General features: G+C 67.1%; 53 protein-coding genes (1 of these 53 running past the window's edge). 17 read left to right on the top strand and 36 right to left on the bottom strand.

The genetic code is table 11. The features are described 5' to 3' along the window. Window positions 1-155: 155 nt before the first annotated feature. Window positions 156-1,187, top strand: a complete 1,032-nt coding sequence (locus ABNQ38_RS11270; protein ID WP_377806924.1) for a sensor histidine kinase — start codon at window positions 156-158, stop codon at window positions 1,185-1,187. Window positions 1,188-1,286: 99 nt separating this feature from the next. After that, a complete protein-coding gene (locus ABNQ38_RS11265) occupies window positions 1,287-2,030 on the top strand; it encodes a TlyA family RNA methyltransferase (protein ID WP_377806923.1) in 744 nt (247 codons plus the stop codon). 52 nt (window positions 2,031-2,082) lie between these two features. Here the strand turns inward: ABNQ38_RS11265 and ABNQ38_RS11260 are convergent, their stop codons facing one another. From ABNQ38_RS11260 to ABNQ38_RS11235, 6 genes are all read right to left on the bottom strand, one after another. Beyond that, window positions 2,083-3,318 (bottom strand): PHB depolymerase family esterase, encoded by a 1,236-nt coding sequence (locus ABNQ38_RS11260; RefSeq protein WP_377806922.1) that lies wholly within the window; start codon window positions 3,316-3,318, stop codon window positions 2,083-2,085. 56 nt (window positions 3,319-3,374) lie between these two features. Next, on the bottom strand, window positions 3,375-3,794 hold the full coding sequence (locus ABNQ38_RS11255) for a CopG family transcriptional regulator (protein ID WP_377806921.1): 420 nt from the start codon (window positions 3,792-3,794) through the stop codon (window positions 3,375-3,377). Between the two features lie 186 nt (window positions 3,795-3,980). After that, entirely contained in the window at window positions 3,981-5,843 is a 1,863-nt protein-coding gene (locus tag ABNQ38_RS11250; RefSeq protein WP_377806920.1) for a right-handed parallel beta-helix repeat-containing protein, read from the bottom strand. A 346-nt stretch (window positions 5,844-6,189) separates the two neighbouring features. Continuing rightward, window positions 6,190-6,957, bottom strand: coding sequence for an amino acid ABC transporter ATP-binding protein (locus tag ABNQ38_RS11245; protein WP_377806918.1), 768 nt, complete (start codon window positions 6,955-6,957; stop codon window positions 6,190-6,192). Next, window positions 6,954-7,613, bottom strand: coding sequence for an amino acid ABC transporter permease (locus tag ABNQ38_RS11240; RefSeq protein WP_377807415.1), 660 nt, complete (start codon window positions 7,611-7,613; stop codon window positions 6,954-6,956). The genes ABNQ38_RS11245 and ABNQ38_RS11240 overlap by 4 nt, the downstream gene beginning before the upstream one ends. 128 nt (window positions 7,614-7,741) lie before the next feature. Then, window positions 7,742-8,515, bottom strand: a complete 774-nt coding sequence (locus ABNQ38_RS11235) for an amino acid ABC transporter substrate-binding protein (RefSeq protein WP_377806917.1) — start codon at window positions 8,513-8,515, stop codon at window positions 7,742-7,744. A 339-nt stretch (window positions 8,516-8,854) separates the two neighbouring features. Between ABNQ38_RS11235 and ABNQ38_RS11230 the strand changes: the two genes are divergently transcribed. The 3 genes from ABNQ38_RS11230 (at window position 8,855) to ABNQ38_RS11220 (ending at window position 12,199) form a co-directional block, all read left to right on the top strand. Further along, on the top strand, window positions 8,855-10,519 hold the full coding sequence (locus ABNQ38_RS11230) for an FAD-dependent oxidoreductase (RefSeq protein ID WP_377806916.1): 1,665 nt from the start codon (window positions 8,855-8,857) through the stop codon (window positions 10,517-10,519). A gap of 183 nt (window positions 10,520-10,702) precedes the next feature. Then, entirely contained in the window at window positions 10,703-11,332 is a 630-nt protein-coding gene (locus ABNQ38_RS11225) for a hypothetical protein (protein ID WP_377806914.1), read from the top strand. Between the two features lie 180 nt (window positions 11,333-11,512). After that, a complete protein-coding gene (locus ABNQ38_RS11220; protein ID WP_377806913.1) occupies window positions 11,513-12,199 on the top strand; it encodes a dienelactone hydrolase family protein in 687 nt (228 codons plus the stop codon). Here ABNQ38_RS11220 and ABNQ38_RS11215 read toward each other — a convergent pair. The 3 genes from ABNQ38_RS11215 to ABNQ38_RS11205 form a co-directional block, all read right to left on the bottom strand. Beyond that, on the bottom strand, window positions 12,111-12,869 hold the full coding sequence (locus ABNQ38_RS11215; protein WP_377806912.1) for a sulfite oxidase heme-binding subunit YedZ: 759 nt from the start codon (window positions 12,867-12,869) through the stop codon (window positions 12,111-12,113). The two genes, ABNQ38_RS11220 and ABNQ38_RS11215, sit on opposite strands and share 89 nt — an antisense overlap. Window positions 12,870-12,871: 2 nt before the next feature. After that, window positions 12,872-13,819, bottom strand: coding sequence for a protein-methionine-sulfoxide reductase catalytic subunit MsrP (msrP, locus tag ABNQ38_RS11210; RefSeq protein ID WP_377806911.1), 948 nt, complete (start codon window positions 13,817-13,819; stop codon window positions 12,872-12,874). A gap of 127 nt (window positions 13,820-13,946) precedes the next feature. Then, window positions 13,947-14,270 (bottom strand): hypothetical protein, encoded by a 324-nt coding sequence (locus ABNQ38_RS11205; RefSeq protein ID WP_377806909.1) that lies wholly within the window; start codon window positions 14,268-14,270, stop codon window positions 13,947-13,949. A 327-nt stretch (window positions 14,271-14,597) separates the two neighbouring features. Between ABNQ38_RS11205 and ABNQ38_RS11200 the strand changes: the two genes are divergently transcribed. The 5 genes from ABNQ38_RS11200 to ABNQ38_RS11180 all read left to right on the top strand — a co-directional run bounded on the left by ABNQ38_RS11200 (window position 14,598) and on the right by ABNQ38_RS11180 (window position 24,015). Continuing rightward, entirely contained in the window at window positions 14,598-20,525 is a 5,928-nt protein-coding gene (locus ABNQ38_RS11200; protein ID WP_377806908.1) for a HAMP domain-containing protein, read from the top strand. Further along, the gene (locus ABNQ38_RS11195) at window positions 20,522-22,927 is read left to right on the top strand and encodes a response regulator (protein WP_377806906.1); all 2,406 of its coding nucleotides are present in this window, start codon (window positions 20,522-20,524) and stop codon (window positions 22,925-22,927) included. Before ABNQ38_RS11200 ends, ABNQ38_RS11195 begins: the two co-directional genes overlap by 4 nt. A gap of 66 nt (window positions 22,928-22,993) precedes the next feature. Beyond that, window positions 22,994-23,368 carry a hypothetical protein gene (locus tag ABNQ38_RS11190; RefSeq protein WP_377806905.1) on the top strand — a complete coding sequence of 125 codons (375 nt, stop codon included), beginning with the start codon at window positions 22,994-22,996 and terminating at the stop codon, window positions 23,366-23,368. A 102-nt stretch (window positions 23,369-23,470) separates the two neighbouring features. Beyond that, window positions 23,471-23,740, top strand: a complete 270-nt coding sequence (locus tag ABNQ38_RS11185; RefSeq protein ID WP_377806904.1) for a DUF5985 family protein — start codon at window positions 23,471-23,473, stop codon at window positions 23,738-23,740. Continuing rightward, window positions 23,740-24,015 carry a DUF5985 family protein gene (locus ABNQ38_RS11180; RefSeq protein WP_377806903.1) on the top strand — a complete coding sequence of 92 codons (276 nt, stop codon included), beginning with the start codon at window positions 23,740-23,742 and terminating at the stop codon, window positions 24,013-24,015. Before ABNQ38_RS11185 ends, ABNQ38_RS11180 begins: the two co-directional genes overlap by 1 nt. Window positions 24,016-24,037: 22 nt before the next feature. Here the strand turns inward: ABNQ38_RS11180 and ABNQ38_RS11175 are convergent, their stop codons facing one another. Next, window positions 24,038-24,397 carry a hypothetical protein gene (locus ABNQ38_RS11175; RefSeq protein ID WP_377806902.1) on the bottom strand — a complete coding sequence of 120 codons (360 nt, stop codon included), beginning with the start codon at window positions 24,395-24,397 and terminating at the stop codon, window positions 24,038-24,040. A 272-nt stretch (window positions 24,398-24,669) separates the two neighbouring features. On the opposite strand from ABNQ38_RS11175, the gene purT reads away from it, so the two are divergent. Continuing rightward, window positions 24,670-25,839, top strand: coding sequence for a formate-dependent phosphoribosylglycinamide formyltransferase (gene purT / locus ABNQ38_RS11170; protein WP_377806901.1), 1,170 nt, complete (start codon window positions 24,670-24,672; stop codon window positions 25,837-25,839). 64 nt (window positions 25,840-25,903) lie between these two features. Here purT and ABNQ38_RS11165 read toward each other — a convergent pair whose 3' ends face one another. From ABNQ38_RS11165 to ABNQ38_RS11110, 12 genes are all read right to left on the bottom strand, one after another. After that, entirely contained in the window at window positions 25,904-27,082 is a 1,179-nt protein-coding gene (locus ABNQ38_RS11165; protein ID WP_377806900.1) for a hypothetical protein, read from the bottom strand. A 242-nt stretch (window positions 27,083-27,324) separates the two neighbouring features. Then, a complete protein-coding gene (locus ABNQ38_RS11160; RefSeq protein WP_377806899.1) occupies window positions 27,325-28,560 on the bottom strand; it encodes an MFS transporter in 1,236 nt (411 codons plus the stop codon). Further along, the gene (locus ABNQ38_RS11155; RefSeq protein WP_377806898.1) at window positions 28,561-29,730 is read right to left on the bottom strand and encodes a thiolase family protein; all 1,170 of its coding nucleotides are present in this window, start codon (window positions 29,728-29,730) and stop codon (window positions 28,561-28,563) included. It lies immediately after the preceding gene. Continuing rightward, the gene (locus tag ABNQ38_RS11150; protein ID WP_377806897.1) at window positions 29,727-31,226 is read right to left on the bottom strand and encodes a class I adenylate-forming enzyme family protein; all 1,500 of its coding nucleotides are present in this window, start codon (window positions 31,224-31,226) and stop codon (window positions 29,727-29,729) included. The genes ABNQ38_RS11155 and ABNQ38_RS11150 overlap by 4 nt, the downstream gene beginning before the upstream one ends. A gap of 19 nt (window positions 31,227-31,245) precedes the next feature. Then, a complete protein-coding gene (locus ABNQ38_RS11145; RefSeq protein ID WP_377806896.1) occupies window positions 31,246-31,794 on the bottom strand; it encodes a biotin transporter BioY in 549 nt (182 codons plus the stop codon). A 27-nt stretch (window positions 31,795-31,821) separates the two neighbouring features. Next, a complete protein-coding gene (locus ABNQ38_RS11140; RefSeq protein WP_377806895.1) occupies window positions 31,822-32,472 on the bottom strand; it encodes an energy-coupling factor transporter transmembrane component T family protein in 651 nt (216 codons plus the stop codon). Next, a complete protein-coding gene (locus tag ABNQ38_RS11135; protein WP_377806894.1) occupies window positions 32,472-33,146 on the bottom strand; it encodes an energy-coupling factor ABC transporter ATP-binding protein in 675 nt (224 codons plus the stop codon). Before ABNQ38_RS11135 ends, ABNQ38_RS11140 begins: the two co-directional genes overlap by 1 nt. Before the next feature lie 174 nt (window positions 33,147-33,320). Further along, window positions 33,321-34,148: an amino acid ABC transporter ATP-binding protein gene (locus tag ABNQ38_RS11130; protein WP_377806893.1), complete on the bottom strand. Its 828-nt coding sequence runs from the start codon at window positions 34,146-34,148 to the stop codon at window positions 33,321-33,323. Further along, entirely contained in the window at window positions 34,148-34,852 is a 705-nt protein-coding gene (locus ABNQ38_RS11125; RefSeq protein ID WP_377806892.1) for an amino acid ABC transporter permease, read from the bottom strand. Before ABNQ38_RS11125 ends, ABNQ38_RS11130 begins: the two co-directional genes overlap by 1 nt. Before the next feature lie 4 nt (window positions 34,853-34,856). Further along, complete coding sequence (locus ABNQ38_RS11120; protein ID WP_109048685.1) at window positions 34,857-35,504, bottom strand: amino acid ABC transporter permease; 648 nt, start codon at window positions 35,502-35,504, stop codon at window positions 34,857-34,859. A gap of 72 nt (window positions 35,505-35,576) precedes the next feature. Then, entirely contained in the window at window positions 35,577-36,407 is an 831-nt protein-coding gene (locus ABNQ38_RS11115; protein ID WP_377806891.1) for a transporter substrate-binding domain-containing protein, read from the bottom strand. A gap of 65 nt (window positions 36,408-36,472) precedes the next feature. Next, a complete protein-coding gene (locus tag ABNQ38_RS11110) occupies window positions 36,473-37,336 on the bottom strand; it encodes a GntR family transcriptional regulator (RefSeq protein WP_377806889.1) in 864 nt (287 codons plus the stop codon). Between the two features lie 207 nt (window positions 37,337-37,543). Between ABNQ38_RS11110 and ABNQ38_RS11105 the strand changes: the two genes are divergently transcribed. From ABNQ38_RS11105 to ABNQ38_RS11095, 3 genes are read left to right on the top strand one after another with little or no spacing between them, the layout of a single operon-like run. Then, a complete protein-coding gene (locus ABNQ38_RS11105) occupies window positions 37,544-38,869 on the top strand; it encodes a paraquat-inducible protein A (protein ID WP_377806888.1) in 1,326 nt (441 codons plus the stop codon). Continuing rightward, a complete protein-coding gene (locus ABNQ38_RS11100) occupies window positions 38,862-40,565 on the top strand; it encodes an intermembrane transport protein PqiB (protein ID WP_377806887.1) in 1,704 nt (567 codons plus the stop codon). Before ABNQ38_RS11105 ends, ABNQ38_RS11100 begins: the two co-directional genes overlap by 8 nt. Before the next feature lie 20 nt (window positions 40,566-40,585). Continuing rightward, window positions 40,586-41,185 carry a membrane integrity-associated transporter subunit PqiC gene (locus ABNQ38_RS11095; protein WP_377806885.1) on the top strand — a complete coding sequence of 200 codons (600 nt, stop codon included), beginning with the start codon at window positions 40,586-40,588 and terminating at the stop codon, window positions 41,183-41,185. A gap of 20 nt (window positions 41,186-41,205) precedes the next feature. Here the strand turns inward: ABNQ38_RS11095 and ABNQ38_RS11090 are convergent, their stop codons facing one another. The 5 genes from ABNQ38_RS11090 to ABNQ38_RS11070 all read right to left on the bottom strand — a co-directional run bounded on the left by ABNQ38_RS11090 (window position 41,206) and on the right by ABNQ38_RS11070 (window position 45,670). After that, entirely contained in the window at window positions 41,206-41,745 is a 540-nt protein-coding gene (locus ABNQ38_RS11090; protein WP_377806883.1) for a hypothetical protein, read from the bottom strand. Between the two features lie 93 nt (window positions 41,746-41,838). After that, on the bottom strand, window positions 41,839-42,597 hold the full coding sequence (locus tag ABNQ38_RS11085) for an ABC transporter permease (protein WP_377806882.1): 759 nt from the start codon (window positions 42,595-42,597) through the stop codon (window positions 41,839-41,841). Continuing rightward, entirely contained in the window at window positions 42,594-43,553 is a 960-nt protein-coding gene (locus ABNQ38_RS11080; RefSeq protein WP_377806880.1) for an ABC transporter ATP-binding protein, read from the bottom strand. The genes ABNQ38_RS11085 and ABNQ38_RS11080 overlap by 4 nt, the downstream gene beginning before the upstream one ends. Then, complete coding sequence (locus tag ABNQ38_RS11075) at window positions 43,550-44,734, bottom strand: ABC transporter permease (RefSeq protein ID WP_377806879.1); 1,185 nt, start codon at window positions 44,732-44,734, stop codon at window positions 43,550-43,552. Before ABNQ38_RS11075 ends, ABNQ38_RS11080 begins: the two co-directional genes overlap by 4 nt. A gap of 9 nt (window positions 44,735-44,743) precedes the next feature. After that, on the bottom strand, window positions 44,744-45,670 hold the full coding sequence (locus ABNQ38_RS11070) for an ABC transporter substrate-binding protein (RefSeq protein ID WP_377806878.1): 927 nt from the start codon (window positions 45,668-45,670) through the stop codon (window positions 44,744-44,746). Window positions 45,671-45,853: 183 nt separating this feature from the next. Here ABNQ38_RS11070 and ABNQ38_RS11065 point away from each other — a divergent pair, with 183 nt between their 5' ends. Then, window positions 45,854-46,030, top strand: coding sequence for a hypothetical protein (locus ABNQ38_RS11065; protein WP_174473776.1), 177 nt, complete (start codon window positions 45,854-45,856; stop codon window positions 46,028-46,030). 58 nt (window positions 46,031-46,088) lie between these two features. On the opposite strand, the gene pqqE is transcribed toward ABNQ38_RS11065, so the two are convergent. From pqqE to ABNQ38_RS11020, 9 genes are all read right to left on the bottom strand, one after another. Further along, a complete protein-coding gene (pqqE, locus tag ABNQ38_RS11060; RefSeq protein WP_377806877.1) occupies window positions 46,089-47,207 on the bottom strand; it encodes a pyrroloquinoline quinone biosynthesis protein PqqE in 1,119 nt (372 codons plus the stop codon). A 37-nt stretch (window positions 47,208-47,244) separates the two neighbouring features. Further along, a complete protein-coding gene (gene pqqD / locus ABNQ38_RS11055) occupies window positions 47,245-47,541 on the bottom strand; it encodes a pyrroloquinoline quinone biosynthesis peptide chaperone PqqD (RefSeq protein ID WP_174473774.1) in 297 nt (98 codons plus the stop codon). Continuing rightward, a complete protein-coding gene (gene pqqC / locus ABNQ38_RS11050) occupies window positions 47,538-48,314 on the bottom strand; it encodes a pyrroloquinoline-quinone synthase PqqC (RefSeq protein ID WP_377806876.1) in 777 nt (258 codons plus the stop codon). Before pqqC ends, pqqD begins: the two co-directional genes overlap by 4 nt. Beyond that, the gene (gene pqqB, locus ABNQ38_RS11045) at window positions 48,311-49,243 is read right to left on the bottom strand and encodes a pyrroloquinoline quinone biosynthesis protein PqqB (protein ID WP_377806875.1); all 933 of its coding nucleotides are present in this window, start codon (window positions 49,241-49,243) and stop codon (window positions 48,311-48,313) included. The genes pqqC and pqqB overlap by 4 nt, the downstream gene beginning before the upstream one ends. Window positions 49,244-49,355: 112 nt before the next feature. Beyond that, on the bottom strand, window positions 49,356-49,436 hold the full coding sequence (gene pqqA / locus ABNQ38_RS11040; RefSeq protein ID WP_014249839.1) for a pyrroloquinoline quinone precursor peptide PqqA: 81 nt from the start codon (window positions 49,434-49,436) through the stop codon (window positions 49,356-49,358). Between the two features lie 136 nt (window positions 49,437-49,572). Beyond that, window positions 49,573-50,061, bottom strand: coding sequence for a rhodanese-like domain-containing protein (locus tag ABNQ38_RS11035; RefSeq protein WP_377807414.1), 489 nt, complete (start codon window positions 50,059-50,061; stop codon window positions 49,573-49,575). 110 nt (window positions 50,062-50,171) lie between these two features. After that, window positions 50,172-50,822, bottom strand: a complete 651-nt coding sequence (locus tag ABNQ38_RS11030) for a response regulator (protein ID WP_377806873.1) — start codon at window positions 50,820-50,822, stop codon at window positions 50,172-50,174. 172 nt (window positions 50,823-50,994) lie between these two features. Then, the gene (gene pedF, locus ABNQ38_RS11025; protein ID WP_377806871.1) at window positions 50,995-51,456 is read right to left on the bottom strand and encodes a cytochrome c-550 PedF; all 462 of its coding nucleotides are present in this window, start codon (window positions 51,454-51,456) and stop codon (window positions 50,995-50,997) included. 266 nt (window positions 51,457-51,722) lie between these two features. Beyond that, entirely contained in the window at window positions 51,723-52,640 is a 918-nt protein-coding gene (locus ABNQ38_RS11020) for an SIS domain-containing protein (RefSeq protein ID WP_377806870.1), read from the bottom strand. Between the two features lie 238 nt (window positions 52,641-52,878). Here ABNQ38_RS11020 and edd point away from each other — a divergent pair, with 238 nt between their 5' ends. Continuing rightward, on the top strand, window positions 52,879-54,717 hold the full coding sequence (gene edd, locus ABNQ38_RS11015) for a phosphogluconate dehydratase (protein WP_377806869.1): 1,839 nt from the start codon (window positions 52,879-52,881) through the stop codon (window positions 54,715-54,717). Window positions 54,718-54,855: 138 nt separating this feature from the next. After that, window positions 54,856-56,312, top strand: the 5' portion of a protein-coding gene (gene zwf / locus ABNQ38_RS11010) for a glucose-6-phosphate dehydrogenase (protein WP_377806868.1). It continues 64 nt past the right edge of the window; 1,457 of the gene's 1,521 nt are visible here — the first part of the coding sequence; it begins with the start codon at window positions 54,856-54,858; the stop codon falls past the right edge of the window.

Genomic DNA, 56,312 nt, shown 5'->3' with positions numbered 1-56,312 from the left:
GTAATGCCATTTGTCTAGCAAGGTTTCGGGTTGTTGGACTGGTGCGGAGCGAGAGCCACGCCTTACAATGTCGAAGCTGAAATGGTAGCCCGCCGACACCGGAGGGAGGAGCCAGCGGCAGGACGGCTACGGGGTCAGGGGCGATGGCGCATATCATGGCGGTCACGGCATTCCGTAACGCGGAGTTCGGCACCGATCCGGGAGCGGGACGGGTGGTCGGCACCGATGTTGCGGCCGGCGGTGCCGGCATCGACGATCCTGCGATGCTGCGCTGTCTGCTGGATCAGACGCCGACGCCCACCGCTCTGGTGGAGGGGGATTCCGATCACTGTGCCTTCGCCAACGCCGCGTTCCGGGCGCTGGGGGTCGTTGCGGGGACTGGCCTGACGGAGCGCTTCCCGGCCCTGGCGGCCTCGCTGATCGCCGAGGCGCGGCGGACTGCACAGCCCCAGCGCAACCGCGCCGCCGGCGACCGCTCGACCGACGGGGAACGCTTCTGGGATGTCCGCGTCACCCCGATGCTGGGGGTCAACGGCGTCGTCCGCGCCCTGATCGTCACAGCGGAGGAAACGCCGGAGTCAGTGGCCGAGCATGACCGCCGCCTGCGCGATGTCAGCCACCGCCTGAAGAACACCTTGCAACTGGTCTCCAGCCTGCTGACTCTTCAGACCTTGTCGAGCAAGGATCCGGAGGTGCGGCGGGCCTTGCAGAGCGCCGGCGGCCGCGTCGGCATCGTCACCCAGGCCCATCAGCGCACCCACGGCTCCCTGCGCGCCGGCACCATCGACATGGCGGTCCATCTGCGCGAGCTATGCCAGGAGCTTGAGGCGACGCTGCCCGGTGCTCCCCGCGTTCAGGTCACCGCCGACGCCACCGAAATGCCGACCGAGGCGGTCATTCCCTTCAGCCTGATCGTCAGTGAGCTTGTCAGCAACGCGGCACGCCATGCTTTTCCCTCCGGCACGCCCGGTGCCATCGACGTGCGGCTTGGCCGTGGCGATGGGGGTAGCATCCGGCTGGAGGTGGTCGACCGCGGCGCCGGCCTGCCGCCCGGCCTCGACCTGTCCCGCGCGACCACGCTGGGGTTGAAGGTGGTGCGTGCCTTTGTCGGCCAGCTGCGCGGCAAACTGACGGCGGACAGCAGCCCCTACGGCACCCGTGTGGTGGTGGAGTTCCCGCCCGCCTGATCCTTGCCTGACGTTTATCGTCTCCCAGGAAGCGGGGCTTGCCCTTCCGGCCGTTCCGCGTCAGGAATGCGCCTTTGCGGGATTGCGAAGGGCGGCGGCATGGCACGGGTAAGGGTTGATGTGGCGCTGGTGGAACGCGGGCTGGCGGAAAGCCGTGCCAAGGCGCAGGCGCTGATCCTGGCCGGTCTGGTCTATTCCGACACCAGGCGCATCGACAAGGCCGGCGACCAGATCGCGGCGGAGGCCCCGCTGGCGGTCAAGGGGCAGGACCATCCCTGGGTGTCGCGCGGTGGGTTGAAGCTGGTCAAAGGGCTGGATGTCTTCGCCATCGATCCCATCGGCTTGACGGCGGTCGATGTCGGCGCCTCCACCGGCGGCTTCACTGATGTGTTGCTGACCCGCGGGGCCGCCAAGGTCTATGCCGTCGATGTCGGCCACGGCCAGTTGGCCTGGAAGCTGCGCACAGACCCGCGCGTGGCGGTTCTGGAAAAGACCAACGCTCGCCACCTGACCGCCACCGAAATCCCCGACCCCATCGACCTCGTGGTGTGCGACGCCAGCTTCATCGGGCTGGAGATCGTGCTGCCGGCTGCGCTCGATCTGGTGGTGCCGGGCGGCCGGCTGGTCGCCCTGATCAAGCCGCAGTTCGAGGTCGGCAAGGGTCGTGTCGGCAAGGGCGGCGTCGTGCGCGAACCAGAGTTGCACCAGGAGGTTTGCGACCGCATCCGCGGTTGGCTGGACGCGCTGCCGGGCTGGCGGGTGCTGGACATCACCGAAAGTCCGATCACCGGGCCGGAAGGGAACAAGGAATTCCTGATCGGCGCGGTGAAGGACCGGGGCTGAGTCCGCTCGCCAAGCCATGTCGCGTCGGCGGGTCTTTCGGTCGCGGCCCCGTTCAGCGCGGGGAGGTCTCCAGCCGATGCTCCAGGAAGAAGCGCAGCATTTCCGCCGTCGCGTCCGGACCTTGCGGGTCGGTGTAGGAGCCGGATGGGCTGCCGCCGGCCCAGGCATGCCCGGCGCCATGGATCGTCCAGTGCTCGCACTGGGGCCGCCCGTCGGGATCGCGAAGGATGTTGCGGTCGTAGGCATGGCCGCCCGGGCTTTGGCCCTGCTGCACCTCCGACCGCAGATTGGAACCGGCGGTGGCCTGTGCGATAACGCCGTCGCCGTTGCTGGGATGGACGACATGGTCGCGGTCGCCGTGAAAGACGATGGTGGGCACCCTGCGGTTGCCGCGAATCGCCGCTCGCGGGCTTCGGCTGCCACCCTGTCGCATCGCGGCGAGGGCGGACGGCAGGTCCTGCGCGGCGCCGGCCGGCAGGCCGGAATGCACGCCAACCGCGGCGTAGAGATCCGGATAGGCCGCTGCCATCGTCGCCGCCGCTGCACCGCCGGCCGACAGTCCGGCGATGTAGACTCGTTCCGGATCGACCCGATGGTCGTGCATGATCTGTCGCGTGATGCCGGCAAGCAGCGACGGTTCGCCCTGGTCGCGCCGCTGGTCTTCCGGCTTGAACCAGTTCCAGCAGCGCTGTGCGTTGGCCGAAGCCGGCTGCTCGGGATAGGCGACGAGGATGCCGTGCCGCTCGGCAAAGGCGTTCATCCGGGTTCCGGCGGCGAAATCGTCGGGTGACTGGGTGCAACCGTGCAGCATCACCACCAGCGGCCGCGGTCCGTCGCCTGACGCGGCTGGCACATAGAGCTTGTAGGCCCGTGTTCCGGCCGGCCCGCTGTACGAGAGCGTTGTGAAGGACGCTCCGTCCGGCAATGGGTCGGGGGCCGGTCGCGGGGCGCCGCCATGAAGACCGTTCGGGGTGAAGCGTGCGGCGAGGCCGCGCAGGGTCTCGCCCAGCCCGGTGCGCGGCTTGGCTCCGGACCTCTGCCTCCCACTGTTGTTGGCGGGCTGCGGGCCGGCGTCCTTTGCCGAAGGCGTGGGGTCAAGTCTTACGAACTCCCCCTCCAGGGTGGCCCCAGGTGCGGTCGTTTCCGGTGCCGGCGCCGGCTCGCCCTTGCCGTCCCCCCGCAGCAAGCGCTGGAGGAGGGTCGTCGCCTCGCCGAGCTTGCCGGCCTGGGTCAGGCGGGCGGCTTCGGCCATGCCGGGAAGCATGCCGGGTGGGGTGGTGTGGCGCATGTCCATACTTTCCTGGTTCGCATCGGGCGCAGGCGGTGGCCTGAGCCGAAAGAATTTCAGCGGATGCGGTCGGCGAGGGCCGCCTTGACCGCGGTCGGCGCATGCAGCGCGCCCAGCACGCTCAGCGAAGCGATGGCGGAACGGGCCAGTTCGGGGGTCACGTCCTGGGCGATGGTGGCGAGGCCGAGGACACGGATATCCAGCATCTGTCCTGCTGCCTGAGCCGCCTCGAGATCCGCCCGGGTGAAGTGGCGCAGTCCGAGATCGACGCTTTTGCGCGCCACCGTCTGCCGGACGACATCGGCGTGCCGGTCGACCTGATTGCGGATGGCGGTGCGGATGAAGTCGGTGCGGTTTGAGTAGAACCCTTCCTCGACCAGCAGGTCGATGTGGCCGAGGTCGACATAGCCGAGATTGATCGTGATCTTCTCGCTGTCGCCGGTTTTGGGCTTCAAACTCTGTTCAGTCTCGGCCATCGCTCTGCCATCCATAAACCATCCATGTGGATGGTAAATGGATGGCGATTGTCACCAATTCAAGAGCGTGCCCGCCATTTCGGCAGATTAATGCCCGGTGTCAGCCACAAAGGCGGCAAGAAAAAAGCGCGGTCCCGAGGGACCGCGCTTGATCGGATCGTTATGCTCCGATGCGACCGGCTGCGATCAGCCGAGCAGCCCGATGTCATGGGTGGGGATGTGGTCAAAGCCCAGCCCGTACACCGCGGAATTCGATGCCAGGCTGAAATCATGCGCACCCGGATTGACGAAGCTCGGGTCCAGCTGCACCGAACCGTTGTCGTAGCCGGCGGCCTTCCATTCCGCCAGATCGCCCTTGCCGCCGCCAGACATCACCTGCGGCCAGACGTCGAACATGTCCTTGGAGGCGTCGAGGTTGCTGTAGAAGTTGTTGTGGATGTTGCCGACATTGGCCGGGCCGTAGATATGGACGGCGGTGCCGTCACGGACATCGACGACGTTGCCGGAGATATCGTTGCCGCTCATCTGATGGCCCTGCCAGCCGCTCCAGGCGACCGGTTGCTGAAGGCCGATCTGGGCGCCGCTGTTGTCGGCGATCACGTTCTCGGTGACCTTGTTGTCCCAGCCGCCATGCAGGAACACACCGCCGATGTTGCCGTGGACGATGTTGCCCTTCACCGTGGTGCCGCTGGTCCAGTCGTCCAGATAGATGCCCCAGCTGGCGACATCGCCCGACGGGTTGGTCGCGGTGGTGCCGGTAACCTCGTTGTTGACCACGGTGTGGTCGGTCAGATCCTGCTGGCGGTTGATCAGATAGATGCCGCCGCCGTCGTTGGACTCCAGATTGGCGTCGACCACCTTGTTGTTGGCGATGGTGACACGATGGGTGGCATCGCTGCCGTCCGTCTGGACCGAACCGACGGCGATGGCCTTCTCCGGCGAATTCTCGACCAGATTGTGGGTGACCTGCACGTCGGAGCTGCCGTTGATCCAGATGCCGGCATCGCCGCGGTCGGCGGCGTTCGGGTGAGTGATGTGGTTGTCGGAGACGACCGTGGCGTTGGAGCCGGCCTTGACGAAGATGGCTTCCGCACCGGTGCTGTCGAACTGGTTGCCGATGACCCTGCTGCCGGCGCTGTTCTGCACCGTGATGCCGTAGCCGCCGCCCTTGACCGCATTGTTGGCGAAGGTCAGGCCGGACGCATTGTCGGCGAAGACATAGTGGCCGCCCACCACGCCATCGGCGAAGGTCAGGCCTTCGATGGTAACGTTCTTGGCACCGCCGAGGCCGAAGGAAACGCTGGCGTTGGAGCCGCCGTGGATCACCGCCTTCTCGCTGCCGTAGCTGGTGAAGGTCACGCCGGAATCCTGGCCGTCCAGCCACATCCCGTTCTGGTGATAGTCGCCGCCGCGGATGTAGGTGGTGTCGATGTTGGGGTCGGCGCGCATGGCGGCTTGCGCCTTCTGCAGCGAGGCGAAGGGGCCGTCGGTGCCGTCGGCGTTCGGAGCGGCCAGCTTGCCCGACCAGCTGTCGTTGCCGTTGGTGGCGACATAGAAGCCCGGATCGGTCGGCTTCGGCACGGAGGGCGCAGGCGTTGACGGCGTCGGGTCGGTCGACGGCGCTTCGCTGACCGGTGGGATGGTGGGGGGCGTCACGCTGGAGGTGGGGAAATAGCTCTTGTCGGCATCGACGACCATCGTGCCGTTCCACCACATGCCGGCCTGACCGTCGGCGACGTCATGGCCGTCCAGGGCACCCTTGTCATAGGTAACATGGTCGTCGGTCGGCAGGACCGACTTGCCGTTGATCGTCATCTCGTTGACGATCAGGTTGCGGTCGGTCCCGTGAAAGATGCCATCATTGTCGTACTGGACCTGCACCTTGTGGCCCTGGCCCTCGACGATGTCCGTCTTGAAGACGAAATCCTTGGCCGTGGCATCCGTGGTGCCCTCACCGATCTTCTTGCCGTCGACCAGCAGGTTGAAATGCGCGTCGAGGGTGCCCTTCGCGCTCACCGTGATGGTCGAGTTCCCGGAGGTCGTGGCCATTGGTCCGTATCCTTAGCGGTTTTGATGCGGCGCCAAGATGGTCAAGTCAGCTGGGGCAATAGTGAGGCATTTTCCATGGGTTGGACGAATAAGGGGTAAAATCCGTTACAATGCTGCGACCAAAGATAAAGTATCTTTGGGTATAATACGCATAAACCTGTCATCGTTCAGTATGTGGTGCCACTGCTGACGGTGGAATGCCATCATTTCTCGGAGCAACAATGTGCCTTGAATGACGGCTGTCTGTCAGGTTGCTTGAAAAGATGATCCGGCGGAGGCCAGAGGGGCAACTTTCTTCTGTCGAATGCTACTTGCCGCCGGATCCTTTGGCCCCCGGTGACGTCCCTTAAACGCCTTCCCCCTGCTGTCCCTGCTGGCTCAGGGTGGCGATGAAGCGCTGGGTGCGTTCACGGGTCGGATGGGTGAACAGCGTTTGCGACGGTCCGGATTCCACCACCTGTCCGGCGTCGAGAAACACCACCTCATGCGCAATGCGCGATGCGAGACGCAGGTCGTGGGTCGCCATCACCATGGTGGTGCCCTCCGCCGCCAAGGTGCCGAGCACCTCCACCACCTCGCCCGACAGTTCGGGATCGAGCGCCGAGGTCGGCTCGTCGCACAGCAGGACGCGCGGCGACGGGGCGAGCGCGCGGGCGATGGCGACACGCTGCTGCTGCCCACCCGACAGGGTCGCCGGCCAGGCATCGGCCTTGTGGTCCATGCCGACCTTGCGCAGCAGGGCCATGGCACGGTCGCGCGCCTTCTCCGCCGGCCATTTCTGCACGGTCACCAGCCCTTCCATCACATTCTCGACCGCGGTGCGGTGCGGGAAAAGCTGGAAGTTCTGGAACACCATGCCGGTCTGTCCGCGCAGCCGCTGGATATCCTTCCATCCGGGCTTGCCGCCGGGCTGGAAGGACAGCTCCTCCTCGCCGATGCGCACGGTGCCGGAGGTCGGAATTTCCAGCAGGTTGATGCAGCGGAGCAGCGTGCTCTTGCCACCGCCGGACGGACCGATCAGGGCGGTGACGCGGCCTTCGGCCACGGTGACCGATACGCCCTTCAGCACGGTGAGGTCGCCGAAGCGCTTTTCGATGTTCGACAGCCGGATCACGACTTGGCCTCCAGGAAACCGCCATACTGGTTGAGCCGCCGTTCCAGCCGGATCTGCAACGCCGACAGGACGGAACTGAGCGCAAGATAGATCAGCGCCGCCTCCACATAGAGGATCAGCGGTTCGTAGCTGGTGGCGACGATGCGCTGGGCGGCCTGGAACAGCTCCGGCACGGTGATGGCGGCGGCGAGCGAGGTGTCCTTCACCAGCGAGATGAAGCTGTTGGACAGCGGCGGCACGGCGACGCGGGCGGCCTGGGGCAGGATGGTGCGGCGCATCACCTGCGACCAGCTCATGCCGATGGAATAGGCGGCCTCCCACTGGCCCTTCGGCACCGAGCCGATGACGGCGCGGATGATCTCCGAGGTGTAGGCGCCGACATTCAGCGTGAAGCCGATCAGCGCCGCCGGAAAGGCGTCCAGCACGATGCCGGCGCTGGGCAGGCCGTAGAAGATCAGGAACAGCTGCACCAGCAGCGGCGTGCCGCGGATGATCCAGACATAGAAGCGGACGATGGCGGCCAGCGGAGCCGGCCCGAACAGCCGGACCACCGCCGCCACCAGCCCGACGATCAGGCCGAGCGCGAAGGAGGCCAGCGTCAGCGGAACGGTGAAGACCAGCGCCGCCCACAGCAGCGACGGAAGCGAGTCCGCCATCAGGGTAAGCCAGTGCAGCACGGGGAAGGTGCCTCTCATGAAGATGGAACGACAATGCCCCCGGCCCGGATGGGGCTGGGGGCATTGCGGCGGGCGTTGACGCGAGACGGGAAACTAGTCTGAAAACGTCACTTGGAAACGTCGGCGCCGAAATACTTCTGCGAAATCGTCGCATAGGTGCCGTCGGCCTTCATGGCGGTCAGCGCCTCGTTGATGGCGGAGACCAGCTTGGCCTCGCCCTTGCGGACGATGATGCCGGACTGATCGGCATTATCCTGGGTCGCGGCGATCTTCACGTTGGCGTCGGGCTTATGCTTCTTGAAATCCAGGAAAGACAGGCTGTCGTTGACCGTCGCATCGGCCCGGCCGTTCAGCACCAGCTGGATCGACTGGTCGAAGCCGTCGGTGCCGACCAGCTGCGCACCGGATGCCTCGGCCAGCTTGCCGAAGTTGCTGGTCAGCGACTGAGCCGACTTCTTGCCCTTGAGGTTGGCGAAGCTTTTGATCGCGCTGTTGTCGCCCTTCACGATCAGCACGGCGCGGCTGGTGATGTAGGGGTCGGAGAAATCGTACTTGGCCTTGCGTGCCTCGGTGATGCCGACCTGATTGATGACGGCGTCGTAGCGGCGAGCGTCCAGGCCGGCGATCAGCCCATCCCACTTGCCTTCCAGGAACTCGGCCTTCACGCCGATGCGCTTGGCGATCTCGCGCCCGATCTCCACATCGAAGCCGACGAGCGCGCCCGAGGCGTCGTGGTAGGTGAAGGGGGCATAGGTCCCCTCCGTGCCGATCTTCAGCACGCCGTCGGCCTTGATGCGGTCAAGGTCGGCCTGGGCGTGGGCGGCGGAGACGGCGGCGACCTGCATGAGGCCGGCGACGAGAAGCGATTTCAGCCATTTCATCGGTTGATGCCCGGTGTTTCTTGGATGGGTTGGGTTGGTTTGCCGCCCCCGGCGCTTTCCGGCCGGTGCTTTTGCGGCTCTTGTCAGGCTACAGGAAAGAATATCTCATAACAAGGGAATATCATGCAAATTTAGCGGATATTAAATGTTGATATGTGCGCCATTTCCGCGGGATTTTGCGAAATCTATGGTCATGCGGGGCGTGCCCGACCCGGGCCATCGGCTGTCCCTTGCAAGACTCTTGTATGATAGGCCGGCTGGGGCTGCCGCCTGTAGGATCCGGGTCATGCGGCCGGCCGGCGATCGCGCATCGGCCCGTCTCCAACCATCGAGGGTCCCATGACCGTGATCGACGCACGCAGGCGGCAGATGTTCCCGACGCTCACCGCCGGTCAGCTGGAGACCGCCCGGCGTTTCGCCGGTTCCGAAGTGCGGCGCTTCACGCCCGGAGAGCCGGTCTACGCGGTCGGCGACCGTCACCCTCCGGCCTGGTTCGTGCTGGATGGCACCATCGAGACCAGCCGACGCAACGGCCTGGGGCATGAAGCGGCGATCGCGGCGGTCGGTCCGGGCCAGTTCACCGGCGAACTCAGCCAGCTCGGCGACCGTCCTTCGCTGGCGGCGGGGACCGCCGGCCCCGATGGATGCGAGGCCTTTCCCTGCGATACCGCCCACCTGCGTGCCCTGTTGATCGGTTCGGCGGAGATCGGCGAGACGGTGATGCGGGCGCTGATCCTGCGGCGGGTCGGACTTCTGGAAGCCGGGGATGCCGGATCGGTGCTGGTCGGGCGGGCGGACGCACCGGACGTGATCCGGCTCCAGGGCTTCCTGCTCCGCAACGGGCATCCCTGTTCCGTCCTGGATCCTGACCAGGATGCCGAGGCGCGTGCCCTGGTGGAGCGCTCGGCGGTCCGGGAGGAAGACCTGCCGCTGATGATCTGTCCCGACGGCACGACGCTTCGCCGCCCCACCAATGCGCAGGCCGGCTTCGCGCTGGGCATGACCGCGGAGTTGGAGTCTGGCAAACTGTACGATGTGGCCGTAGTCGGTGCCGGGCCGGCCGGACTGGCGACCGCCGTCTATGCTGCGTCGGAGGGGCTGTCGGTCCTCGTCCTCGACAGCCGTGCCATCGGCGGGCAGGCGGGGGCATCAGCCCGTATCGAGAATTATTTGGGCTTCCCGACCGGCATTTCCGGACAGGCGTTGGCCGGCCGGGCCTTCAACCAGGCGCAGAAGTTCGGGGCCGACATCGCGATCCCGGTGGAGGTCGGAGAGATCGACTGCACCGACAGCGGGCCGTTCCGCATCCAGTGCGAGGGTGGGCGTGACGGGGGCTCGGTCGTTCGGGCACGGACGGTCGTGGTCGCGTCGGGCGTGCGGTACCGCCGGCCGGACATCCCGGAGGTGGAGCGGTTCGAGGGGGCGGGGGCGTCCTACTGGGCCTCTCCGATCGAGGCAAAGCTGTGTGCCGGCCAGACGGTCGTTCTGGTCGGCGGTGGCAATTCCGCCGGTCAGGCGGTTGTCTTCCTTGCCCCCCATGTCGAGACGCTTCACCTGATCGTGCGTGGCGGCGGGCTGGAACTGTCGATGTCGCGCTACCTGATCGACCGCATCATGGCGCTGCCCAACGTGGTGCTGCACACCGGCACCGAGGTGGCGGCGCTGGAGGGCGACCGGGGCGGCGGCCTGTCCGCGGTGACCTTGCGCGACCGCGGGACAAACGCCGAACGCCATCTGCTGGTCGGTCACCTGTTCCTGTTCATCGGCGCCGACCCGCACACCGAATGGCTGAACGACTGCGTGGCGCTCGATCGCAAGGGATTCGTGCTGACCGGAACCGAGGTTGGCGACGGAGTGCCCCGCCTGCCGCTGGAAACCAGCCGGCCCGGAATATTCGCGGCCGGCGACGTCCGCGCTGGCTCGACCAAGCGCGTTGCCGCCGCCGTGGGGGAGGGCGCCGCGGTGGTGGCGCAGATCCACGGGGCGCTGGCGCGAGAGCGCTGACGGTGGACCGGCTTCCCGTCCGCCGGATAGCCCTTCCAGGTCGGGAGGGCCCATAACTGACCGGCGGCCGAAGTGGATTTAGACTAGAGGCGACACCGTAGGTCTTGGCGTCGTCGGTCACCGCCGCCTTGCGGGAAGGCGTTCGACAGCGACAAGCCGCTTGACGCCGCCACGGCAAAGCCGTTGGACGACGCCGTCGCCGCCACCGACGCTGCCCTGGAGAAGGCGGGTGTGGATCGAGGCCGCCAACCAGAGTGTGGGCAAGGCGATCGACGACACTACCGTTCCACCATCGTGGACAGTCCGGACCTGTTCGGACATGTCAATCTGGCGCGTCTGACGCAGGACATGCGCGACATCGGCGGCACCCGTTCCGCCTCCGTCGGGCTGTTCGTCGCCGGGATGCCGTTCGGCCCGGACCGGTTGCAGGCGACGACGGAGATGACCGGTAAGGTCGCTCTGCTGTGGCAGACGATGCAGCAAGTCGTGCCGAACCTCGGCAATCCGCCGGAACTGACCAAAGCGCTGGACCATGTGCGCTCCACCATGATGACGGAGGGGGAGCAACGCTTTCAAGGCGTGATCGACGCCGCGCGGAAGGGTGCGGCGCCACCGATGTCCCTGGCCGACTGGTGTCCCTGGGTGACGCGGATGCTGAACAACATCCTGGTGTTGCAGGATGCTGCCATCGCCGCTGCGCAGACCCGGGGTTCGGCATCGCAAGTTCTCGATGCCTCGACCGGCCTGACCCGTCAGGCGGCGGTTTTGCGTCGGGAGATCGAGATCTTCCTGGCCGGCATCCGCGCGGCATAACGCGTCGCGAAGCAGGCGAGGAAATCAGGAGCATCAATCCAATCGCCGGCAGAGCGGTGACGGACAGATATGGCCTTTGCAGCGGTGCGTTGCCCTGTCGCCAGTTGCCCTGACGCTCCAACTCCCTATCATTATCGGCAATGACCGCCTGGACGGTCTCGCATGATGAGGGTTCGGGACATGAGTGACGCTACCGTGGGCATGGCTGCCGGCTGGATCGAACTGACTGCGGCGGACGGCCACCGGATGCGCGCCTATCGCGCGCCAGCCAAGGGCGAGGAGATCGGGCGCCTGATCGTGGCTCCGGAAATCTTCGGCATCAACCATCACATCCGCAGCGTCTGCGACGGCTTCGCCCAGCAGGGCTTCACCACCGTGGCGCCCGACCTGTTCGACCGGGCCGAGCGCGGGGTCGAACTGCCGTATGACGATGCCGGCATTCAGCGGGGCATCGCGCTGAAGGGGGCGGTGGCGACCGCCGACGCCTTGCAGGACATCGCTGCGGCGCTGGCCCATCTCGGCGGTGACGGGGTCGCGGCCATCGTCGGCTATTGCTGGGGCGGCAGCATCGCCTGGGCGTCGGCAGCGGCGCTGCCAGTGCGCGCCGCCATCGGCTATTACGGCGGCGAGATCGGCAAGTCGCTGGACAGTGCCCCGCGGGTTCCGACCCTGCTGCATTTCGGCGAGCAGGACCACGCCATCCCGCTGTCGGTCGCCGAGGGGGTGAAGTCCCGCTATCCGTGGGTGCCGGTGCATGTCTATCCGGCCGGCCATGGCTTCAACTGCGACGAACGGGGGAGCTTCCATCCGGAAAGTGCGGTGCTGGCGCTTCGGCGGACCGTGGGGTTGCTGCGGGCCGTGTTCTGACCGGAGCCTCTTTGCGTGTCCTGTCCTTCCGCTGCCCAAGCCGGATCGGCCAGCGGCGGAAGGCGAGCAGCCCGACACAGATCAGCGCATAGACGAGCGGCGCCGTCTGCCAGCCCTTCACCAGCATGATGAAGTGCAGGCAGCCGGCCAGCCCGGCGACGAAGACGGCCTTGTGCAGCGTGCGCCAGCGCTTGCCGCCCAACCGCTTCACCATCCCGTCGGTCGAGGTCGCGGCCAGCGCCGTCAGGATCAGGAAGGCCCCCATGCCGACCGTGATATAGGGCCGCTTGACGATTTCTTTCCAGATCGCCGGCCAATCGAAGAACTGGTCCAACCCGACGTAGGTGGACAAATGGACCAGCGCATAGAAGAAGGCGAAAAGCCCCAGCATCCGCCGGAACCGCGCCAGCCCGGCCACCCCCGTCAGCATGCGCAGCGGTGTCAGCGCCAGCGCGATCAGCAGGAAACGCAAGGCCCACAGCCCGCTGGCCTTGACGCTTTCCAGCACCGGCTCCGCCCCCAACTCGCCGGTGTAGGCGAGCCAGACGGTCCAGACCAGCGGAACCAGGGCGAGGGTGAAGACGACGGGCTTGGCCCAGCGTGACGTGAGGGCGGCGTTCGCCGCGGCGCGCACATCGACGCCGCCGTTGGAGGCGAGGGGGGCGGCCATGGTCAGTAGTTCGCCTTCAGGTCCATGCCGGCATAGAGCGACGCGACCTCTTCGCCATAGCCGTTGAAGGGCAGAGTCTTGCGGCGCGAGAATTCACCGACCCGCCGCTCGGTCGCCTGGCTCCAGCGCGGATGGTCGACGTCCGGATTGACGTTGGAGTAGAAGCCGTACTCACGCGGCTGCGACTTGTTCCAGGCGGTCGCCGGCTGGTCCTTCACCAGCGAGATCTTGACGATCGATTTGATCGACTTGAAGCCGTATTTCCACGGCACCACCAGCCGGATCGGTGCGCCGTTCTGGTTGGGCAGCACCTCGCCATACATGCCGACGGCCAGCATGGTCAGGGGATGCATCGCCTCGTCCAGCCGCAGACCTTCGGTATAGGGCCAGTCCAACACCCAGGAACGCAGGCCGGGCATCTGCTTCGGGTCGTTCAGGGTCTGGAAGGCGACGTATTTTGCGTTGCCGGTCGGCTCCACCCGCTTCAGCAGTTCCGCCAGCGGGAAGCCGACCCAGGGAACCACCATCGACCAGCCCTCGACGCAGCGCAGGCGGTAGACGCGTTCCTCCATCGGGAACTTCAGCAGATCCTCGATGCCAATGGTCATCGGCTTGCCGACCTCGCCGCCGATGGCGATTTCCCAGGGGCGGGTCTTCAGTGTGCCGGCATTCTCGGCCGGATCGCTCTTGCCGGTGCCGAACTCATAGAAATTGTTGTAGGTGGTGGCCGACTTCATCGGAGTCGTCGGATCGAATTTCGGATCGGCCGGTTTGATTGTGGTCGCCGCCTGGAAGGGGCCTGCCAGCGCGCTGCCGCTCCATACCGGCAGGCTGCCCAGCGCCATGGCGGCGGCGCCACCGGCGATCAGGCTGCGGCGCGACAGGAACAGCTCCCGCGGCGTCACCTCGTCTTCGCGTGCCTGCGACGCGGTGGGAAACTTGAACAGCATCGACCCTCTCCCGAACGGACCATTCCTGCCACTAACCATAGGGCTGCGGCCGGCCTTCGGCAAATCACAGGGTCTACACAATTGCGTGAACGGATCTGCTGCGTGAACGGATCTGCGCGTTGCGCGATCAGCGCCGGCCGAGCGGGATCACCACGGCCGGACCGCCGAACCCGCCGCCACGTGCCGTGCGGCGTGCGCGAAAGGGCAACACGTCGGCCGGTGGCCGCGGCGGGGTCAGGAGCTGCATTCCGGTAAATGAATGGGTAAGGGCAGCACCCTGCTGGCAGGCGCGCATCCAAGAGAGCATGCAGCACATCGAAGCCTGCATGGAAAACGTCCAAAGATTCATCGCCAAGCCCCAGGCTGAGATGTGTCGGGTCGTCTTGCCCCGCGGGAGGCGGCCGGCGCCGAAATGTCCCGTCATGGCTGGATCCATAACGATGTCCGCCATCGAATCGTTCCGAAGCCTGAGCTTCGCATAATGGCCGCCCAGCTGAGTAAGCCGGTGACAAGGCCGCCTAAGCTCAAGAAAATTCTCGCCTCGTCCTAAGTTATAGGCATAGCCCTTACGCCGGAAGGCAGAGTTCCTACGAAAGGCCAAGTTGACCCGAATAGCCTTTACTTCATCGTGCGGGGCTGTAGGACTGCGCAGTCACGCTCCGGATGAGGATGGAGTGCGCACACTGTCGGTGCGGACGTTCGGAATCCCGGTTGTGTTGGCCTACGTTTTCTTCGACCGCGCAGTGAAGCGGTCCTGGGGATGGGCGGAGCGCGGTCCATGGTGGGCACGGCGCGCGGATTGGGGAACGGCATGACGGCGATGGTCGAGACGGCGGACGCGTTGGATCCGAAGGTTCTGCTGATGGCCCTGCGGCAATTGCGCAAGGGTGAATTCTCGGTGCGGCTGCCGCTGGACCTCACCGGAATCGACGGCGAAATCGCCGCCGCCTTCAACGACGTGGTCGAGCTGAATCAGAACCTGACCACCGAGGTCAGCCGACTCAGCGTCGCCATCGGCAAGGAAGGCCGCATCAGCCAGCGCGCCAAGCTGAACAATGCGTCCGGCGGGTGGGAAACCTGCGTCGACAGCATCAACACGCTGGTCGGCGACATGATCCAGCCGACGACGGAAATAGCCCGCGTCATCGGTGCGGTCGCCAAGGGCGACCTGTCCAAGACCATGGCGCTGGAGATCGAGGGCCGGCCGTTGCAGGGCGAGTTCCTGCGCACCGCCCGCAACGTCAACACGATGGTGGACCAGCTCGTCACCGTCACCACCGAGCTGACGCGTGTGGCGCGCGAGGTAGGGATCGAAGGCAAGCTGGGCGGTCAGGCCCAGGTGAAGGGTGTTGCCGGCACCTGGAAGGACCTGACGGAAAACGTCAACGTTATGGCGGCCAACCTGACCGGTCAGGTCCGCAACATCGCCGAAGTGACGACGGCGGTCGCCAAGGGCGATCTGTCGAAGAAGATCACCGTCGACGTGAAGGGTGAGATTCTCGAACTGAAATCGACCATCAACACGATGGTGGATCAGCTCAACAGCTTCGCCTCGGAAGTGACGCGCGTGGCGCGTGAGGTGGGCTCGGAGGGCAAGCTGGGCGGTCAGGCGAAGGTCGAGGGTGTCGGCGGCACCTGGAAGGATCTGACCGACAATGTGAACATGATGGCGGAAAACCTGACCGGTCAGGTCCGCAACATCGCCGAAGTCACCACCGCGGTCGCCAAGGGCGATTTGTCGAAGAAGATCACCGTCGACGTGAAGGGTGAGATTCTCGAGCTGAAATCGACCATCAACACGATGGTGGACCAGCTGAACAGCTTCGCTTCGGAAGTGACGCGCGTTGCGCGCGAGGTGGGCTCGGAAGGCAAGCTGGGCGGTCAGGCCAAGGTGGAGGGCGTCGGCGGGACGTGGAAAGACCTGACCGACAGCGTGAATATGATGGCGGCCAACCTGACCGGTCAGGTGCGCAACATCGCCGACGTGACGACCGCCGTCGCGACGGGTGACCTGTCGAAGAAGATCACCGTCGACGTGAAGGGCGAGATTCTCGAGCTGAAATCGACCATCAACACGATGGTGGACCAGCTGAACAGCTTCGCCTCGGAGGTGACGCGCGTTGCTCGCGAGGTGGGCTCGGAGGGCAAGCTGGGCGGTCAGGCGCGGGTGGAAGGCGTCGGTGGGACGTGGAAAGATCTGACCGACAGCGTGAATCTGATGGCGGCGAACCTGACCGGTCAGGTGCGAAACATCGCCGACGTGACGACCGCCGTCGCCAACGGCGACCTGTCGAAAAAGATCACCGTGCCGGTGAAGGGTGAGATCCTCGAGTTGAAGAACACCATCAACACGATGGTGGACCAGTTGAACAGCTTTGCCTCGGAGGTGACGCGCGTTGCGCGCGAGGTGGGTTCGGAAGGCAAGCTGGGCGGTCAGGCGCAGGTGAAGGGCGTCGGCGGCACCTGGAAGGATCTGACCGACAGCGTGAACGCGATGGCGACCAACCTGACCGGGCAGGTGCGCAACATCGCGGAGGTGACGACGGCGGTCGCGAACGGCGACTTGTCGAAGAAGATCACCGTCGATGTGAAGGGCGAGATCCTCGAGCTGAAATCGACCATCAACACGATGGTGGACCAGCTCAACAGCTTCGCCTCGGAAGTGACGCGCGTCGCGCGCGAGGTGGGCTCGGAAGGCAAGCTGGGCGGTCAGGCGCAGGTGAAGGGCGTCGGCGGGACGTGGAAGGATCTGACCGACAACGTCAACGCGATGGCGACCAACCTGACGGGGCAGGTGCGCAACATCGCCGAAGTCACCACCGCGGTCGCGAATGGCGACTTGTCGAAGAAGATCACCGTCGACGTGAAGGGCGAGATCCTCGAGCTGAAATCGACCATCAACACGATGGTGGATCAGCTCAACAGCTTCGCCTCGGAAGTCGCCCGCGTGGCGCGCGAGGTCGGCATCGAGGGCAAGCTGGGCGGTCAGGCCCAGGTGAAGGGGGTTGCCGGCACCTGGAAGGATCTGACCGACAACGTGAACATGATGGCGGCGAACCTGACCGGTCAGGTCCGCAACATCGCCGAAGTCACCACCGCGGTCGCCAAGGGCGACCTGTCGAAGAAGATCACCGTCGACGTGAAGGGCGAAATCTTCGAGCTGAAATCGACCATCAACACGATGGTGGACCAGCTGAACAGCTTCGCTTCGGAAGTGACGCGCGTGGCACGCGAGGTGGGCTCGGAAGGCAAGCTGGGCGGTCAGGCCAAGGTGGAGGGCGTCGGCGGCACCTGGAAGGATCTGACCGACAACGTGAACATGATGGCGGCCAACCTGACCGGTCAGGTGCGCGGCATCGCCAGCGTCGTCACCGCGGTCGCCGACGGCGACCTGAAGCGCAAGCTGGCGGTGGACGCCAAGGGCGAGATCGCGGCGCTGGCCAACACCATCAACGGCATGATCGACACGCTGGCGACCTTCGCTGATCAGGTCACCAACGTCGCGCGCGAGGTGGGCATCGAAGGCAAGCTGGGCGGTCAGGCCCGCGTGCCGGGCGCCGCCGGGCTGTGGAAGGATTTGACCGAGAACGTGAACCAGCTGGCCGCCAACCTGACCACCCAGGTGCGCGCCATCGCCGAGGTCGCCACCGCGGTGACGAAGGGCGACCTGACCCGCTCGATCACCGTCGAGGCGATGGGCGAGGTCGCGGCGCTGAAGGACAACATCAACGAGATGATCCGCAACCTTCGCGACACGACGCTGAAGAATGCGGAACAGGACTGGCTGAAGACCAACCTCGCGAAATTCACCCGCATGCTGCAGGGCGAGCGCGATCTGGTCACCGTCTCCAACATGATCCTGTCGGAGATCGCGCCGCTGGTGAACGCCCAGCACGGCGTCTTCTATGTCGCCACCCGCGACCGCGACGAGCCGCTGCTGGAACTGGTCGCCTCCTACGCGCTGAAGGAGCGCAAGAACCTGTCCAACCGCTTCCACCTGAAGGAAGGTCTGGTCGGGCAGTGCGCCTATGAGAAGAAGCGCATCCTGCTGACCAACGTGCCGCGCGATTATGTCGCCATCAGTTCCGGCCTGGGCGAGGCGCCGCCGCTGAACATCATCGTCCTGCCGGTGCTGTTCGAGGACGACGTGAAGGCGGTGATCGAGCTGGCGAGCTTCGGCCGTTTCAGCGAGACGCATCAGAGCTTCCTGGAGCAGCTGACCGAGAGCATCGGCATCGTGCTGAACACGATCGCCGCCAACATGCGAACCGAAGGCCTGCTGAAGCAGTCGCAGCGCCTGACCACCGAACTGCAGAGCCAGCAGGAGGAGCTGAAGACCACCAACGAGCGGCTGGAACAGCAGGCCGCCTCGCTGCGCAAGTCGGAAGAGCTGCTCAAGGCCCAGCAGGAAAAGCTGACCACCACCAACGAGGCGCTGGAGGAGAAGGCCGAGCAGCTGGAGAAGCAGAACATCGAGGTGGAGCGCAAGAACCGCGAGGTCGTGTTCGCCAAGGCGGCGCTGGAGGAGAAGGCGGAGCAGCTTGCCCTGACCTCCAAATACAAGTCGCAGTTCCTGGCGAACATGAGCCACGAGCTGCGCACGCCGCTGAACAGCCTGCTGATCCTGTCGAAGCTGCTGGCCGACAACCCCGATACCAACCTGTCCGACCGTCAGGTGGAGTTCGCCCGCACCATCCATTCCGCCGGCTCCGACCTGCTCGGCCTGATCAACGACATCCTCGATCTGTCGAAGATCGAATCCGGCACCGTGACGCTGGAGATCGGCGAGGTCGTGCTGGGCGACCTGCGCAACCATGTGGAACGCACCTTCTCGCAGCTGGCGCAGGAGAAGAAGCTGGACTTCGCCATCGAGATGGACAAGGCGCTGCCCGCCAGCATCCAGACCGATGAGAAGCGGCTGGCCCAGGTGCTGAACAACCTGCTGTCCAACGCCTTCAAGTTCACCGAAAGCGGCGGCATCACCTTCCGTGTCGCCCAGGCGACGGAAGGGTGGAGTGCCGCCCATCCGACGCTGGACGCCGCCTCCTCGGTGCTGGCCTTCACCGTCATCGACACCGGCATCGGCATCCCCGAGGACAAGCAGCGCATCATCTTCGAGGCGTTCCAGCAGGCCGACGGCACCACCAGCCGCAAATATGGCGGCACCGGCCTCGGCCTGTCGATCAGCCGCGAGATCGCCCGTCTGCTGGGCGGCGAGATCCGCGTCGCCAGCACGCCGGGCAGAGGCAGTGCCTTCACGCTGTTCGTTCCGCGCAGCTACGACATCGTTGCGGAGCCGGTCGCGCAGTTCGGCACGCCCGTCATCGCCGCCGCCAGCGCCGCCATGCCGCCCACCGCGCTGCTGCCCAAGCGGACCGAGACGGCGACCCGCCCGGTGGTGGCCTCCGGCCCGCAGGAGGGGCTGGCGCTCCTGGACATGCAGCAGCCGGCCGGCGACGACCGCGAGCGCCTGCGCCCCGGTGAGCCGGTGGTGCTGATCGTGGAAGACGACAACACCTTTGCCTCCATCCTGATCGATCTGGCGCGGGAGAAAGGCTTCCGCACCATCCTGTCCAGCGGTGGGTCGGCGGCATTGCCGCTGGCGCGCAAATACCGGCCGGACGCCGTCCTGCTCGACATCGGGCTGCCGGACATGGATGGCTGGGCGCTGCTCGATCTGCTGAAGCGCGATCCGCAGACCCGGCACATTCCGGTCCACGTCATCTCCGCCAAGGACGAGCGGCGGCGCGGCCTGGCGATGGGCGCCTTCGACTATTCGGAAAAGCCGGTGGAGCGCGAGGCGATCTTCGACGCCCTGAACCGGGTCAAGAGCTTCCGGGAGCGCGACCACCGCAGGCTTCTGGTGGTGGAGAAGGACAGCCCGCAGCCGGGCGGCGTCGCCGCCCTGATCGGCAACGGCGATGTGGAGACGCACACCGTCACCTCGATCGAGGCCGCGATGGCGGCGCTGAGCGCCGACCATTTCGACTGCATGGTGCTGGATCTGTCGAGCCCGACCCTGGCCGGTCCGGTGACAGTGGATTTCGAGCTGATCGAATGGCTGCGCACCCGCGACACGCTCGCCTGGATGCCGGTGGTGATCTATGTCGCCGCCGACATCGCGGCGGAGGACGAGGCGCGGCTGCGCCGGCTGGCCGAAACCGTGGTGCTGAAGAGCGCCCGTTCGCCGGCGGGACTGCTGGACGAAACCGCGCTGTTCCTGCACCGCGCCGTCGACCGGCTGCCCGACGAGAAGCGGCGCAGCATCCTGGACCTGCGCCAGCACGACCCGTCGCTGGCCGGCAAGCGGGTGCTGGTGATCGACGACGACATCCGCAACATCTTCTCGCTGGCCAGCGTGATGGAGGCCCACAAGATCGAGGTCCTGCATGCCGAAAGCGGACGCGAGGGCATCGAGCGGCTGCGTGCCGACCCCGGCGTGGACGTGGTGCTGGTCGACATCATGATGCCGGAGATGGACGGCTATGAGACCATGCGCACAATCCGCAGCATCGACGAGTTCCGGGCGCTGCCGATGATCGCCGTCACCGCCAAGGCGATGAAGGGCGACCGCGACAAATGCATCGAAGCCGGCGCGACCGACTACATCGCCAAGCCGGTGGACATCGACCATCTGCTGTCGCTGCTGCGGATCTGGACCGCCAAGAACAACCGGCAGCAACAGCGCGGTGGGGTGCAGGCATGACCCGGCGCAAGCTGCAGCCCGTTCGTGCGGTGCGGCGCGCGCCGTTCGTCCCGTCGGCCGCCAGCCCGATGCCGACGGCCCGCCGGTCGCGCCTGCTCGGCACCGCCAGCGCCCAGCCGACCGGCGGGGACGTCGTCCGTAAGCCACCTCTGCCGCCGGCCGCAGCTGCGGTGGAAGCGGCGCCGGCTGCCCCTGCAACCGTTCCTCCCGCCACTGTGACGCCACCGCCGGCCGCCGTTCCCGCGGGATGCGAAAGCGGAACCATGACCACCGACTCACACCCGCAGCCCGACAAGGCGGACGTCGCGATCCTGATCGTCGACGACGACCCGCGGAACCTGTTCGCCGTGCGGGAGACGCTGGAGGATCTGGGGGCGCAGCTGGTGCTCGCCCGGTCGGGGGAGGAGGCGCTGAAGCATCTGCTGCGCCAGGACTTCGCTGTGATCCTGCTGGACGTGCACATGCCGGGGATGGACGGTTACGAGACGGCGGGTCTGATCCGCCTGCGCGAGAAGTCGCGCCATATCCCGATCATCTTCCTGACCGCCATCAACAAGGACGAGACGCACATCTTCCGCGGCTATGCCACCGGCGCCGTGGACTACATGTTCAAGCCGGTCGACCCGCAGATCCTGAAATGCAAGGTGTCGGTCTTCGTCGACCTCTACCGCAAGACGGAGGAGGTCAAGCGCGAGGTCGAGGCGAAACAGCGCCTGCTGGACGAGAACGAGCGGGTGCGGCGCGAAATGCGGCAGGCCGAACAGGCGCTCCGCCGCTCGGAAGAGCGGCAGGCCCTGATCCTGGGCCAACTTCCCATCGTGCTCTACACCGCCGACCTGACGCCGGGCATTCCATTCCGCTACCTGTCCGACACGACGCGGACGGTGCTGGGCTGCCCCGCCGCCCGTTTCATCGAGGATCCGAATTTCTGGGAATCCGGTCTGCATCCGGACGACCGCAGCCGCGTGCTTCGCCAGCTGGCGTCGATCCACGATGCCGGGCTGACCACGGTGGAATACCGCTGGCGCGGTCCGGACGGCGGCGAGCGCCATCTGTTGGACCAGGCTGTGGTCGTGCGCGACGAGGATGGCCGGCCGGCCGAGCTGTTCGGCACCATCGTGGACGTGACCGAGACGCGCCAAGCCCAGCAGCAGCTCGCCCACGCACAGAAGATGGAAATGGTCGGCCAGCTGACCGGCGGCATCGCCCACGATTTCAACAACATGCTGATGGTGGTGATCGGCAGCCTGGAGCGGCTGGTCCCCGGCCTTGCCGACGATCCGAAGGCGGCGCGGCGGGCGGAGATGGCGCTGCAGGCGGCGCTGCGCTGTTCCGACATGACTCGGCGGCTGCTGACCTTCGCCCGGCGCCAGCAGCTTCACCCGGAACCGGTGGATCTCGGCGATCTGGTCGCCGGCATGGGCGAGCTGATGGAGCGCACGCTGGGCGGCGGTGTCGCCATCGCCATCGAAGCGCCGCCGGCCGATGCCGAGCCGCTGTGGATCGCCTCGGTCGACCGCTCCCAGGCGGAATCGGCCCTGCTGAACCTCGTCATCAATGCCCGCGACGCCATGCCCGGTGGCGGCACTCTGCGGATCAGCACGGCCAACACCCGGTTTATGGAGCCGCAGACAGGAAACGGCATGACGGTGCCGGCCGGCGACTATATCCTGCTGTCGGTGGCGGACAGCGGATGCGGCATGCCGGCGCACGTGCTGGAGCGGGCCTTCGAGCCCTTCTTCACCACCAAGGAGACGGGGAAGGGCACCGGTCTGGGCCTTGCCATGATCCATGGCTTCGTCAAGCAGTCGGGCGGGTTGATCGGCATCGACAGCAAGCCCGGCAGCGGTACCGTTTTCCGCCTTTACCTGCCGCGGGCGGCGATGGACAGCGCCCATGGCGTGTCGGCCGACGAGGATGACGGCCATGAAGCCTTCGCCGGCCGTGGCGAGACCGTGCTGGTGGTCGATGACGATGCCGATGTGCGGTCGGTCGCGGTGCAGGCGGTGGCGGCTCTGGGGTATCGTGTGCTGGAGGCCGACGGTGCCGAGGCGGCGCTGACCCTGCTGGACCGGCAGCCGGTCGACCTTCTGTTCACCGACATCGTCATGCCCGGCGGTCTGAACGGCCGCGAACTGGCGCTGGAGGGGTTGCGCCGCCATCCCTCTTTGCGGGTGCTGTTCGCCTCGGGCTATGCCAACGGAACGTCTGCGCCGGGACCGGAGGCCGGCGCGTCCACCGACGCCGGCGGCACCGCCGATCCCGGCGCCGTTCTGGGGACTGTGTTGAGCCGGGCGGAAACGCTGTCCAAGCCGTACCGTGACGGCGATCTGGCCCGTGCCCTGCGGCGCGCGCTGGATCCGCAGGCCCCTCTCGCCCCGGCGGAGGCCGTCCGGGGGTGATGAGGGGAATCGAGGGCGGCGTTACCCCACGCCGCCGGTTGTGCATATCAGGTCAGGTTCCGGTTCATGGTTTTGTCCGACGATGCGTCTACCCTGTTGCGAGGTTCGATCCGGTCTGTCTGGGCGTTGGAGCTTCTTCTTCTTCTGCGGCGGACTCCCGACCGGGACTGGTCGAACGCCGATCTGGTCAGCGAGTTGCGTGGCAGCGACGTGGTGGTACAGGAGGCGCTGGCCGGGTTCCTCGGCGCGTGTCTGCTGGTGGCGCAGCCCGACGGCCGCCACCGCTACCGCCCGGCTTCCCCGCTTCTGGACCAGTGGGTGGAGGAGATCGAGCAGGCCTACGCCACCCGTCCGTCCGCCATCATCCGGGAGATTTTCGCGGCTCCCGGCAACAAGGTGCAAATCTTTGCCGATTCCTTCCGCTTCCGCCTCAACGATTGATCCCAGTGATGAATTGATCTCAATGAATGAAATGACCGCGGTCTACACAGTCACCAATGCGTGCCGTCCCCTGCAGGGGGAGAGCGGGGTGGGAGCGACGACATGGAGGTCGTGAAGTCGGCGGTCTATCTGCTGTGCTTCGCCGCCAGCCTGCTGTGCATGGTCCTGCTGCTGCGCAGCTATTTGCGGTCCCGCAGCCGGCTTCTGCTGTGGAGCACGCTGTGTTTCGTCGGGCTCGCCGTGAACAATCTGCTGCTGTTCATCGATGTCGTCGTCCTGCCGACACAGGTCGACCTGCTGCCGCTGCGCCAGCTCTCCGCCATGGCCGGCGTGGGCGTGCTGCTGTACGGCTTCATCTGGGATGCCGAGTGATGCTGCCCACCACCTCCAGCTTCTTCACCGGCGTGCTTGCGGCGCTCTATGCGGTGGCCGGGCTGTTCTTCCTCGGCTTCTGGAGGCGGACGAGGGATGCGCTGTTCGTCAGCTTCGCGCTGGCCTTCCTGCTGCTGGCGCTGAACCAGATCGTGCTGGCGCTCGGCGGGCTGGAGCGCGAAGAGCAGAGCTGGGTCTATGTGCTGCGTCTGCTGGCCTTCCTGCTGATCATTGGCGCCATCGTCCGCAAGAACCTGGAGGGGCGGCGGCGCTGAACCGCATTCGGACGGCTCCCTTTTACTTGCGGCCGTCACCGAAGCGGCGGCAATCCCGTTCATCGGTACCGGATTCCGCATGTCCGCCGTTGGAGGTTCGGTACCGCGAATCGTCGCACTGGCCGTTGCCGGCATAGGGGCTGTAGCCGCCGCGACCCCGGCCGTAGCCGTTGCCGTAATAGCCGGAATTGTCGTAGCCGCTGCGATGGTGCCGGTTACGGCCGCGGTTATAATCGCCATCGTCGTCATCATTGCCGGCGGTCGCTGCCAGCACGCCCAACCCGACGACAGCCGCGCCGATCAACAGGGCGCCCGCCATGTCGTCGTTGCCGTTGCCGGCACAGCCGGGCAGGGCCAGCGACACCGCCAGGCACGCGGCCATGGCCGTCCTGCCGCCGAAAAATCCGCGCCGTGCCGCTGTTTCCATCGCCGCCTCCCAGACCAAGGGCTTCATTTACGCATGAACACATGAGCGGAGTTTTTCATCCGCTGCCATTATAATTTCTTTTTAGAAATATTTGCGCAGTCCCGGTTCCGCTTGTCAGGTGCATAGGGGAAACGTACGGCAAGGGCTTGGCCCGGCTGGCCGGAAGCCCTATGGTCGGCCAGCTGTCGCCAGTATCGCCAGCTGTCGCCAATATCGGGAGTGTGTCGATGTTCACCGCCAGGATCCTGCTGCTCGGCTCCGGGGAGCTGGGCAAGGAATTCGTCATTGCCGCCAAGCGGCTGGGCTGCGAGGTCATCGCCTGCGACAGCTACGCCAACGCGCCGGCGATGCAGGTCGCCGACCGGGCGGAGGTGTTCTCCATGCTGGACGCCGATGCCCTGCGCGCCGCCATCGCCAAGCACCGCCCCGACTACATCGTGCCTGAGGTCGAAGCGATCCGCACCGAGGTGCTGCACGAATTCGAGGATGCCGGCACCATTGTCGTGCCGTCGGCCCGTGCCGCGACCATGACGATGAACCGTGACCGCATCCGCGAGGTCGCAGCGACTGAACTCGGCCTGCGCACCTCGCGCTACCGCTATGCCGAGAGCCTGGAGGAGGTGCGCGCCGGGGCGGAGCACACCGGCTTCCCCTGCGTCGTCAAGCCGGTGATGTCGTCGTCCGGCAAGGGGCAGAGCACGGTGCAGGACGCCGCAGGGCTGGAGGGGGCCTGGGACTATGCGGTGGCGAACATGCGCGGCGACCGCCGCAAAGTGATCGTCGAGGAGTTCGTTCCCTTCGAATACGAGATCACGCTGCTGACCGTCCGCACCCGCGACGGCATCCTCTATTGCGAACCGATCGGCCACAGGCAGGAGCGCGGCGATTACCAGGAATCCTGGCAGCCGGTCGCCATGCCGCAGGCGATGCTGGACGACGCCAAGGCGATGGCGGCGCGCGTCGTCGACAATCTCGGCGGCTACGGCATCTTCGGCGTCGAGTTCTTCGTCACCGCCGACGAGGTGATCTTCTCCGAACTGTCGCCGCGGCCGCACGACACCGGCATGGTCACGCTGCTGTCGCAGAACCTGTCGGAATTCGAACTGCACGCCCGCGCCATCCTGGGCCTGCCGATCCCGAATATCCTATGCCGTGCCCCGTCGGCCTCCGCCGTCATCCTGGCCGACCGCGAGGCGGAGAGTTTCCGCATCGAGGGGCTGGCGGACGCGCTGCGCCTGGGTTCGACCGAGCAGGAGGTCGACGTCCGCCTGTTCGGCAAGCCGACCACCCGCAAGAACCGCCGCATGGGTGTGGCGCTCGCAACCGGCACCGACACCGACGATGCACGGGCGCGGGCCAAGCAGGCGGCGGACAAGGTGACGATCCGGTACCTGTAAGCCGTTGATTTCGATCCTGCGGGCGGGGATGACCCGCCTGCAGGAGCCTTGTCAGACGATGGCGTCAGACGGCGGCGGCGAGCATGCCTGCCGAGGCATCCAACTCGAGCATCGGTGCCGCCCGGCCGGTCGTCGCAAGCGGGGTGGTGGAGCGTCCTTCGCGGTAGCCGAAGTTCACGTAATGGGCTGCCGCCGACGCTTCGCTGTTGCCAAACCGACGCTGAAGATCGGGATTCCGCGCCAGATAGGCAGCCGCGTTGAACGTCGTCGTCCGTCCTTCGAGCCGTCCCGTGGTTGCGTAATGAAGGGCCGCCGCGGTGGTGCTGGAGCCGAAGGCCTGGATCAGATCCGGGTTGGCCGCCAGATAACTTGTCGCATTGAAGGAGGTGTTTCGTCCCTCCAACCGACCGTTGGTGATGTAATGCCGGGTGGCTGTAGCGGTGTCCGCCCCGAAGGTCGCGGCCAGATCCGCGTTGGCGGCCAGATACCCGGCGGCATCGAAGCTGGTCGCGCGGTTTTCAGTATAGCCGCTCCGAATATAGTGAGTGAAAGCAGCGGCCTGATTGGTGCCGAAGACGGCGGCCAGATCCCGGTTGGCCGCCAGATACCCCAGGGCATCGAAACCAGCGGCACTCGAAGTCGGCACCATCCCGTCGTAATACCTGACGTATTCGACATTCATCAGAATGTCGCTGCCATTGCTGCGATCAAGAATGGCAACCTGTCCATTGAAGGCGACCAGCCTCGCGCTGCTCGTATATTGGAGATTGATGACGGTGTCGATACCTTCTCCGCCATCGATGGTATCGAAACCAGGGCTGGTGTAGATCTGATCGTCACCTCCACCGCCGCTGATGTAATCGTTTCCCGCGTATCCCTGTAAATAGTCTGTCTGGGATGAGCCAAATATTTGGTCGTCACCCGACAGCAACGACGGGACTGTCAATACATTAGAAAAATCATATGCGTTTGAGAAGCTCAGATTTGCATTACTGATTGACAGCAGTATATTCCCACTGGGCTGCGTCGCTGTAAGGGATGTAATTCTTCCTGATATGTTAGTTCCGGTTATATTGATATTACCATTTACTGTAGCATCCATCACGGTCGCGCCGTTTTTTGTAAATCGGGCAACGATCTGCGATGGAGTTATTGAATACAGAAAAGAGTTATCATAGTCGATACCGGTACCACTTCCACCATCCCATAAATGCAGGGGTACGCTTGCAACGACGATGCTCATATCAATCTCTCTTTCTGCCTTCTGATTCCATCGCGCGGTCGGCATTCATTTCCACATTCCGCAAGAGAACGGCCAAAATCGCCTCCAGAGGAATATTGCTCTTATTTCCAGTCATCATGCAGAACAGAGGATTTAACAGCCTGAATGCACCTTTAAGTGTATGCAGGTATCTCTAAAAAGTCTAGAGTTGAGCCCATCGGCTTCTGGACATATGCAGCGATGTGTGGCGGGCTCGCCTCACGCTACCGCCCCAGCAGCCGGTCCACCCGCCGCAGCGCCGGGAACATCGCCGCCCACAGCCCGGCGAGCCCGACTGCGCCGACGCCGCCCAGCACCACCGCGGGAACCGCGCCGATCAGTGCCGCGACGCTGCCGGATTCGAACTCGCCCAACTGGTTGGACGCGCCGATGAACAGCGAGGTGACGGCGCCGACCCGGCCGCGCATCTCATCCGGGGTGGACAGCTGGACCAGCGTCTGGCGGACGAACATGCTGACCTGATCGGTGGCGCCGACCGCCAGCAGGGCGATGAAGGACAGCACCGGATCGGCCGACAGGCCGAAGGCTATGGTCGCGACGCCGAACCCGGCCACCGCGATCAGCATCCAGCGCCCGGCATGGCGCTTCACGCCCCAGCGGGTGATGACCATCGCCATGGCGAGCGCCCCCAGCGCAGGCGCCGAGCGCAGCAGGCCGAGCCCCCACGGCCCGACATGCAGCACGTCGCGCGCATAGATCGGCAGCAGCGCCGTCGCTCCGCCCAACAGCACCGCGAACAGGTCGAGCGAGATGGCGCCCAGAATCTCCGGCCGGCTGCGGATGAAGGAGGCGCCGGCCAGCATGCTGGTCAGGCTCATGGCGCGCTTGGTCATGGTGACGGGGCGCGGCCGGCAGGCGGCGATGAGCAGGACCGACAGCAGCAGCATCGCCGTGCTGACGCCATAGACAGCGGCCGGACCGGCGATGTAGAGCAGTCCGCCCAGCGCCGGACCGGAGATCTGCGCCACCTGCACGCCCGACGACTGCCAGGCGACGGCGTTGGGCAAATCCTCCACCGGGACGGTCGCGGACAGGATCGCCTGGTTGGCCGGACCCTCGAAGGACTTGGCGAGGCCGATCAGCGCCACCACGGCAAAGATGGCGTGGGGCGACAGGGCGCCCGCCATGGTCAGCAGGAACAGGGCGGCGACCGCGATCATCTCGACCGACAGGGCGCCGAACAGGACCGTCTTGCGGTCGTTGTTGTCCACCACATGGCCGGCCACCAGAACCAGCGCCAGCGAGGGCAGGAACTGGAACAGTCCGACCAGCCCGAGGTCGAGCGGGTCGCCGGTCATGGCATAGACCTGCCAGCCGACCGCCACCACCTGCATCTGGATCGCCAGCATCGAGCAGACCCGCGCGCTCCAGAACAGGGCGAAGGCGCGGTGACGGAAGGCCGACCGGAAGCTATCCCCGGCCGCAGGGGCGCTGGTCATTCAAACAGGCTCCAGAAGTGTGGCGAGCCCCAGCCCGCCGCCGATGCCGAGCGTAGCGAGACCCCGGCGGGGCGCACGGCCCGCCGCTGGGAACAGCATTTCGCTGAACAGGCGCGTCACCAGGATCGCCCCGGATGCGCCGTAGGGATGGCCGAGCGCCAGGGCTCCGCCGCCGACCGACACGCGCGATCGGTCGATGCCAAGCGCGTCGAGGCTGGCCAGCACCTGGGCGGCGAAGGCCTCGTTGAACTCGACGAGGTCGATGTTGGCGACGGTCAGGCCGGGATTGCGGGCCAGCAGCCTGGTCACCGCAGGAATCGGGCCGGTGCCGAGGAGCTTCGGATCCACGCCCGCCGCGGCGCTGTCGACCACCGCCAGCCCATGGGTGAGGCCGAGCGCGCGGAACTTTCGCTCCGACACCACCGCCACCACGGCGGCACCGTCATTGACCGGGCAGGCGTTGCCCGCCGTGACCGTGCCATCGGGCCGGAGGATGGGCCGTAGCGCCGCCAGCTTTTCGAGGCTGGTATCGGCACGCGGGCAGTCATCGAGAACGACGACGCGGCCGTCGGGGAGATGCAGCGGAACGATCTCGCGGTCGAAGCGCCCGGCGGCCTGCGCGGCCAAGGCCTTGCGGTGGCTGTCCAGCGCGTAGCGGTCCTGGCGGGTACGGTCGATGCCGTAGGCCGTGGCGACCGTCTCCGCTGCCTCGATCATCGACGGGTCGCCGACCTCCTCTGGGGCGAAGCGGGCGCGGTCGTAGAAGGTCGGGCTGCGGTAGAGGCTTGACGGCTTGGCGACGCGCCACGGGGCGGTGCTGGTGCTCTCCACCCCGCCGGCCAAGACGACGTCGCAGGCGCCGGATTGCACCAGCCGGGCGGCGAGATTGATCGCTTCGAGCCCCGATCCGCACTGCCGGTCCACCGTGACACCGGGCACCGACACCGGCAGTCCGGCCGCCAGGGCCGACAGCCGTGCGACATTGCCGCCGGGACCGACCGCATTGCCCAGCAGAACCTCGTCCACCTCCGCGGGGTCGAGGCCGGCGTCGCCCAGCACCGCGCGGATGACCGGAGCGGCGAGATCCTCGACGGGAAGCTCGCGCAAGCTGCCGCCGATGCGCCCGACCGGGGTTCGCCGGGCTGCGACGATGATAGGGCGGCTGGTCACGCCACCACCTCCAGCCCGCCGTCCGGTCCGCTGAGCTTCGCCCGTTCGCGCACATCGGCGCGGGCGATCTTGCCGCTGCCGGTCAGGGGCATGTCGGATGCGGCGAAGACCCGCCGCGGCGCCTTGTAGCTCTCCAGCCGTTCGTGACACCAGCCGCGCAGGTCGGCGAGCGAGGCGCGTGTGCTTCCGCGCCACCACACCACGGCGGACAGGGCGTCGCCCCAATAGGGATCGGGCAGGCCGAATACCACCGCCTCCGCCACCGCGGGATGGGCGCGCAGGACCGCTTCGACCTCCGCCGGGTAAACGTTCAGGCCGCCGGTGATAACCATGTCACCGGCCCGCCCGACCAGCCGCAGCCAGCCTTCGCCGTCGATCCAGCCGTAATCGCCGACCGTGCCCCAGCCGTCCCGCTCACGGTAGCCGGTGCCGTCGGTGACACCGAGATAGCCATCGCTCAGCATGCCGTTGCGCACCCAGACGGTGCCGGGCCGGCCGCGCTCCACCGGACGGCCGTCATCGTCGCGCAGGCTCAGTTCCACCCCATGGAAGGGACGGCCGACGCTGTCGGCGGGGGCGCCTTCGCGGGACGAGCGCAGGCTGACGAAGCTCAGCTCGGACGCGCCGTAATATTCCAGCATGGCGGCATCGGGGCAGAGAGCGGCCAGCCGGTCATGTACCGCGGGCGCCAGTTTGGCGCCGGAACAGACCACCCGGCGAAGGGCGGGGAACTGTCGGCCGTCGCGCTCGGCAGCGTCGAGAATGCCGACCAGCATCGTCGGCACCAGCACCAGCGTGGTGACGCCGCACTCTGCCAACTGCGCCGCCGCGTCGGTTCCGTCGAATTTCGGCTGCACCCGCACCGTGGCGCCGGCCGACAGCCCCTCCACCGCGCCATATAGGCCCAGGCCATGGACCAGCGGCCCCGGCACGAGAACGACGTCCTCGGTACCGATGCCGAATTCCATCCGGCTCGCCTCCAGCGTCGCCAGCCAGGAACCCTGGTTGCGGATGAAGGCCTTGGGCCGGCCGGTGGTGCCGGAGGTGAAGCCGACCAGGAAGTGTGTTTTCGGATCGACGGCGGGTATGGTCCAGCCCGCCGGCTGCGCTGCGATCCAGGTGGCGGCGGTCCCGGTCGTCAGATACAGATCCGGGCGGAAGGTCTCGATTGCGGCGGCAGTCTGCGCGGCACTCCATTTCGGGTCGAGCAGACCGACGATGCCGCCGGCCGCGACGATGCCGAAGAACAGCGCCAGCAGTTCCGGCCGGTTGCCCAGGCTGAGCGCCACGCGCGGCGGCTCTCCAGCCCGGCCCAGGGCAGCCACACCGGCACCGGCCCGCCGCACCTGCTCCAGCAGCGCGCCATAGGACAGTGTCTCATCGCCGAGGATCAGCGCCGGATGGTCAGGCGCCCATTCAGCGGCCCGTGCGAAGGGGCGGGCGAGATTGTCCGCCCTCAAATAGCTGCCGGTCGGCAATGGCCGCTCAGGCGCCATTCCCTCTGGCGCCATTCTCTCAGGCATGGATCGCCAGGATGCCGGCGCGGCGGACGCCCGAGGCGGCAACGGCGGCGATGCCGGCCTTGATCAGGTCGCCCGGCACGAAGGCCAGCGAGCCGAACACCGCCTTGTTGATCGGCAGGCCGGCGACCAGCCACAGCCAGGGAATGCCGCCGGCATAGACGACCATGATGCCGCCAAGCACGCTGACCACGAAGAGGCGGAACGGATTGGCGCCGGTGGCGAACCGCTCAGCCAGCCAGCCGGTGACGAAGGCGGCGGCCGGCATGGACAGCACGAAGCCGCCGGTCGGCCCCATCAGGACGCCGATGCCGCCGCGCCCTCCGGCCAGCAGCGGCAGGCCGGCCGCGACCAGCAGCACGAACAGCAGTGCTGCGATGCCGCCGCGCTTGGCGCCCAGGATGGTGCCGGCCAGCATGACGCCCAGCGTCTGCGCGGTGATCGGCACCGGCAGGAAGCCGAGCGGAATCGGCGGCGCCATGCCGAGCCCGCCCAGCAGGGCGGCGAACAGGGCGCAGAGGACGAGGTCGCGGGTGGACAACATGGCGGACGCTTCCTTCGGCTGGTGACGTTATCGTTGCGTGCTGTTTTTGTTTTCGCTGTCGTTCGTCCCGGCATCCACCGGGTCATAACCGCGCGCTTCCAGTGCGGCGGTCAGATCATCGGCCATGGTGAGGATCTTGACCAGCAGCGGAACGAACAGGGCGGCTATGTTGCGCTCCACGCCGCGGGCACGCTGGGCCATCCGCACCTCGCGCACTTGTTCGCCCAGCAGCGGGATGAAGCGGATGGTCAGGGCCAGCATCAGCGCCATCTTTGCCGGGTTGACCCCGACCGGCCGCAGCAGGCCGAACAGCCGCTCGAACAGATCGACCATGTCCATGACGCGGGTGGTCAGCGTGACCAGGGTCGCCAGCAGGATCAGGGCGGCGAAGCGGGCGACGGCGACCGCCGTCTCCTCCCACCCGCCGCCGGCCAGCAGCGCCTGGAAACCGAACAACAGGGTCAGCATCAGCACCGGCGCCCGAAGCTCAGTCAGCACCCGCTTGGCCGGCAGCGTTGCCGCCACAAGCACCGCGGCGCCGATCAATCCGGCGGCCAGCGCTCCCCAGCCGCCGGGCAGGGCCAGCACCAGAATGGTCACCAGCAGCAGGCCGCCGAGCTTCGCCCCTGCCGGCAGGCGGTGAACGACCGACTCCCGATGCAGGTAGAGGCCCAGCATCAGCCGAGCCGCTCGATGTAGGCCGGCACGGTTTCCGCCGGCGGGCCGTCGGCGACGACGCGGCCATCCTCCAGCACCAGCGCCCGGTCGAAATCCTTCACCATGTCGAGGTCGTGGGTGACGACGATCACTGTCTGCGGCAGGCCACGCAGCAGGTCGATCACCTTGCGGCGGTTGCGCAGGTCGAGCAGCGTGGTCGGTTCGTCGAAGATGACATAGGCCGGCTCAAGCACCAGTACCCCGGCGATGGCGAGCAGCTGCTTCTCGCCGCCGCTCATCTGGTGGGCCGGCTGGTGCCGGTAGCGGTCGAGGTTATAGCGCTCCAGCGCCCCGGCGACGCGGCGGGCGATCTCGTCCTTCGGCAGCTTGCGTGCCTTCAGTCCGAAGGCGAGATCCTCTTCCACCGTCGGATAGACGATCTGGGTGTCGGGATTCTGGAAGACGAAACCGACCCGCCGGCGCACCGCCCGGCCGTCGCTGCGGGTATCCAGACCATCGACCGTGACAGTGCCGGCGGCCGGTACGATCAGCCCGTTCAGCAGGCGGGCCAGCGTGCTCTTGCCCGAGCCGTTGCCGCCGAGAATGGCGATGCGCCGCTCGGCCAGCCGCAGCGACAGGTCGTGCAGGACGGGGCGGTCGCCATAGGCGTGGGTGACGGACCGGAGTTCGATCATCGACGGAGCCAGGGCTTTCGCGTTGCAGTTCTGTTGCGCGTGCGAAAGGTTCTTAGCGAGTATATGAGGCGCGTGCCAGGGGTGAGTTGCCAAATTTGCAACTTCCGCCCTCTCCCGTCCCATGCCTCAGCATGGCAAGGGAGAGGGAAAAAACAAACGACGCACGGTAGAAGATCAGAAGCTGTTGCGCTCGTGATAGGTCTGAAGGAATTGCTGCACCCGCGGTTCGGTGGATTCGTGGAAGACCTCGCGCGGGGTGCCGAAGGTGGCGATGCGTCCGCGGTCGAGGAAGGCGACCTTGTCGGCGACGTTGGCGGCGAAGCCCATCTCGTGGGTCACCACCACCATGGTCATGCCGTCGGCCGCCAGATCGCGCATCACCTGCAACACCTCGCCCACCAGTTCGGGGTCGAGGGCGGAGGTCGGCTCGTCGAACAGCATCAGGTGGGGTTCCATCGCGATGACGCGGGCGATGGCGACGCGCTGCTGCTGGCCGCCGGACAGGCGGGCGGGGTAGCTGTCGGCCTTGGCCGCCAGACCGACCCGGTCCAGCATCCGGCGGGCGTGGGCGGTGGCGGCGACCTTTTCCATGCCGCGGACCTGCACCAGGGCTTCGGCCACATTCTCCAGCGCGGTCATGTGGGGCCACAGGTTGAACTGCTGGAACACCATGCCGACGTTGCGACGCAGATCGCGCAGGTCGCGGTTGGACAGGCGGCGGCGCGGCATATCCTCGCTATAGCCGACAAGTTTGCCTTCGATGCGGATCTCGCCGCGGTCGTAGACCTCCAGGAAGTTGATGCAGCGCAGAAGTGTGCTCTTGCCCGACCCGCTGGGACCGATCAGGCAGACGACCTCCGATTTGTTGACGGTCAGGTCGATGTCGCGCAGCACCTCGTTGGTGCCGAAGCTCTTGCCGACGCCGCGGATCGAAACCATCGGCGCGGCGTCGCCCTGTATTGCGGCGCGCGACGGGGTGGCGGTTTGGGAAACGGCGGTCATCACGCCCTCGCGGTTGCAGTCTCGGACGACGACCCTTGCGGCGAGGCGTGGGTCAGGAAACGGGTGACGCGCGCCTCCAGCCGGCGGCCCAGGCGCGACACCACCTCCACCAGCAGCCAGTAGAACAGCGCCATCCCCAGGATGGTCTCGAAGGTGGCGAAGGTCTCCGCCGCCATCGTCTGCATCTCGTACATCAGTTCCGGCACGGTGATGATCGACAGCACCACCGTCTCCTTGGTCAGGATCGCCATCATGTTGACGATGGCCGGGATGGTCGACACCAGCATTGCCGGCACGATCACCCGGCGCAGGATCGAGCCGTATGACATGCCGAGGCTGAGCGCCGCCTCCACCTGTCCCTTCGGCACCGCCTGATAGCCGGCGCGGAAGATCTCGGCGAAATAGGCGCTGCCGTAGATGCCGAGGCCGAGGATGCCAGCGGTCGTCGCCTCCAGCCGCAGGCCGATGGCCGGGCCGCCGCTGTAGAGCAGGAACAGCTGGATCAGGAAGGGCGTGCCGCGGATCACCTCGATATAGGCGCGGATGATCCAGCGCAGCGGCTTCACCGGCAATTGCCGCAGCAGCATGAGCGCGAAGCCCAGCACCATGCCGATGAGGCAGCCGGCGCCCCAGCACAGGATGGTGACGCCGAAGCCGCGCAGCAGCGCCGGGCCGTACTGGACGAGGAGGGAGAGGTCCAACATCGGGTCAGGCCTGTTGCAGGCGGCGTTCGACCAGCGTGCCGAACAGGGCCAGCGCGCCGTTGATCGCCAGATAGATGAGGCCGGCCGCCAGATAAATCTCAAGCGGACGGTAGTTGCTGGCCGAAATGGTCTGGCTGGTCCGCGTCAGCTCCGCCACCCCGACGACGGAAATCAGCGAGGAGGCCTTCAACAGCAGGATCAGCTCGTTGACCAGTGCTGGGACCGAGATGCGGAAAGCCTGCGGCAGCAGGATGCGCGTCCAGATCGACGACCCGGGGAAGCCCAGCGCCAGCGCCGCCTCCGACTGGCCGTGCGGGACGGCGTTCAGCGCGCCGCGGTAGATCTCCGACACATAGGCGCCGGACGCGAGGCCGAGCGCCGCGATGGAGGCGACAAGCGGCGGCACGTCGATGCCGATCAGCGGCAGCATGTAGTAGATCAGCAGAAGCTGGATCAGCAGCGGAACGCCGCGGAAGAAGCTGACATAGACACCGCCGGCCATGTCCGCCGCCCGGCCGCCGGACTGGCGCGCCACGCAGACGACAACGCCGATCACCTGCCCCAGCAGCACGCCGAGCAGAGAGACCCAGATGGTCGTGACGGCCGCTCCCAGCAGATAGGGAAAGGCGTCGATGATGACGCTGAACTTCATCGTGTGGGCCTTGGTCGGGCGATCCTGTCCCTCTCCCGCCCGAAAGGCGGGAGAGGGAAGGTCATGCGTTCCTTAGAGCTGCGGTTCCGGAACGGTGGTCGGCAGCTCCTGCGAGACGCCGAACCACTTCTTCTGGATGGCGGCCATGCGGCCATCCTTCTGGATCTTGACCAGGGCGGCGTTGACCGCCTCGATCAGGCTCTTGTCGTCGTCGCTGGGACGGCCGACCCACGAGAAGTAGGAGGGCTTGCCGAAGGGCGGCAGGACGACGGCGAAGGTCTCCTTGCGCTGGGCGGCGGCGAAGTTCAGGTTCGGCAGCGAGTTGACCGAAGCGTCGACGCGGCCGGCGGCCAGATCGGCGTAGGACTGGTTGCTGTCGACATATTCGCGCACGTCCGGCGGGGTCGGCAGCGTCTGGCCGAATTCCTTCACCTGGGCCAGCTGCGAGGTGCCCTTGCCGCCGCCGACCTTCTTGCCGGCGATGTCTTCCGGCTTGTTGATGGTCTTGTCATCGGCGCGCTTCATCAGGGCGGCGGTCGCCTCGGAAATCGGAACGGTGAAGGAATAGCGCTTCATGCGCTCCTTCGTGATGGTGACCGGGGCGATGACCAGATCGAACTTCTTGGCTTCCAGGCCCGGCAGCACGCTGGTCCAGGGCAGGTCCATGTACTTGGCCTTGACGCCCAGCTCCTTCGCCACCTCGTCGAACAGGTCCTTGTCAACACCCCTGTATTCGTTGTTCTCAAGAAAATCGAAGGGCGGGAACTGCATCTCGGTGGCGACGGTGAAGACGCCCGCCTTCTTCACGTCGGCCAGCGTGTCGGCCATCGCCGTCCCGGCGGCGGCACCGGCGACCAGCAGGGTGGCGCCCAGCAGCGCCGTCTTGAACATCGTCCGAACCATAGCCTTGCTCTCCATCGTGAAGTCACCCCTGTTGCGGCCGGCGCCTGTCACCGGTCCTTTTGTGTTTACAAATTCAACTCGGTCGCGCTGTCGGTGATCGACGATCCGCTGAGGCTGAAGCGGTCACCGACCGAGAGGAAATGAACCAGTGTCACCGGCCGGCTGAGATGCATGGTCTGCCGCCGGATCGACAGGCAGGCCGCACCGGCTTCCACCCCCAGCAAGGCCGCCATCTCCGCGGTCGCGTTGACCGCGCGCACGGTGTGGTCGGCCGATGACCAGGGAACCCGGTCGACCAGCCATCGGCTGGGTGCCACGACATCGAAGGATTCGTCAACCACCTCCGGCACGACGTCCAGATTGACCAGCCGGCGTTCGTGCTGGATCGGCGTGCCGTCGCTGAAATGCAGGCATTCCAGCGTCAGGATCGGCGTTCCGTCGGGCAGGTCGGGCCAGCGGATGCCCTCGCCGTTGCGAAAAATCCTGCGGTCGCGAATGCGGAATTCGTAGACACGCCCATCCCGCGCCACCACGTCGCCGATGTCCTCAATGGGCAGGGCGAAGCGGTCGCGGCGGCCGGTGGCGACGAAGGTGCCGGCGCGGCGGCGGCGGACCAGGAAACCCTCCCGCGCCAGCAGGGCGATGGCCTTGTGCACGGTCTGACGGGAGACGCCGTAGAGGCTGGACAGTTCCGCCTCGTTGGGAAGGCGCTGGCCCGCCTGCCAGCGCCCGCGCAGGATCTGCCCGGCGACGGCACGCTTGATCTGGTCGAACAGGGGGCCGCGGCCGTCCAGGGCGCTGTCCTTCACGGTGCTGTCCGGGGCGACGCCCACCTGCGCCGGACCGGCTTGCAGCGGATGTTCCGGCGGGGACGCCGGTCCGTTACCGCGGTTCTGTCCGGTCAGGCCTTGCCGTGCCAACCCCTGCACCCCGCTCTCCGCGCCGCGTTGCGATGTGACGTTTCGGCGATAATGTATGTACATAATCTTTCGGTCAATCGCGAATTCCCGAACGTGACACAAGCCATGTTGCAATGCGGCGGAATTCCGCCTATCCGCTTCGCAGGGGCTTGCGCCAACGCTGATAAAAGCCAATTGGAGAGCGGGTTTCGTCGGTTGGAAGGTTCGCGTGCGTGCATGTCGGTTGGATCGGGCAAGGAAGGGTTGAGGGTGCCGGCGGCGGAGAGTCGTGACGACCTCGTCGCTTGTCCCGACTGCGGCCGCCTGCACCGCGTCCGCCTGCCGGCGCCGGGCCGCCGGGCCGAATGCACGCGTTGCGGCGCGGTGCTCTTCCGGAATGGACGCGGCGGCGTCCGCCACGCGCTGCCGATGGCGGTCGCCAGCGCCCTGATGCTGATGCTCATCGCCGCCAACCCGCTGATGGGCGTGAACATCCAGGGCAACGACCGCACAAGCCTCGTCACCACCGGTGTCGAGATTCTGGCCGACCAGGGCATGTGGCCGCTGTCGCTGCTGGTCGGCGCGCTGGTGCTTGCCGCCCCCTTCGCCCGCATCATGGCGGTGATCGCCGTGCTGCAACGGCTGCATGACGGTCGCCCACCCACCCACGTGCGGGAGACCGCGCGTCTCTTCGCCTGGGCCGAGAAGCTACGGCCCTGGGCGATGCTGGATGTCTTCCTGCTTGGGCTGCTGGTCGGCTATTCGCGGCTGAAGGGCTTCGCCAACGCGGAGTTCCTGGCCGGCGGGCTGGCGCTGGGCGGCTTCGTGCTTGCCGGCACGCTGATGGATCTGGCGCTCGACAGCCGCCGGGTCTGGCAGGCGATCGACCATGTGCCTCCCAGCGATGCGCCGGCGCCCAGGCGCTGGGTCGCCTGCACCGTCTGCCAGCGTGTCCATGGCTGCGACCATGGGCCGGCGCCGGACCGCTGCACCCGCTGCCACAGCCGCCTGCACCCGCGCGAACCGAACAGCCTGGAGCGCACCGCGGCGCTGGTGTCCGCCGGCGCCGTGCTCTACATCCCGGCCAACCTGTTGCCGGTGATGACCGTCGTCAATTTCGGCCAGGGCGCCCCCAGCACGATCCTCAGCGGCGTGCATGAACTGGCGGAGGCCGGGCTGTGGCCGCTGGCCCTGCTGGTCTTCGTCGCCAGCGTCGCCGTGCCGGTGCTGAAGCTGGTAGGGCTCGGCTGGTTCCTCCTGGCCGCGTGGCGGCGTTCGGCCGCGAGGCTGCACGCCCGGACGCGGCTGTACCGCATCATCGACGCCATCGGGCGCTGGTCCAACATCGACGTGTTCATGATCGCCATCCTCACGGCGCTGGTGCAGTTCGGCGCCGTCGCCTCCGTCCGCGCCGATCCCGGCGCCATCGCCTTCGCCGGCGTGGTCGTGCTGACCATGATCGCAAGCCACATCTTCGACCCGCGGGTGATGTGGGACCGCGCGGAAGAGGGCGCGCCCGATGCGGCGCAGAACGCACAGGCTGGAATGACGCGGCATGGCTGACGAGACCCGAGACAACGACCGGCCGGACACCCATTCGCCTGCCAACCACCCGTCTGCCGGCCACCCGCCCGAGGTCGCAACACCGCCGCGCCGGCGGCTGTCGCCCCTGTGGCTGCTGCCGCTGGTGGCGGCGCTGATCGCCGGCTGGCTCGGCTGGCGCTGGCTCGAGGAGCGCGGGCCGCAGATCGTCATCACCTTCCAGTCCGGCGACGGGCTGGAGGCCGGGCGGACCCGCATCAAGCACAAGAACGTCGATCTCGGCGTGATCGAATCGGTGCGGCTGTCCGATGACCTGTCGCAGGTGATCGCCACCGCGCGCATGGACCGCACCGCCGCCCGCCACCTGAAGGACGGCACCCGCTTCTGGATGGTGGCGCCGCGCCTCGGCCTCGGCGGGGTATCGGGGCTCAGCACCGTGGTGTCCGGCACCTATGTGGAGATGGAGCCCGGCGGCGGCGATGACCGGCGGGAGTTCGACGCGCTGGATGAGCCGCCGGTGGTCCGCGCCGACGTGCCGGGCCGCAGCTTCAACCTGAAGACCGAGCAGCTGGGATCGCTGGCCCAGGGCTCTCCCGTCTATTTCCGCGGCGTCCAAGTGGGCGAGGTGATGGGCTACAACCTGTCGCCGCAGGACCGCAGCGTGTCGGTGGCGATTTTCGTCCGTGCGCCCTATGAGGGCTTGGTGCATGAGGGAAGCCGCTTCTGGCGGTCGTCGGGTATCCAGTTCTCCGCCGGAGCCGACGGCATCAAGTTCCAGACGGAATCGCTGAAGTCGCTGGCGCTGGGCGGCGTGGTGCTGGAGACCCCGCCCGATCCGGAGGCTGGGGCACAGGCGTTGGATTGGGCCAGCTTCACGCTTTACGAGGATCAGGCGTCCGCCGCAGCTGCGCGCGACCGGCTGCGCGTGCGCTACCGGCTGGAGTTCCCCGGTTCGGTGCAGGGGCTACAGGCCGGAGCGCCGGTGCTGATGCGCGGCCTGACGGTGGGCCACGTCGCCGCCGTGCGGCTGGTGTATGACGAGGCCAAGGAGGAGTTGCACATCCCCGTCGACATCGATTTCGAACCCGATCTGGTCGCCCGCACCTATGCCGTGATCGACGGCAAGCCGATGGACGAGGCGGCGGTGCGCAAGCTGATCGCGATGCAGGTGCAGAAGGGGCTGCGGGCCCGGCTGGCCTCGGGCAACCTGATCACCGGGCAGAAGCTGGTATCTTTCGACTACTCTCCCGGCCTGCCGCCCTCGCCGGGATCGGAGCGGTCGGAACTGCCGACGGTGGCGTCCAGCGACCTCGATTCGATCATGGCGTCGGCCGGAGTGGTGATGGAGAAGATCTCCGCCCTGCCGCTGGACGCGCTGATCGCCGACCTGCGCGGCACCTTGCAATCGGTTGGCGGGCTGGCCGGATCGCCGGACCTCGCGCGATCACTGGCCGCACTCGCCAAGGCATTGGGCAGCGCCGATGCGCTGATGCGCGACGCCGACCGGCAACTGCCGCAGCTGGTGAAGAGCCTGCGCGGGGTGGCGACCGCGGCTGAGGGAACGCTGAAGAACGCCAACGGGCTGCTGGGCGGTGGCGGCGGTCAGGCCGACCTGCCGGGTGTGATGCGGCAGTTGAACGACGCCGCGCGGTCCTTCCGCGTGCTGGCCGACTACCTGGAACGTCACCCTGAAGCGCTGCTGCGGGGCAAGAAATAATGGGACGGGGAGCAGAGGGGATGAAGGTGGTGCGCGGATTCCGGAATGCTGCGCTGGCGCTGCCGCTTTTCGTGCTGGCGGCCTGCCAGTCGACGCCAGACAGCCGGCTCTACACGCTGGCGGTGATTCCGCCGGCCGGTGCGGCGCAGCCGGCAGCGACAACATTCCGGACCCTGGCCTTGGGCTCGCTCGACCTGCCGATGCTGATCGACCGGCCGCAGATCGTCCGCCGCATCGACGGCAACCGGGTGGAGACGCTGGAATATGACCGCTGGGCGGAGCCGCTGGTCGACGGCCTGCGCTCCACCCTGGCCGGCGACCTTGCGGCACGGTTGCCGGGGACGACGGTGCTGCCGGTGGCCGGCAGCGGGCTGGCCGAGGGGACGCCGGTGCTGGCCGTCACCGTGCTGCGCTTCGATGCCGACGCCACCGGGCGCGTGGTTCTGGATGCGCAATGGACCCTGTCGTCCGGCAGCGGATCCAGTGGGCGCAGGATCGCGCCGACACGCGAAACCGTCGAGGTGCCGTCCGGCGGTGCAGAGGCCGATGCGCAGGTTCGGACCATGAGCCAGGCGGTCGGCCAGCTGGCGGATCGCATCGCCGCTGGATTGCGGCGCTAGGCTGGACGCGCGGCGCCGCCTCAGTGCAGCAGGGTGGCGCCGCGGTCGGCAGTGGGGCGCGGCCTGTCCATCTGGCTGGTGACCGGACGGCTCGGCATGTGCAACGCCTTCGCAGGGTCCGGCAGTGTCAGGCCGGCACGGGCGAGGGCCGCGGCCAGGACGCAGAGCGGCGCCATCGCCATGCGCACGGCGGTCAGCGACAGCCAGTCGTTCATCAGCACCCCGGCCTCGCCATGTTGTCCCTGCTGCGCCAACCGCAACATGTCGAGCAGCAAAGCCTCGTCGGTGCCCAAGGTCGGGCAGGGCGGGCGATGGAGATCGAGTGGGCGGTTGGTGGCGGAAAGCACGATGCGCATCAGCGTGTCGAACGCCACCGCCGCATCGTTCGACAGACCGGCTGCGGTCATTCCATCCTGCCAATGCGGATGCTGCCGCTCCGGTTCGCGCAGAGGCTCCGCCCACAGCCGCAACACCGAGACGACCAGCGTCTCCGCATCGCACAGATCCTGGAAGCGCTCGCGACGAGGGGCGGGGCGGCGATGGGACTGCATGCTGGACATGGCGGACTCCGCTTGGTGTGGATCAGCGGAGAGTAGAACGTCAAAATTGCGAATGCAAGTCATTCGCAGTACATGGCCGCTTATGGTCCGAGGTCAGCGTTGCGACCAGCGGGTCAGCCAGCCGGCGAGCCGGTCGAACCCGGCATCGATCACCACGGCGAGTGCGGCGACGATCAGCGCGCCCTGGATGACATAGGCCTGGTTGGACCCGTTCAGCCCGACGATGATCGGCAGGCCCAGGGTCTTGGCGCCGACGGTGGAGGCGATGGCGGCGGTACCGACATTGATGATGACGGCAGTGCGGATGCCCGCCAGGATCACCGGAGCGGCCAGCGGCAGCTCGACGCGGAACAGCACCTCCGCCGGCCCCATGCCGAGGCCGCGGGCCGAGTCCAGCACCGGGGCCGGGACGCCGTCCAGCCCGGCGACCGTGTTCTCCACCACCGGCAGCAGGGCGTAGAGCGTCAGGGCGATCAGCGCCGGTTCGGGGCCGAAGCCCAACACCGGAACCGCCAGCGCCAGCACCGCCACAGGTGGGAAAGTCTGGCCCATGGTGGCGACGGTTTCCAATAGGCCGCGGAATTCCCGCCCCCAGGGACGGGTGACGGCGATGCCGGCACCGCCGCCCAGCAGGATCGCGGCGAGGCTGGAGGCGCCGACCAGCGCCATATGGTCGAGCGTCAGGTTGACGAAGCTCTCCGCCTCGTACAGCGGCCGGTCGAGGCGGGGGAACAGCGTCGCGAACAGCGGCTTCAGCGACGGCATGCCCAGCACCAGCGCCACGAGCACCGCCAGACCCAGCATCAGCCGGTCGGTCAGGAAATCCCGTGGGGCCATGCCGGCGCCGGTCATGCGGTACCGCCGGGGACCGCTCCGCCGGAGGCGGGGCGGACGAGGTCGGACAGGTGCAGCACGCCGGCCGGCCGGCCATCGCCGTCCACCACCGGCAGCCGTTCGGTGCCGCGGGCGACCATCTCGGACAGGGCGCGGTGGAGCGGGGTCTCCGCGGTCAGCGGTTCACCGGTCACGCTCTCCTGCCGGCGGGCGCGGTCGCCGACCGTCTCCACCGCCAGCCGCTTCAGCCCCCATTCCTCGCGCCCGACGAGATCGCGCACCAGCGGGCTGGCCGGACGGGTCAGGATGTCCAGCGGCGTGGCGCACTGAATCAGCCGGCCATGGTCCATCACCGCGATGCTGTCGCCAAGCCGCAGCGCCTCGTCCATGTCATGGGTGACGAAGACGATGGTGGTGCCGGTGCGGCGGTGGATCGCCGACAGCTCCGTTTGCAGGCTGGCGCGGGTGATCGGGTCGAGCGCGCTGAACGGTTCGTCCATCAGCAGGATGCGCGGCTCCGCCGCCAGGGCGCGGGCGACGCCGACGCGCTGCTGCTGACCGCCGGACAGCTGGTGCGGATAGGCGCCGCGGTACCGGCGGGGGTCGAGGTTCAACAACTCCAGCAGTTCCGTCACCCGGTCGCGGATGCGCGCCCTGGGCCAGCCGAGCAGGCCGGGGACGGTGGCGATGTTGCGCTCCACCGTCCAGTGCGGGAACAGCCCGACCGACTGGATGACGTAACCCATGCGGCGGCGCAGTTCCTCCGGCTTCAGGGACGCGATGTCCTCGCCGTCGATTCGGATGGCGCCCTCGTCGGCGGGGATCAGCCGGTTGGTCATCCGCAGCACCGTCGATTTGCCGGAGCCGGACGGCCCGATCAGCACGCGGAACTCCCCCTCTGCCACCGAGAAGGACACGCTGTCCACTGCCGTCCAGGAGCCGAAGCGCTTGGTCACCCGCTCGAATTCGATCATGGCACACTCTTTCCCGGCAGGAGGCCGATGCTGTGGGTGGCGGCGGCAATGCCGATGGAAAGCAGGGCGTCAGCCGCCACCGCCAGCAGAATGACGGGAACGGCGCCCAGCAGCACAAGGTCCAGCGCGTTGGCGAAAAGCCCCTGGAACATGATGGCACCCAGCCCGCCCGCTCCGATCAGTGCCGCCACCGCCGCCAGCCCGACCGCCTGGACCACGGTGATGCGCAATCCCGACAGGAAGACCGGCAGCGCCAGCGGCAGGTCGACGCGCAGAAAGATCTGGCGCGGCGTCAGTCCCATGCCCCGGGCGGCTTCCCGTACCGGGGCGGGAACACCGTCCAGACCGACCGCGGTGTTGCGGACGATGGGCAGCAGCGAATAGAGCGTCAGCGCGATCACCGCGGGAAGCGGTCCGACCCCGCTGATCCCCGACCCCGGCAGCATCGCGCCCAGCGCCGCCAGCGGTGCCATCAGCAGGCCGAACAGGGCGATGGACGGCACGGTCTGCACCACGTTCAGCACCGGGAAGACCGCGCGCCCGACCGCCTGAACCCGGTGGGCCGCGACGCCGAGAGGGATGCCGATCAGCAGGGTCGGGATCAGCGCCGCCGCCACCAGCATGGCATGGCGTAGCACGGCATCGGCGAAGATCTCGCGCCGGTTGGCGTATTCCTTGAGGATCGACAGCGCATCGAGATGACCGGATGCCAGTTGCAGCGCCACCAGCGCGGCGACCGCTCCGCCGAACGCCATCCGGCCGATTGCGCCCAGCCTCAGCCGGCGCGCTGCGTCGATGGTGGTTAGCAGGCCCGCCGCCGCCATCACCCAGAAGCCGGAGGCGAAGGAGGTCCGCGCCGCTGAGGACGCTCCCTGGGCCAGTGCCGCCGCCTGTGCGCCCGCCAGCCAGACCAGCCCGGCGGTGAACAGTCCGCCCGCTGCGACGGTCAGGCCAAGCCCGGCAGGGGTGGGGCGCAGGAACGGCGTCGCCAGCAGCACCAACCCCGGCAGCAGGGCCACGGCCCCATCCAGCCCCTGCATCGCCGCCCACAGCGACACCGGCCGTCCCGACAGCAGACGGTTGGGTGCGAAGCCGAGAAAGGGCAAGGCCATAGCGGCGACTGCCGCGGCCAGCACCATCAGCAGGGCGACGCGGTTGTGCAGGAGAAGTCGGCTGGTCACGTCGCCGGCTTACTTCAGGAAGCCCTTGGACTTCAGGTAGTCGGTGGCGACCTGCTTCTGGTCCTGGCCGTCCACCGAAATCTTGGCATTCAGCCCGCGCAGGGTCTCGGCATCGAGGCTGGCGAAGACCGGGTTCAGCAGGTCGGCGATCTTCGGGTTGGCGGTCAGCACGGTGGCGCGGACGGTCGGTGCCGGCTCATACACCATCTGTGCGCCCTTGGTGTCGGCCAGCACGACGAGGTCGAGTGCCGCGATGGCGCCGTCGGTGCCGTAGACCATGGCGGTGTTGACGCCCGACGTCTGTTCGGCCGCCGCACGGATGGTGGCCGCGGTGTCGCCGCCGGCCAGGATCAGCATCTGGTCGGGCTTGAGCGCGAAGCCGTAGGTCTGCTGGAAGGAGGGCAGGGCAGCCGGGCTCTCCACGAACTCCGCCGACGCGGCGACCTTGGCCTTGCCGCCGCCGCCAACCCACTTGGCGAAATCCTCCATGGTCTTCAGCTTGTTGGCGTCGGCCACATCGCGCCGCACGGCCAGCGCCCAAGTGTTGTTGGCCGGGGCCGGCTTCAGCCAGACGATGCTGTTCTTCTCCTGGTCAAGCTGCCGGACCTTGTCATAGCCGGCGCCGGCATTCTTCCAGACCGGATCGCTGTCGACATTGAAGAAGAAGGCGCCGTTGCCGGTGTATTCGGGATAGATGTCGATCTCGCCGGACAGCAGGGCGCCGCGCACGATCTTGGTCGGGCCCAGCTGGATCTTGTTCTCCGTCGGGATGCCGCCCGCCTGCAAGACCTGAAGGATCATGGTGCCGAGCAGCCCGCTTTCGGCATCCAGCTTCGAGCCAACGCGGACCGCATCCGCCGCCTGTGCCGTGCCAGCGACGAGACCGACCGCCAGGATTGCCGCACCCATATAGGCGCGGCTCTTGTTGAAGATCATGAACACCCCGGAACCTCCCCCTGAAAGCATTGGGAAAAGGATGGGTGACGGCTGCGCTTACGGCAAGCCGCGCTTTCCGTCTGTCCTGTCCCGGATATGAGTTTTCGCCTATTTCCCTAAGGAACTTCCCATCCGGTGACACTGTTGAGCGGGAAACATCCCACAGCCCAACAGGAGGATTCGATGTCCCAGGGCGACAAGGACAAATACACCGACAAGCAGAAACGCAAGGCCGAGCATATCGAAGAAAGTTACGAGAAGCGCGGCGTGTCCAAAGATGAGGCGGAAAGCCGCGCCTGGGCGACGGTCAACAAGCAGGATGGTGGCGGCAAGAAGGGCGGTTCGGGGCACGACAAGTGAGGAGGGCGGGCAGGCAGGGGGAAATCGATGCCGATACTTCCCCCCACGCCAAACCGCTCTAAAGTCCGCGATAGGTCCACTCCGTCCCCAATGCCGCGGCGTCGCGGTCGCGCAGAACGGCGACCTCCGCATGGGCCGGCGACAGTTCGCAAACCGGGTCGGTCGCATCGGCGCTGCCCGCCAGCGCCAGGGCCTGACAGCGGCAGCCGCCCCAATCCTCCTCCTTGTGATCGCAGGACTGGCAGGGCTCCGGCATCCAGTCGGTGCCACGGTAGCGGGCGAAAGCCGGACCATCGCGCCAGATGTCGGACAGGCTGCGGTCGTGCACCGTCTCGAACGTCATCCCCGGAATCGTCTCCGCCGCATGGCAGGGCAGAACCCGGCCGCGCGGGGTGACGTTCATGAAACGGCGCGCCCAGCCGCCCATGCAGCTCTTCGGCCGGCGGGCGTAATAATCCGGCACGACGTAATCGACCACGATCCGCCCGGCCAGTTCGGGCAGCCGCGCGCGCACCGCCGCGTCCATCGCCAGCAACTGCTCACGCGACGGCATCAGGGCCGCGCGGTTGGCAAGCGCCCAGCCGTAATACTGCACGTTGGCGATTTCGATCCGCCCGGCGCCGAGATCCATCGCCAGATCGATGACATCGTTCACCCGGTCGATGTTGTGGCGGTGCAGAACCGCGTTGATGGTCAGCGCCATACCCTGCCGGACCACCGCCCGCGCCACCTCCAGCTTCTTCGCATGGCCGCCCTTGAAGCCGCCGACGCGGTCGGCACCTGTGGCCTCGGCATCCTGGAGGCTGATCTGCACATGCTGAAGCCCGGCGCGCTGCAACCGCTCCAACCGCGGTCGATCTAGCAGCACGGCGGAGGTGATGAGGTTGCTGTAGAGCCCGATCTCCGTCGCGTGGGCGACCAGCTCCTCCAGATCCTTGCGGACGCAGGGCTCTCCGCCGGAGAAATGCACCTGGAGCGCACCGGCGTCCGCCGCCTCGTCAAGCACGCGCTTCCAGGTGGCGGTGTCCAGCTCCGCGCTGGCGGACTCGAGCGCCACCGGGTTGGAGCAATAGGGGCAGCGCAGCGGGCAGCGGTGCGTCAACTCCATCAGCACGGCGAAGGGCGGGGCCGGTTCGGCGGCCGGGGATGCCGCGAAGGCGGGCAGGGTGCAGCTCATTGAACACACCTCCTGGAGACACACCTCCCGGGGCATCTCATGTGACGACATAACCCTTGTTGCGCAGGTCGGTCAGCATCTCCAGCACGTCGGCGGCGACCTCCGTGCGCGGCGCGTCGTATTCCACGGTCAGCCGGTCGATGCCGGCGGCCACATCGGCGATCTCCGCACCGACACAGGCGCGCACCACCGCCAGCGCCATCTCGTCCAGCACCAGAAGCCGCTCCGGCCCCATCAGCATCCACTGGCCGCGGCGGCGGTCGTTGCGCAGCATGACGCCGGGGGCCAGCCTCAACCGGTCGGTCTCGGCAATGTGGGGAGCGACGGCGTTCACCGGCTGTACCGTGTCGGTTCCATGTCCACCGGCACGAAGGCGCCGGGCGGGATCAGGTTGGGGGTGACATAGGCATGGTGCAGGGCATCCAGCTGCGCCCACAGCAGTTCGGTCTTGAAGCGGAGGGCGCGCAGGCATTGCTGCTGTTGTTCCGCTGTATGGGCATTGGTCAGCACATAATCCAGCCCGAACTCCACGTCGCGCGGCGCCTCGTCCAGCCGCTTGCGGAAGTAGGACAGGGTGCTGTCGTTGGCGAAGGCATAGTTGCGCTCGAACCCGGCGATGCGTTCGCGGTGGATCGACGGCGCGAACAGCTCGGTCAGCGAGGACGCCACCGCCTCCAGCAGCGAATGGTCGCGCACGAAATTGACATAAGCGTCCACGGCGAAGCGGGTGGCGGGCAGGAGACCCTCCAGCGACTTCACATAATCGCGGTCCAGCCCCAGCCCGTCGGTCAGCCGCAGCCAGCGTTCGATGCCGCCGACCTTGGTCTCGTCCAGTTCGCCGGTCTGGGTCAGCCCGTCATGGTCCAGCACGCGCTGCAACCAGGCGCGGCGCAGCGCCGGATCGTCCATGCGAGACATGATGGTCAGATCCTTGCGCGGGATCGACACCTGATAATAGAAGCGGTTCAGCGCCCAGGCCTGGATCTGCCCCTTTTGCAGCTTGCCGCCGTGCAGCAGCTGATGGAACGGGTGGAGGTCGTGATATTGCCGCTCGCCGATGGCATAGAGGGCGGCGCGGAACTCCTCGCGGGACATCGGCTCAGTCATAGGGTCAGCTCCAGCCCGTCATGGGCGATGCGCCAGCCGGCCGCCTCGGCCTCCGCCCGTTCAGGCGAATCCTCCAGCAGGGCGGGGTTCGTGTTGTTGATGTGGATGTAGAATTTGCGGGCGACGCTCAGCGGCGCGAAGGCGGCCATGCTGCCGGCCGGTCCCGACATCGGCATGTGCCCCATGCGTGCCGCCGTCTTCACCCCGGTGCCGCTGCGGATCATCTCGTCGTCGGTCCAGGTGGTGCCGTCGAACAGCACGAGCGGCGCCCCATGCAGCCGGTCCGCCAGCCAGCCCGGCATGCCGGCACAGCCGGGGATGTAGAAGAAACCGTCGCTGGACCCGTCGCTGGGGCGGATGCGCAACGCCACCGTGTCCTCGGCTACGGAGCCGAAGCCGGGTCCGGCTGACGTGTCCTCCAGATAGAGCGCCACCTTGCCCGGCACCGCGAACGCCTCGACCTCCAGCCCCAGCGGCCGACCGTCGGCGCCGGCTGGCTGGAACGGCTCGCCCAGCGCCATCGGGCGTCGCGCGACCAGCTCGGGATTCAACACGTTGAACACGCTGTTGCCGGCCAGTACGCCATGGACGCGCGGGGTGGCATAGACGGCGAAGGGATGGGATTCGCGAAGGGTCAGCAGGCCGGCGACATGGTCGATGTCGGCATTGGTCAGCAGCGCCGCGCCGATCGGATTGCCGCGCAGGCCATGCTGGGGGTGAAGCTGCGGGTTGGCGAGCAGTTGCGCGCCGAGGTCCGGCGAGGCGTTCAGCAACAGCCAGCGTTCACCGTCGGCGGTCACCGCCAGCGACGATTGGGTGCGGGGCTTGGCCGCCGGATCGCCGGAACGGGCACGGCGGCAACCCTCGCAGGCGCAGTTCCATTGCGGGAAGCCCCCGCCGGCTGCCGAACCGAGTACGAGAATCTTCATGGCCACCGTCTTGAGCGCGACTTAAGCGCGGTCCTTGGGAAGAAGGGCCTATGGAAGGCAGGTCCGGGGAAGAGCTGTCACGCCGTACTTCCCCGGCCCCGGTTCGTCCGGCTTACAGGCCGGCGCAGGCGTAGGCGTTGATCTCGGTGCCGACGGCGATTTCGGTGGTCTTCGGTTTGCGCCAGGTCTTCATCGCGTGATACTCCTGCTTGCTGACTGTTGCTTACCAAGATGGTTGGCAAGATGAAGAGTAGCGGTCCGAGGCGGAGGGCCGCCATGCTACCATGGTGTAATCCCCCACCTCCTTCGGTGCCGACCCATCCTCGATATCAGGGAGTGGGGGCAGCGGGAGGCGGCCTCGGATGTGCTTCCTCCGTCGGCAGACCGGCTTCCATCCAGCCGTCGATGCCCGTCGGGTACCAATGGACACGGGCATAGCCAAGCAACACCGCCCGCTTGGCCGCGTTCCATGACAGCCAGCAATCGGACAGGCAGTAGAACAAAAGATCGCGGGAGCGGTCGCCGGCGGTCAGCCGGTTCAGTTGGGACTCGAACCATGCCAGCGTCGCCGGATCGGGGGCGCCCACCCCCACATTGGGCAGCCAGACGCTGCCGGGAATTTGCCGGTAGGGCTTCGATTGCAGCCAAGGGCCGCCGGGCAGCGTGCTGCGCTCCAGGCGCTGGACGAAGATTGGAATAGGACGGCCTTGCGACAGCAGCGTCTGCACCGCAGAGGTGTCGACCGTCTCAGCCCCGACGAGCCCGTCCGGCGTGGGGGAGCGATAGTCTGACAGGCGGTAGCCGTCCGGCTGCGGAATGCCGGCGGCAAGGGTGGGGGTGGTGAAGGCGAGGGTAAGGAGAAGAGCGGCGGCTGATCCCCACCTGACCGTCCTCGCCGGGCGGGGTAGGGGTAAGTGCGCACAGGCCCTCACCGCCGGTCGGCCAGCACACGGTTGGCGATCACCACCGCCTGGGTGCGGCTGTAGACCTTCAGCTTTTGCAGGATCGCCGAGACATGGGCCTTCACCGTCGTCTCGGTGATGCTGAGGTCGAAGGCGATCTCCTTGTTCAGCTTGCCGGTGCCCAGTAGTTCCAGCACCCGCAGCTGCTGCGCGGTCAAGGTGGAGATGCGCCGCGCGATCTCCGCGGTTTCGGCATCTTCGGCCTCGTCGGCGGTCGCCTCTTCCGCGGCTTGGGGAGGAACGTAAAGCTCGCCGTTCAGGACTTGGCGCAGGGCGGCGGCGATGGCGTCGCGCGGGGTCGATTTGGGAATGAAACCGGCGGCCCCGCTCTCCATAGCCTCGCGCACCCAACGGCGTTCCTCATGGGCGGAGACGACGACGACCGGCGTCGCCGGAAAGCGCTGGCGCAACGTGCGCAGCCCGCCCAGACCGTTCATGCCCGGCATGTTGACGTCGAGAAGCACGAGGTCGAGGTCGCCCCGTTCCTCAAGCGCCTGCATGACGCTCTCGAGCCGGTCCGCCTCCATCACGTCGGTGGCCTGGCAGGAATAGAGCACCGCGCTGCGCAAAGCGTCGCGCACCATCGGATGGTCATCGGCAATCAGGATCCGGGTCATGGCCTGCGGTTCCCTGCACAGCGGCAGAAAAGATGAAGACTGGGACAGCGTCCCGCCTCCATTGTGTCAGAGCGAAATGGGCGGGTGCAACAACGCGAACGACCCAAATTGTTTTGTGCGCGAACATGTCGCACCGCCATCGGATGTACTCCCCTTCGGTTGGAGCGCGCCGTCACTCCTCGTGCACGGTTTCCAGCCAGGAGCGGATCGACCACAGCGCCTCCTGCCCCAGAGCGTCACCGAACTTCGGCATGTAGGTGACGCCGTTGCGGATCGAGCCGTTGGTGACGCGCTCCTTGAACCACTCGTCGCCGGCATCGCCCTTCTCCAGATAGCGCAGGTCGGGGGCGATGCCGCCGGAGACCGCACCCAGCCCATGGCAGCGCGCGCAGTTCTGGTTGAAGGCCGAGGCGCCGATCTCCACGGCGCGCGGGTTGCCGCGGTAGGGATTGCTGTCCCTCCACTTTTCACCCAGTTTGTCCAGCCCAGTGGTGTCCACCGGCTGCGGGACGACGTCGCCATGAGCGAGAACCTGGCCGCACAGTGCCACCGTCAACAGGCCGGCCAAGGCAAGCGGGGCAAAGGGGGCGAGCCGGCGGGACCGGGTGGGCGGCGTGGCAGGGCTCTGCGTCATCTCTTGCGTCCTCTTCCTGCATCCGTCTTTGGGCTCCCGCGTTGTGCCGTGCCGCAGACTCCGCGTTTCGTGGAGGTGCTTGACGGTTGCAGGGCCGGATTGCGGCCGAGGATAGCAATCGTTCGTTCGCTTAATTATTCGACGATGGTACAACACCCGCCATCAAGGCCGGAATTGCGCCGCGGCGGCTTGGTCTATGGTCGGATGACGCAAAGGGCAGGCCTCTGGAAATCCGCCCCTCTGGAAATCCGCCGGGAACCTTCCGGTCAGCTCAGCGGCGGCAGCCGCCCGGCATTGATCGCCGCCTTCACCTTCGCCAACTGCCGCACCGCCGGATCGCCCAGCCGCAGCGCCACCCCCGTCGACAGCACGTCGATCAACGTCAGGTGCACCAGCCGCGAGGCCATCGGCGTGTACATCTCGGTGTCCTCCACCGGCCGGCTGGCGATGACGACGCTCGCCATCGCGGCCAGAGGCGACCGCGGCGCAGTGATCGCCACCACTGCCGTGCCCTGCGACCGCGCCGCCGCCGCCAGCTCGTTGATCGTCCCGCTGCGCCCGGTGTTGGACAGCGCCAGCAGCACCCCGCCGGCCGTCATGTTGACCAGCAGCATGCGCGCCAGCACCGGGTCGGCGCAGGGCTGGGCGTCGGCGCCGAAGCGCAGCAGCTTGTGCGCCGCGTCCTGGGCCAGCGCGCTCGACCCGCCGGTGCCGACGCACAACACCCGCGACGCGCCCGCCAGGAGAGCGATGGCGCGCTCCAGGGCTTCGTCGTCCAGCGTGGACGATGCCGCTGTCAGAGCCGCGGCGCTCGATGAAAAAATTTTTCGCGCCAGTGTTCCGACATTGTCGTCCGGCGCGACATCCTTGCTGACATAGGGGGTGCCGCCGCGCACCTCGTCGCGCAACGCATCCCGTGCCTGGGATTCGGCAAGCCGCAGCTTGAAGTCCGGGAAGCCGGTGCAGCCGACGCTGCGGCAGAAACGCACCACCGTCGCCTCGCTGACCTCTGCCGCCTGTGCCAGCGACGTGACGTTCAGGTCGAGCACCCGCCGCGGATCGGCCAGCACCAGATCGGCGATCTGCCCTTCCGACCGTTTCAGCCCGCTCCGCAACCGGCGGATCTCATCCAGTATATCCAATGGTGTAGGGGAGGCGGCTGTGCTGTTGACCGGAGATGTCATGGCGTAAGGTTGCTTCCCTGGAAAGGGCCGATTCCGCGAGGCGTCGGCCGCTGGAGCATCGCGAAAGCCTCAGCGTCCGGAGCGGTGCTGCCACGACTATGAAGAATTTTGCCGTGGATGGCGAGAAATCCAGCAGAGCCATCCCATTTATGAAAAAATTTTTCTTCACAGCCCGTCCTCCCAGGCGTATGGTCCGTTCCGGAAATCATCGCCTCCCACAAACGGTCGAGACGCGATCATGAGCAAGCCCGCCCCCCTGAATTCTGTCGTCGCCCGCGTCACGGAGCGTATCGCGGAGCGCAGCCGCGACCGCCGTGCCGCCTATCTGGCGCGGCTGGAAAACGCCGGCGGAAAGCCGCACCGCCAACGCCTGGGCTGCGCCAACCTCGCCCACGCCTTTGCGGCCTGCGGTGCGAACGACAAGGCGGCGCTGCGCGGCGAGACGCAGCCGTCGATCGGCATTGTCACCGCCTACAACGACATGCTTTCCGCCCATCAGCCCTACGAGCGCTATCCCGCGATGATCCGTGAGTCGGTGCGCGCGGCCGGCGGCGTGGCGCAGGTCGCCGGCGGCGTGCCCGCCATGTGCGACGGCGTCACCCAGGGTTACGAGGGCATGGAGCTGTCGCTGTTCAGCCGCGACGTGATCGCGCTGGCGACCGGCGTCGCACTGTCCCACGCAACCTTCGACGGTGTCCTGTGTCTGGGCATCTGCGACAAGATCGTTCCCGGCCTGGTGATCGGATCGCTCGCCTTCGGCCATCTGCCGACGATCTTCGTCCCCGCCGGTCCGATGCCGTCGGGCTTGTCGAATGCCGACAAGGCCAAGGCGCGCCAGCTCTATGCCCAGGGCAAGGTCGGTCGCGAGGAGTTGCTGGAGGCCGAGTCCAAGTCCTACCATGCCCCCGGCACCTGCACATTCTACGGCACCGCCAACACCAACCAGATGCTGATGGAGATCATGGGCCTGCATTTGCCGGGTGCCAGCTTCGTCAACCCCAACACGCCGCTGCGCGACGCGCTGACCGATGCCGCCGCCCGCCGGGTGGTGGCGATGACCGCCCCCGGCGCCGGCACCCCCATCGGCCGCATCGTCGATGAGCGCGCGCTGGTCAACGGCATCGTCGGGCTGCTGGCCACCGGCGGTTCGACCAACCACACCCTGCACATCCCGGCCATCGCCGCCGCCGCCGGCATCGAGCTGAACTGGGAGGATTTCTCGGAGCTGTCGGCGGTCGTCCCGCTGTTGGCCCGCGTCTACCCCAACGGCAGCGCCGACGTGAACCGCTTCCATCAGGCCGGCGGCATGCCCTTTGTCATCGGTCAGCTGATCGACGCCGGTCTGCTCCACACCGACATCTCCACCATCCATGGCGACGGCGGCCTGGAGCCGTACCGCAGCATGCCGGAGCTGGACGAGGGCGGCGCCCTGGCCTGGACCCGTGCCGCCACCGACCAGAGCGGCGACCCGTCGGTCGTCGCCACCACCGCGGCGCCCTTCGCCGCCGAAGGGGGCTTGCGCGTGCTGACCGGTAACCTCGGCCGCGGCGTCATCAAGACCTCTGCGGTCAAGCCGGAGCATCGTCTGGTCGAGGCCCCGGTCCGCGTCTTCGACAGCCAGGAGGCGGTCCAGGCCGCCTTCCGCGCCGGCGAACTCGACCGCGATGTGATCGTCGTCGTCCGCTACCAGGGACCCGGCGCCAACGGCATGCCGGAACTGCACAAGCTGACCCCGCCGCTGGGCGTGTTGCAGGACAAGGGCTTCAAGGTCGCGCTGGTGACCGATGGCCGGATGTCCGGCGCGTCGGGCAAGGTGCCGGCCGCCATCCACGTCACGCCGGAGGTGAAGGGCGGCGGTCCGCTCGGCCGCGTGCGCGATGGCGACATCCTGCGGCTGGACGCGGAGGCCGGTACGCTGAACGCCCTGGTCGATGCGGCGGAGTGGGAAAGCCGCGGCGCTCCCCCGCCGCCGAGCGAGGATGCCTCCCATGGCTGTGGGCGGGAGCTGTTTTCCCTTTTCCGCAACAATGCCGGCCCGGCGGAGAGCGGTGCTTCCGTCCTCAACCTGCTGGGGTGATCCCGCAGGACAGAAACCTGGAACCGTGGGCTGGCATCGGGCCGTGCCGGCCCCGCATTGTGACCGGCCCATCCCTGTGGCACCATGAAGCACGGGCAGACCAAAGGCACCGTGCCATCGACGTCGAGAGGTCCGAAGATGCACTCCCGCTCCACCGGTGCAGCCCCCGCACTGCCTCCCTTCGACTATACGGTGTTCGGCGGCACCGGCGATCTGGCCCTGCGCAAGCTGCTGCCGGCGCTCTACCTGCGCGACAAGGCGGGGCAAGTGGCCGAGGGCAGCCGCATCATCGGCGTCTCGCGCAGTTCGCTGGCCCCGTCCGACTACCGCGCCAAGGCGGAGGAGGCGATCCGTGAGCATGTGCCGGCCGACGAGCGCGATACCGCCCTGGTCGCCCGCTTCCTGGAGCGGCTGGATTATGTCCCGGTCGATGCCACCTCGGACAATGGTTGGGACGAACTGGCGGAGCGGCTGAACAACCCGCCGTCGCGCAGCAGCGGTGCCGTGCGCATCTTCTATCTTGCCACCTCTCCCAGCCTGTTCGGTCCGGTCAGCGATCAGCTGCGCGCCTTCGGTCTCGCCACTCCGGAGTCTCGCGTCGTTCTGGAGAAGCCCATCGGCCGTGACCTCGCCTCGGCGCAGGAGATCAACGACCGCGTCGGCGCTGTCTTCACCGAGCAGCAGATTTACCGCATCGACCATTATCTCGGTAAGGAGACGGTGCAGAACCTGCTGGCTCTGCGCTTCGGCAACTCCCTGTTCGAGCCGCTTTGGAATGCCGACCACATCGACCATGTGCAGATCACCGTCGCCGAAACGGTCGGCGTGGAGGAGCGCGGCGGCTATTATGACCAGTCCGGCGCCTTGCGCGACATGGTCCAGAACCACCTGCTGCAACTCGTCTGTCTGGTCGGCATGGAATGCCCGATCTCGCTCGCCCAGGAATCGGTGCGCGACGAGAAGCTGAAGGTCCTGCGCTCGCTCAAGCCCATCGGGGCGGACGAGGTCGGTGGCTGCACCGTCCGCGGTCAGTATCGCGCTGGCGCGGTGGCCGGTGGCGCGGTGCCCGGCTATCTCGACGAACCCGGTATCCCGCCCGGCAGCGGCACCGAGACTTTCGTTGCGCTGAAGCTGGAGATCGACAACTGGCGCTGGGCCGGTGTGCCCTTCTATCTGCGCAGCGGCAAGCGTCTGCCGGCCAAGATGTCGGAGATCGTCATCCAGTTCCGGCCGATCCGCCATTCGATCTTCCCGCAAGGGGCAGGGGAGCTGCAGGCCAACCGCCTGATCGTCCGGCTCCAGCCCGACGAGAGCATCCGCCTGCATCTGATGACCAAGGAGCCGGGGCCGGGCGGCATGCGTTTGCGGCCGGCGGCGCTGAATCTCAGCTTTGCCCAGACTTTCGGCGGCCGGTTCCCGGATGCCTACGAGCGTCTGCTGATGGATGTGGTGCGCGGCAACTCCACCCTGTTCATGCGTCGCGACGAGGTCGAGGCGGCTTGGCAGTGGGCGGAGCCGATCATCGACGGCTGGATGTCCCGGCACGAGATGCCGAAGCCCTATATCGCCGGCACCTGGGGGCCTTCGCAGTCCAT

The sequence above is a fragment of the Azospirillum sp. A29 genome (assembly GCF_042604625.1).
GTDB lineage: Bacteria > Pseudomonadota > Alphaproteobacteria > Azospirillales > Azospirillaceae > Azospirillum > Azospirillum palustre.
Note: the sequence above shows the minus strand (reverse complement) of the source record. Positions and strands in the feature narration are given on the sequence as shown.

Bases quoted from the DNA above. Each gene is read 5' to 3' on its own strand.
- ABNQ38_RS11215 (WP_377806912.1), bottom strand. From the start codon at position 12,869: ATGGCCGCCCCCCTCGCCTCCAACGGCGGCGTCGATGTGCGCGCCGCG.
- ABNQ38_RS11065 (WP_174473776.1), top strand. From the start codon at position 45,854: ATGTCCCAGGGCGACAAGGACAAATACACCGACAAGCAGAAACGCAAG.
- ABNQ38_RS11100 (WP_377806887.1), top strand. From the start codon at position 38,862: ATGGCTGACGAGACCCGAGACAACGACCGGCCGGACACCCATTCGCCT.
- ABNQ38_RS11145 (WP_377806896.1), bottom strand. From the start codon at position 31,794: ATGTTGTCCACCCGCGACCTCGTCCTCTGCGCCCTGTTCGCCGCCCTG.
- ABNQ38_RS11195 (WP_377806906.1), top strand. From the start codon at position 20,522: ATGACCCGGCGCAAGCTGCAGCCCGTTCGTGCGGTGCGGCGCGCGCCG.
- ABNQ38_RS11150 (WP_377806897.1), bottom strand. From the start codon at position 31,226: ATGGCGCCTGAGCGGCCATTGCCGACCGGCAGCTATTTGAGGGCGGAC.
- ABNQ38_RS11265 (WP_377806923.1), top strand. From the start codon at position 1,287: ATGGCACGGGTAAGGGTTGATGTGGCGCTGGTGGAACGCGGGCTGGCG.
- ABNQ38_RS11095 (WP_377806885.1), top strand. From the start codon at position 40,586: ATGAAGGTGGTGCGCGGATTCCGGAATGCTGCGCTGGCGCTGCCGCTT.
- ABNQ38_RS11255 (WP_377806921.1), bottom strand. From the start codon at position 3,794: ATGGCCGAGACTGAACAGAGTTTGAAGCCCAAAACCGGCGACAGCGAG.
- ABNQ38_RS11235 (WP_377806917.1), bottom strand. From the start codon at position 8,515: ATGAAATGGCTGAAATCGCTTCTCGTCGCCGGCCTCATGCAGGTCGCC.
- ABNQ38_RS11270 (WP_377806924.1), top strand. From the start codon at position 156: ATGGCGGTCACGGCATTCCGTAACGCGGAGTTCGGCACCGATCCGGGA.
- pedF (WP_377806871.1), bottom strand. From the start codon at position 51,456: ATGACGCAGAGCCCTGCCACGCCGCCCACCCGGTCCCGCCGGCTCGCC.
- ABNQ38_RS11160 (WP_377806899.1), bottom strand. From the start codon at position 28,560: ATGACCAGCGCCCCTGCGGCCGGGGATAGCTTCCGGTCGGCCTTCCGT.
- pqqB (WP_377806875.1), bottom strand. From the start codon at position 49,243: ATGAAGATTCTCGTACTCGGTTCGGCAGCCGGCGGGGGCTTCCCGCAA.
- pqqE (WP_377806877.1), bottom strand. From the start codon at position 47,207: ATGAGCTGCACCCTGCCCGCCTTCGCGGCATCCCCGGCCGCCGAACCG.
- ABNQ38_RS11130 (WP_377806893.1), bottom strand. From the start codon at position 34,148: ATGACCGCCGTTTCCCAAACCGCCACCCCGTCGCGCGCCGCAATACAG.
- ABNQ38_RS11080 (WP_377806880.1), bottom strand. From the start codon at position 43,553: ATGATCGAATTCGAGCGGGTGACCAAGCGCTTCGGCTCCTGGACGGCA.
- pqqC (WP_377806876.1), bottom strand. From the start codon at position 48,314: ATGACTGAGCCGATGTCCCGCGAGGAGTTCCGCGCCGCCCTCTATGCC.
- pqqA (WP_014249839.1), bottom strand. From the start codon at position 49,436: ATGAAGACCTGGCGCAAACCGAAGACCACCGAAATCGCCGTCGGCACC.
- ABNQ38_RS11240 (WP_377807415.1), bottom strand. From the start codon at position 7,613: ATGGCGGACTCGCTTCCGTCGCTGCTGTGGGCGGCGCTGGTCTTCACC.
- ABNQ38_RS11220 (WP_377806913.1), top strand. From the start codon at position 11,513: ATGAGTGACGCTACCGTGGGCATGGCTGCCGGCTGGATCGAACTGACT.
- ABNQ38_RS11190 (WP_377806905.1), top strand. From the start codon at position 22,994: ATGGTTTTGTCCGACGATGCGTCTACCCTGTTGCGAGGTTCGATCCGG.
- ABNQ38_RS11090 (WP_377806883.1), bottom strand. From the start codon at position 41,745: ATGTCCAGCATGCAGTCCCATCGCCGCCCCGCCCCTCGTCGCGAGCGC.
- ABNQ38_RS11070 (WP_377806878.1), bottom strand. From the start codon at position 45,670: ATGATCTTCAACAAGAGCCGCGCCTATATGGGTGCGGCAATCCTGGCG.
- ABNQ38_RS11200 (WP_377806908.1), top strand. From the start codon at position 14,598: ATGGTGGGCACGGCGCGCGGATTGGGGAACGGCATGACGGCGATGGTC.
- ABNQ38_RS11175 (WP_377806902.1), bottom strand. From the start codon at position 24,397: ATGGCCGCGTGCCTGGCGGTGTCGCTGGCCCTGCCCGGCTGTGCCGGC.
- ABNQ38_RS11030 (WP_377806873.1), bottom strand. From the start codon at position 50,822: ATGACCCGGATCCTGATTGCCGATGACCATCCGATGGTGCGCGACGCT.
- ABNQ38_RS11120 (WP_109048685.1), bottom strand. From the start codon at position 35,504: ATGAAGTTCAGCGTCATCATCGACGCCTTTCCCTATCTGCTGGGAGCG.
- ABNQ38_RS11165 (WP_377806900.1), bottom strand. From the start codon at position 27,082: ATGAGCATCGTCGTTGCAAGCGTACCCCTGCATTTATGGGATGGTGGA.
- ABNQ38_RS11135 (WP_377806894.1), bottom strand. From the start codon at position 33,146: ATGATCGAACTCCGGTCCGTCACCCACGCCTATGGCGACCGCCCCGTC.
- ABNQ38_RS11185 (WP_377806904.1), top strand. From the start codon at position 23,471: ATGGAGGTCGTGAAGTCGGCGGTCTATCTGCTGTGCTTCGCCGCCAGC.
- ABNQ38_RS11140 (WP_377806895.1), bottom strand. From the start codon at position 32,472: ATGCTGGGCCTCTACCTGCATCGGGAGTCGGTCGTTCACCGCCTGCCG.
- purT (WP_377806901.1), top strand. From the start codon at position 24,670: ATGTTCACCGCCAGGATCCTGCTGCTCGGCTCCGGGGAGCTGGGCAAG.
- ABNQ38_RS11085 (WP_377806882.1), bottom strand. From the start codon at position 42,597: ATGACCGGCGCCGGCATGGCCCCACGGGATTTCCTGACCGACCGGCTG.
- ABNQ38_RS11115 (WP_377806891.1), bottom strand. From the start codon at position 36,407: ATGGTTCGGACGATGTTCAAGACGGCGCTGCTGGGCGCCACCCTGCTG.
- msrP (WP_377806911.1), bottom strand. From the start codon at position 13,819: ATGCTGTTCAAGTTTCCCACCGCGTCGCAGGCACGCGAAGACGAGGTG.
- ABNQ38_RS11230 (WP_377806916.1), top strand. From the start codon at position 8,855: ATGACCGTGATCGACGCACGCAGGCGGCAGATGTTCCCGACGCTCACC.
- ABNQ38_RS11205 (WP_377806909.1), bottom strand. From the start codon at position 14,270: ATGGCGGACATCGTTATGGATCCAGCCATGACGGGACATTTCGGCGCC.
- ABNQ38_RS11105 (WP_377806888.1), top strand. From the start codon at position 37,544: ATGTCGGTTGGATCGGGCAAGGAAGGGTTGAGGGTGCCGGCGGCGGAG.
- ABNQ38_RS11260 (WP_377806922.1), bottom strand. From the start codon at position 3,318: ATGCGCCACACCACCCCACCCGGCATGCTTCCCGGCATGGCCGAAGCC.
- ABNQ38_RS11180 (WP_377806903.1), top strand. From the start codon at position 23,740: ATGCTGCCCACCACCTCCAGCTTCTTCACCGGCGTGCTTGCGGCGCTC.
- ABNQ38_RS11125 (WP_377806892.1), bottom strand. From the start codon at position 34,852: ATGTTGGACCTCTCCCTCCTCGTCCAGTACGGCCCGGCGCTGCTGCGC.
- ABNQ38_RS11250 (WP_377806920.1), bottom strand. From the start codon at position 5,843: ATGGCCACGACCTCCGGGAACTCGACCATCACGGTGAGCGCGAAGGGC.
- ABNQ38_RS11020 (WP_377806870.1), bottom strand. From the start codon at position 52,640: ATGACATCTCCGGTCAACAGCACAGCCGCCTCCCCTACACCATTGGAT.
- edd (WP_377806869.1), top strand. From the start codon at position 52,879: ATGAGCAAGCCCGCCCCCCTGAATTCTGTCGTCGCCCGCGTCACGGAG.